The organism is Thermosporothrix hazakensis (genome assembly GCF_003253565.1).
GTDB classification, from domain to species: Bacteria; Chloroflexota; Ktedonobacteria; order Ktedonobacterales; family Ktedonobacteraceae; genus Thermosporothrix; species Thermosporothrix hazakensis.
Map to the genome: position 1 here is coordinate 1 of NZ_QKUF01000021.1, position 57,671 is coordinate 57,671.

Below are 57,671 nucleotides of genomic sequence, written 5' to 3' on the forward strand. Positions count from 1 at the left end.
ACTGGACAATCCGGATGGCCTCATCAATCGCCGCGTCTTGCTGCCTGGTCCCGCTCACCTTGTCCTCGTAGAGCAACATGCGCGCTTTTACTTGCCTTTCTTCTGTTTCTTGATATGCTCTTCTATTGCCGTCAGGATTTCCCCATTCAAGGATCGATGATGCTGTTTGGCTATCTCTCGTATCTGTTCCAACAGATGAGCAGGGAGCCGGACGTTGAGGGATTTGATACCGTCTTTCATGTAGCTATGAAAGCACCATTCTGGCTACATGTCAACAGGGCACGGTACCCCGATGCCCCAACCCAACATAAGGAAGACCCATTCATCCCCGCCTTCAAAGGACGGGGCTTTCTGGGTCGTTCACTGTAACACTCACTTGACACTCAGCCGAATCGTTGTTATCATAGCCTTGCATTTTTATGCCCACAAACAGGACTGTGTAGAATTATCGAGAAGGTAGTTTTACAACATCCAGCAAGAGTGATCTCCCCTGAGAGCTGGCGTGGTTTGATCTGCATGCTCAGCTTTGTGCAATAGAAGGCACCTCTGTGAAAAACAGCGTCTGTACTGTGAGTGTCTGTACTCTGTCTTCGAAAGAGGAACTGTGAGGAAGGCCGCCACCCACGCCCTCCCACGTATCCGAATAAAGCACGCATCGGGGGACAGTCTCTTGAAAGGAGACGCTAACCGGCATCAGCGCGGGAAGCGTAAAAGGAGAAATAAGAAAAACATGTTTGCAGTAATCAAAAGTGGTGGAAGACAGTTTAAAGTAGCTGTCGGTGAAAAACTGGAAGTGAACCGCCTTCCTTACGAGAGCGGAAAGCAGATTGAGCTTGGCGAAGTGCTGCTCATTTCGGACGCAGACAACACCATGATCGGTGCCCCCCTGGTTGAGGGTGCAAAGGTGCTGGCAACCGTCACAGAGCATAAGCGCGGCAAGAAGGTTATTATCTTCAAGTACAAGTCAAAGAAGCGCTATCGCCATCGCCGCGGTTTCCGTCAGGATCTGACCGTGCTGTCCATTGATGATATTATCGCCAATGGCAAGAGCCTGGTTTCTGGTAGCGAGGCTGCTGCACCGCAAACCGAAGAGCCAGTTGCAGAGGTCAGGACTGAAGAGGCTCCCGTGGCCACCGAAGAGAAGAACGTTGAAGAGACTCCTGATACCGGCGCTGCGAAGAAGCCACGTCGCCGCCGCAGTGCGAAGAAGGTAGAAGAAAGCAGCACGGAGGAATAGAAATGGCTCACAAAAAAGGTATGGGTAGCTCCCGCAACGGTCGGGACAGTAATCCTAAGATGCTTGGTGTCAAGCGCTATGATGGTCAGCTCGTTTCCGCTGGAAGCATCATTGTGCGTCAGCGCGGCACCAAAATCCACCCGGGCAAGAATGTTGGTCTCGGTCGCGATCACACGCTGTTCGCGTTGATTGATGGATATGTGAAGTTCGGCCATGAGTCACGCGATCGCCGTGAAGTCAGCGTGGTCACCGAGTTCCCCAACCGGCCTTCAATCGCGGAGCTGCTGGGCGAGGAAGAAGTGACAGCAGCAACTGGCAACTAAAAAACAGTTTCACAAGAGGATGGTTCCCGTTCAGGGGCCATCCCTCTTTTGTTTTTGAGCCGCATCTTTCCCCGATAGCACAACTGGGAGAAGAGAGAGCAACATGGAAAAGAAACGGATGCTCACGGGCGATCGGCCCACAGGGAAACTGCACCTCGGGCACTATATCGGTACACTCAAAAATCGGGTCCGACTCCAGCATGAGTATGAAAGCTTCTTTATCATCGCCGATCTGCACATGCTCACCACAAAGCATGAACCGGAACATATTCGAGAAGTAGACGCCAATGCTCGTCAGTTAGTCCTTGACTCCATTGCAGCAGGTATCGAGCCGGAACATGTTACGTTCTATCTGCAATCTGGCATCCACGAGATCCATGAAATGGAAACCATGTTGCAAAATCTGGTCACGGTATCGCGGCTGGAGCGTATCCCGAGCCTGAAAGAGATGGCCCGCGCCGCTCATATCGAGATGCCCTATGGCCTGCTCGGCTACCCCGTATTGCAGGCAGCCGATATTCTCTGTGTGCGCTCGCACATTGTGCCGGTAGGCAAGGACAACGCGGCCCATGTCGAGGTGACACGTGAGCTGGCTCGACGCTTCAACAACCTCTATGGAGAAATCTTTCCGGTTCCTGAAGTGCTGCTTGGAGAGGTGCCGACGCTGGTTGGTATCGATGGGCAGGCAAAGATGAGTAAGAGCCTGAACAATGCCATCTTCCTGAGTGACACCCCGAAAGAGGTCGAAAAGAAGGTCATGCGCATGTACACCGACCCCAATCGCGTACATGCCAATGTTCCTGGCACCGTTGAGGGCAACCCGGTTTTCATCTATCACGATGCCTTCAACCCCAACAAAGCCGAGGTTGAGGACCTGAAAGAGCGCTATCGCGCAGGCACTGTCGGCGATGTTGAGGTAAAACAAAAGCTGGCCGTGGCGCTCAATGCCATGCTCGACCCCATGCGTGAACGTCGTGCCGCCTATGATGCCCCGGGACGCATCGAGGAGCTGATCTATCGTGGCACGCAGCGGGTTCGTGAGGAAACCAGGCAGACACTTTATGAGATGCAGAAGGTAATGGGCTGGGCGGGCGTTTGGAACCGCATCCGTCGCAAAGCAGAAAAATACACAGCGACGCAGGAGAAACTCAGGAGAGCCGAGTAAGACAGGCAAAGAGGGGCCTCTTTTGCCCCTCTCCAGCTTATCCCCCCGCCAGATTCGCAAACGTATAGCAGATTAACAGGATCTCAAGCACTAGCAGCCCCAGACCGAAAAAGAGGCTGACTACCGCCAGACGACGACCTTTCTGCCAGAGCGGCGGAGGCGTCTGCCAGACCCCCACCAACCCCATCATCACCGCCAGAAAGGGAACAGCAAAAACCAGCAGCGGTAACGAAGAGGTACTGAACAGGGTTGCCAGTGGCCCGAGGTTACAGGCGATCGAGAGCATGACAAAGGTATAAAGCAGGGAGAGAAACAGGCTCAAGAAGACGGTCCAGTGTGGCCGTACTGCTATCGGTTGAGAGATCTCCTGTTGATTTTGTTCTTCCATATACTCTCTCTATTTCTTCTGATAATGACAATACCGCTGATCTCCTTCTCAAAAAACCCATCGATTCCAGTATAGGCGATTATGAGAAGAGGGAAAAGTGGCAGATATTGATCTGAAATGGCATGGGGACAGGGAAGAGGTAGAAAAGAGCACCCTTCATCTTCTCACACTCTATTCATCTTTTTCTATACGTCATTCTCATTCAAGCGCTACTTCAGCTTCTCTGTTCAGCGTCTACCGCTACGAATTTACCGCCCCGGCTTCATCGCTACAGATTCGTAACAAATCTGGCATATTCTTGCGAAATCTCTACGATATCCTTTCACTCAGAACAACCTGAAAGAAAGTGAATGGGAAAAGACACATGCAGAATCATACACCTGTTTTCAACCGATTTCTTTTTCTCTTTATATCATTTCCGCTTGGTCTGATCTTTTTTGTATTGACCGTCGTCGGACTGTCGTTAAGTACTTCATTGTTGATCATCTGGATTGGTTTACCGCTGCTGCTCCTGACCCTCTTCCTGATCCGAGGAATGGCAGCGCTTGAGCGTTCCATGCTCGCCTCGCTAACCGGAGTTGTCATCTGGACGAAATCGCCTCCAACGAGAAGTGGCGGGAAAACGCGATTCATGGCAATCCTGCGCGATCCTGACACCTGGAAAAGTGCACTCTACATGCTGCTGAAGCTTCCTTTAGGCATAGTATCCTTCACTATCTGCCTCACACTGCCGATCATCGCAACGAGCCTGACAGTGATGCCACTCGTTTATATTGTCCTCACGTCCATTGTGGGGAACACAGACGCCCATATAGCGCAGATCTTCTTCAGCGATAGCTACACCTTTATTCCGATTACAGGCGTCTTCAATCTGATTGATTTTGCCAAATGTCTGGCCTGCGCTGCCCTCGGTGTGCTTGCCTGGATAGGCATAGCAAAAGTAATTCATGGAATGACAGCGCTATGGGAGGGCGTCGCCAGAGCGCTCCTCGGATCAGAAGAGACAATGAAAGGGCCAACCCCGGCCGAGCCATATGATCTTCACTATACAGGCTTGCAAGCTCAGGAAATGCGTGGCTGATTCTCACCTGAAAAAGGCAATAAAAGACCGGCGTAAGAGGAGCAGGGTTCCTGACGCCGGTCTTCACACAACAACAAACAAACAACAGGAGCAATAAGGAGGCATTGCGAACACGCTTCGGGGTCCGCTCACCCGAAGGAGTCGTCTCGCCAACAAAAAAGGATTTCATCTTTTCACGAGCAAAAAACCTGGACATCTGCATGTCCGTTCTCAGAGAGAGAAGCTTCTAAACCCGCAAGTGATTTTTCTCTGAATAACTATGTTTGTGATATTAACACGAATGGGATAGATTTTCATATAATCACACATCTTTCTAGTAGGAAAGTACCGAGAAATACGCTCCTGGCACTCAGAATCCTTACATCAAAATAGGCCCATCGGGCCTGAATAAGCCGTGAGAAACCAGGAAGGACCCTTTGTTCAGATCAGAACGTCCCTGCCTTATGAGACCCGCATTCCCCTCTTTCATATTGCCTTTCCGAACACATCATCAGATAAAGTATGAGAGGTAAGACCGGCCTTTCCCGCATCCTGTTCCATGCGACTCCATGTCATAGTGAGATATACTGATAGAAGAAGTCAGTGCGAACGTTTAGCCCGACCTGAGCACGCGCAGGCATTTGATTGTCCGATGTATTGAGGTTTTCTTTATCAGTGCTGAATGGGAGTACCGGGAAGCAGCAACCGGCCTTGCCCCGGTTGGATATGGCGTCAGCGCCTTTGTTGTGGTGAGAAAGGATGACTCATGAGAGCACTCATCAGTGTGGCGGACCGCACAGGCCTTGTGGAGCTAGTCCAGGAACTGGAAAGCCTGGGAGTCAGCATATTTGCAACTGATAACACCTGCAAAGCTCTGAAAGCAAAGGGGGTAACCGTCAGTTCTGCCAGTGAGCTATTACCGCCCGCGATGCATCTGGATGAAAGAACCATCTATCCTCTCCTGACCGCCTGTATTGCGAGGAAACAAACGACCGGACGGCATCCGAAACAGAACGGGAACTGGCAGTCTGTAGAGATCGTAGTGGCAAATCTCGCCCCCTATCGCGAAAAAATCGCACGCCCGGAATTGACTCTTAATGAGGCTCTTGAGCACATTGATCTGGAGAGAGCCGCCTTCCTCCGAACAGCCGCCAAGCACTTTCTCCAGGTGCTGGTTCTCTGTCGTCCCCGCGATTATATGGAGGTTGTTCAGGAGTGGAAGGAACAGGGAGAAGTCAGTATTGAAACACGCAAAAAACTGGCAGCGATTGCGTTTCAGCAATCTGCCCTCTATGACACAACGGTTGCCGAGTATCTATGGACTCCGGGAGAAGGGTTCCCCGAAGAACTGACCCTCCCGTTCGAGCGCGTCATGAATCTGCGCTATGGCGAAAATCCCCATCAGCAGGCGGCTTTCTATCGTTGGGCAGGCGTTTCCTGCTCCCGGCTGAAGCTTCCGACCCTCGCCGATGCAGAGCAGATTCAGGGCCCAGAGCTTTCCTACAACAACCTGCTCGACCTGGATACAGCGCTGAGCATCGTACAAAACTTCACCGCGCCCACAGCGACCATCATTAAACATACCAGTCCCTGTGGGCTCGCCTGTGGCGATACCCTTGTTGATGCCTATAAAAAAGCTCATGCAGGCGATCCACTCTCCTCAACAGCCGGCATTATTGGCTGCAATCGCCTTGTCGATGAGGAAACCGCTCAGGAAATCAGCCAGCTTTTCTACGAAGCCATTATCGCACCCGGGTACAGCAGGGAAGCGCTCGCCATTTTACGCCAGCAAAAAGAGCTCCGGCTGCTGACAACCAATACTCCTATTGAGCCTGGCAACGCCAGCACGCAATGGTTGCATACAGGACGGCCCGAGATCCGCTCGGTAAATGGCGGTATCCTCATCCAGACACCGGACGCTGTTGGGGATAAAGAAACAGAATACAGGGTGGTAACCGAACGCGAGCCCAATCTGGACGAGGTCACAGACTTAATGTTTGCCTGGAAAGCGGTACGCTTCGTGAAATCAAACGCCATTGTGCTTGCACGCAAGCTGGCAATCATCGGGGTTGGAGGTGGTCAGACCAATCGCGCAGCTAGCGTTCAGCTCGCGATTGATCGGGCGGGAACAAGAGCAAGGGGCTCGGTTCTGGCTTCTGATGCCTACTTCCCCTATCCTGATGGGGTCGAGCTGGCAGCCCGGGCTGGAATCACGGCCATTGTGCAGCCCGGAGGTTCTTCACGTGATGAAGAGGCCATTCGCGTAGCTAATCAGTATGCGATCGCAATGGTGTTTACTGGACGTAGACATTTTCGCCATTAAAGCCAAAAAAAGAAGAGGGGTTTGCTCACAAAGCATCCCCCTTTCTTCTTGTTTTTATGCTTTGCCGTTGCTGGATTTCGGGGTGAAAATCTCATCAGAGAAGAAACGAACCCAGAGTACCACGACAGCAAGGCCGCCGATCAGGGCAAAGAAGCCCATCGCTCCACCCTCTTTCGACGCACGGAAGGGGAAGAAAAGAATCATCGAGAGCCAGATCATTGTCAGGGTGACGGTCCAACTCAACTTTGTGGTCTCAGAGTTTGAGCGATACAGCAAATTGTAGAAAAAGATAACCAGCAGACCAATAAAGTTAAAGACAAGTCTGAGCGGCGTCAAGTTTGAGTTATCGCCCATCCAGTCAATAACCAGGTTGCCCGGTATAAATACAAACGTGCAGATCCAGGCCAGGGTTAAGATAATGCCCCAGATTATCTTACGAAGATCAATAGTTTGACCCACGGTATAAGGCTCCTTTCGAGGAGTATTTTGCCAGCTAAAAAGGCCGCCTGTTGCGCAAGCGTGTTAGATTGACGCAATCGTATTGTAGTCGTTATGCCAGAATAAATCAAGCGTTGTGCTCGCTGACGAGTAGGCTGCTTTGTTCGTGTGTACGTCCCCGTGGAAAATGGCGCGGTTCAAATCAGGAAGCATCCGCGATCTCATCGCCTTTTCCCCGTGACAGGTAATACGCACAGGCGAAACGAGCCGCCCATATAGCATTATGCTCCAGCAAGGCTTTATTGGCCTCGACACTCTCTCCTCCCGTCACCCGCGCCACATGATCGAGGATAAACGGGGTTATCGCAGCTCCTTTCACCGCTTGCTCTCTTGCCAGCACCAGCGCCTCTTCTATCGCGGCTTCCAGCGGTTCAGCCTCCATACTCCACTGCTCTGGAATCGGGCATGTCACCACCAGCCCCTGTAAGCCGCATTCCCATTGAGTGCGAGCGATGTCAGCAACTATCTCGATGCTTTCTGCCCGATGCGGCAACCGCCTCCCACTGCGGCGTACATAAAAAGCGGGCAGCTCATCGGTTTGCCAGCCGATCACAGGAACGCCCTGTGTTTCCAGATATTCAAGGGTCAGATCAAGATCCAGAATTGACTTTGCCCCGGCACACACCACCAGCACAGGCGTGCGGCTGAGCTCCATTAGATCCGCCGAAATATCCAGCGAGGTCGTTGCACCACGGTGCACCCCGCCAATGCCACCAGTTGCGAAGAAACGTATCCCGGCCATACTGGCGCAAAGCATGGTACCGGCAACGGTGGTTGCTCCCAGACGCTTTGTCGCCAGCGTCACAGCCAGATCGCGGCGGCTGACCTTCTGCACTGGCTTCTCAGTTGCCAGACGAGAGATCTCTTCATCCGTCAGCCCAATCTTGATCTTGCCATCCAAAATGCCAATGGTAGCGGGAACAGCGCCCTCGCGGCGAATCGCTTCCTGCATAGCGCTGGCCGCCTCAAGGTTGGCAGGATAGGGAAGGCCATGTGAAATAACGGTCGATTCCAGCGCAACAATCGGGCGCTGCTCATGAAGGGCGCTTTCAACCTCAGGGGAGAAGGCCAGAGACATGAAGAATGCTCCTTTCGCGATATCTCTGCATCATACGCAGAAAGCTGGCTTGAACCCAGGAAACAGCTAACTTCCCTGTCAACAGGAGCCGTTTGGTGGTTCTAGAACAATCCATCAACAATTGGCCGGTAAGCATACCATATATGGCAGCAGCTCTCAGGGCCATCATATCGAGTATATACAGGTCAAAGAGGAAGAGCAAGCATCCGATTTTTCGGAAAAGAGACAAAAACATCTGTATGTATCGCTGAATATTCTGTCCTAATTGTTTGCAGCGTACTTATTGAGCATGCTATATTACCCCGTGGAGAGAGAAAAACGGGAGCGAGCAGTCAGGCCGCACTATCTCCAGGCTGTATCCCCCGAAACGACCCTCCGCGTTGTATATAATAGGCATATTACCCGCCTCTCTACTGTATGGTGTATTCTAAAAGAGAACAAAACGCTTTATTTTAAAAAGAGCTTTGTATTCAGGGAAAAGAAAGGGTCTCACAGAAAAAGACCCTGTGCAATAAGGAGATGAACAGCATGGGTTTCGGAAAAAAATTGGTCTCAACCACTGCTTTTGTTGGTGGTGCACTTGGTGCGCTGGCCGTCTATAATAAACTGACAGAAACTGCCGCCGGTGAGCTGGATACAGTCCTGAGTGGAGAAGAGCGACGGTATCCCTGGAAATACGGCGATATGTATTACATTGTGAAAGGGCCACGCGAGGCGAAACCGCTCCTGCTGATCCACGGTTTTGGTCCCGGCGCTTCCTCCTTTGAATGGCGCAAGAATATCGACGTTCTGGCAGAAACGTTCCGCGTCTACACAGTTGATCTGCTTGGCTTTGGTCTCTCTGACCGCCCGGCGATCTCTTATGACGCTGAAACATATACCGACCTGATTAGTGATTTTGTACGCGAAGTGATTGGCAAGCCCACCGTTGTTGTTGCTCACGGGCAGAGCTGCGCCTATGTCGTGGCGGCAGCCTATCGGCGTTCCCAGAACTTCGAGCGCCTGATCCTGATTGAGCCAACACCAACGATGTTGCAGGAAAACTATCCAAACCCGATCGAGGCCGCCAAGCGGGCTCTCCTGCGCGCTCCAATTGTTGGTCAATTCATCTACAATCTGCTAACGACCCGGCAGGCTATTCAGTCCTACTATGACCAGCAAGGCTATCATAACCCCGGTCTGATCACCGATGAACTGGTTGAATATGTGTATACGAGCGCCCATCAGCCGAACGCACGCTATTCGATGGCGTCGTACTTCAGCAACACACTGGCAATGGACGTGCATGAGCCGCTGGCCCGCTTGCAGGTTCCCACGCTTGCCGTCTGGGGCCGCGAAGGCGTTCTGACACCCTCAGAAGCCAGCACCACATTCAAGCGCCTGAATCCACGCATTGAGGTTCGTATTCTCGATAAGAGCAGCTACCACCTGCAAGAAGAGCAGGCCACAGCATTCAACAATCTGGTCAAAGAATACGCAGCCACTGCTGTCAATAGCTAAAGCAAGCAAAGAAGGCGCGTCCTGGCACTTTGAGACGCGCCTTCTTTTTCTGCTTAGAGCGAGAACACCCGAAACTGCTTGAAAGTCGCCTTAACACTGCGTCCCCAGAGTCCTATTTTGCCCGGCTGCGCATATTGGGCGTCTTGAAAGCTGGCTATTTTCTGCCCATCGATCAAGAAGGTCAGAGTGCTGCCCCGAACCTCCAGGCGATAATGATGAAATGCAGTGTCATGTTGCCGCTTTACCGTAACCCCGTAATGGCTCTCTGACGTTGTGCTCCCCTGCACCAGCGCAAGAAAGGCTTCGTCCGCAATCTTCTGCGCACCCACATAACCTGTATAGTCTCCCGGCTCTTTTCCCGGAGCTGCATGCACCAGCAGACCCGCATCGCAGATGGTCGGTGAGATCCCGAGAAGGTTCATCCTAATAATCTGAATATCCACTTCTACGGCATAATCTGGTATGGACGGCTGATAGGGCGCAAAAATCACATCCTCAATGGTATCTCCCAGTGCCAAAATCTGCCCTTTTTGAAGCTGCCAGCCCGATGGCGCCTTCCAATCCTGAAATGTCGTCGACTGATAGAGAAGTTGGCTTTTCGGTGGCGTTGGTGTCGGCACCGCGGATGTCGGCGGCAGCGGGGTCGGAGGCCGCGACGGCTGACGCAGCAAAAAGAACGAGCTCCCTCCCAGGAACAGAAGCACAAGCAAGAACACGCTCGCCAGGAGCAAGCGTTTTCGCTTTGAACGCGGTTGCTCTTTTGAGGGAGAGAGTGAGGGTAGTTCCAGCCGCTTTGAAGGCGGGACTGTCGGTGAAAGACTCGTGGATGAAGGATGTGTCGGTGAAAGCGTTTCCGCAAGCAACGGCACCGGCTCAGGTGGCTGTGCGGCTTGCGTGAGCGCACGGGCAAACGCTTCTACCGAGGAGAAGCGTTCATTCGGATCTTTTGCCAGTGCCTTCTCTACCACGGAGACTACATCGGGAGGTAGCTCAGGAACAGCCTCGGCCAGAGATGGTACCGGCTCAACCTGATGCTGATAGGCAAGCTCGATCAACGAACCCCGAAAGGGTGGAGCACCGCTCAGCCATTCATATACCATGACTGCAAGCGCATATTGATCGCTGGCAGAGCCCGGATAGCCACGAGCCTGTTCAGGAGCCATATAGAGCGCCGTTCCCAGAACACTCTGCATGCTTTCATGAGTTGAACTCTCAATAATTGTCGCGATCCCGAAATCACCTAACAGGATCTCGCCCTGCGCACCCAGCAGGATATTCTCCGGTTTGATGTCGCGGTGGATCAGCCGACGCTGATGAGCATAGTGGAGCGCCTCGGCGATTTGCTGCACAAAGGAAAGAACATCCTTCAAGGGGACTCGTGTTCCCGACGGGTATCGCTGACGCAGCGTACCTTGTGGCGCAAAGGTCGTTACCAGATAGGGAGTACCACGCTCAATACCATAATCCAGCAGTTGAATGATATGGGGATGTTGAAGCTGTGCCACAACCTCCGCCTCACGTCGAAAATGATCTTTGTACTCGGCCACCAGCCGCGCGTGCAACACTTTGACAGCAGCCTCCGTCTGCAAATATGCATGACGGGCATGATACACGCTGGCATAATTCCCCTTTCCCACTAATGAAAGCAGATAATAGTTTCCGATGCGTTTTTGCACATTCTGCCATTGTTCTACCATAGCGCTCCCTGACACATTCTTGGATGGTTCTCCATTGCCGGTGGAAAATGCAGGGAAGAGGACGCGTTAACCGGTGCCTGCTCCTCAGAGGACAAGCTAGAGGGCAAGCACCTTAAAACTTGTCACGGTGATAACCGCGTTGCGTGAGCGTAGACCAATTTGTCCCGGAGTTTGCGGCGCGTTCTGCTCCGTCACTTCAAGCATCTTCTTCCCATCTAGAAAGAACAGAATACGGGCCCCCTTCACTTCAACCCGGTATGTATGGAACACATCATGCTCCAGATCATAGTCTTGTTCTTGAAGCATGCTTGTATTCAGGCGCCCCCCCTTCATCCCGGTAATATAGAGATTGGAAATATAGTCAAAGCCGGCGGCCATGCCATCACCATTTTTCGCTTGAACCACAATGCCGAAATCAGTCAGTAGAAACCCGAGAATATCCTTTGGTCCCTGATACTTGATCTGTGCCTCAACAGCATAATCAGACGTAGTGGGCTTATAGGGAGCATACAGGACAAAGCTATTCTCAGATTCGCCAGAACTTTTCAGCGTGGCATCATCAATCGCCTGCCACTGTCCCTGAATATTCCATTGGGTTGCCTCTTTCTTCCAATGCGCCTGATAGAGCACATCGCCCGGCTTTGGCTTCGCGGGCGTTGGCGACACCACAACCTTTGGCGGCGGAGACGACATCGCCCTGACCATCCAGAGCGCCCCCGCTCCCACAATGGCAACCAGCAGGAGAGCCGCAAGCAGCGCGTACAACATCGCTCTTTTCTTCCGAGGCGGATGCGGGCTCGTCTGAGGATAGGTGATATTACTGTGTGGCGTGTAGAGCGGCTGCCCGGTTGAAAACGACCTTTCCTGCGGGTGCGTCTCCTGTACCGCCGTCTCAACAGGAGGAGGGGGAGGAGGCGCCAAAGGCGTGATCTGCGGGCTTGAAGCCCGAGCCGTTGGCGTGCTGAGGCTTGTTCTCTCGCTTGCCTGCTGCAAAGCCTGAGCAAACGCTTCAATCGAAGGGAAACGGTGTTGTGGATCTTTTGCAAGCGCCCGATGCAACGCAGCAATAATTCCCTGTGAAAGCCCCTGATGCAGCGGGGGAAGAGGCGCGGTCAAATGCTGTGCATAGATCTCAGCCAGCGATCCCTGAAAAGGCGGGTGGCCGGTCAGCCATTCATAGGTCATAATCGCAAGCGCATACTGGTCGCTGGCGGGTCCGGGACGCCCCTGTATCTGCTCCGGGGCCATATATGGCGCGGTCCCGGTAACATCACTGGGTGCATGGCTCTGATGCGAAGTTTGCGCAATCATGGCGATGCCAAAATCACTGAGCAACAATTCAAAGTTCTTGCCCAGAAGAATATTGTCTGGCTTGACATCGCGATGGACCAGATGTTGATTATGGGCATATTGAAGAGCGCTCGCGATCTGGCGTACATTGTCAATAATGCTGGCAAGCGGCAAACGGGTTCCCTTTGGATAACGCTTTCGTAGAGAACCATACGGAGCATAGGTCATTACCAGATAAGGAATATCACGCTCAATTCCAAAGTCCAGAATGCGTACAATATTGGGATGTTCCAGGCGAGCGATCGTTTGAGCTTCCCGCCGAAAGCTCTCCATGTTCTCTCGTGCCAGGCGCATACGGAGGACCTTAATCGCTGCCTGTGTATTCAGATGGATGTGTTGTCCCAGATACACATCTGCAAATCCACCTTGCCCGAGCAATCGGAGCAGGCGATAATTTCCGAATTGCCGCCCTGAAAAATCCTCACTATGATCCGTCATAGATACCTTTCAATATATTTTGAGAAGAAGCATCGTTCTTTCCGGTACGTCTCTCGGTATGAGCGCCTTCTGCTGTTACTATACAAAATCACGCTCAGCAATACAAGAGATCGGTGAACCATGCAGCATGTAGCAAGAAGATTCGTCGTTCCCCATTCTCACCATTCTATTCTATCTCAAAGAACGCGAAAAGGAAGGAAAATTCAAACCTCATTTTTGAGCGGAAGAAGGTTACTCACAAAATGGCCAGAGAAAAACTGCCCCCCTGTTGTGCTACACATGCACAACCGGAAATGGTAAGATACGAAAAAGCAGTACAATGTTTGTAACATGCCACGCACAATTTGCTTTGTGAGATAGAAGAAATGTTTCATGCCCATAGGAGGGAGCAAGCAAGGGATAAGTGAAGAACTCTCAAATGCATTGAATCGAGTCGTGCAGATAAATAGAACTGTCATATGTAGTGGTGGTATGCGAGGAGCACAGTGTGAAAAGAGAGTATATTGCAGAGGTTGCGCAAGAGGCCTCTGATCTTCTAATGCAGATGCCCGGGTTTAGAACCAGTCTCCCGGCGCCTCCCCATCGAAGTCGCTTTGTCGACCCTCCCTGTTTGGAACGGATCAAGCAACAAAGGGGTACCTGGTCGACTGGTTCGGGCGACGGGGGATCCGGATCAGAACTATTCCGCATTGTCAGATTTTGTATCCAGATGTCCACACAACAATGTAATACATTTTCTCTTTTCCAGAACAGCAAGTAAAATCTCTCGCCTGTCAGTCAGGCTCGATCGGCATCCAGCAGGTCCGGGTACTGTCGCGGCTGAGTCAAGCGAAATGGAGAGAGCTACAATTATGTGTTTTCATCCGGTTGAACAAACCATTCCTGGACCAGGGTACTGCATTGTATAGATCATGATTGAAGGGCATATGTGGGTAGAGAGTTGTAAGGGAGAGGGAGCCTCATTTTGGATCTGTCTTCCTCTCAAGAGCGCGGAGGAGTAAGAACATGCCACAGGGCAACGGAGAAAAGATCTATATTATCGATGATGATCGGGATATCGTTTTCGCAGTGCAGACCATGCTCCAGTTATCCGGTTATCAGATCGAGACCAGTCTGAACGGTGATATTCTGGAACGCCTGCTAGTGGAGCCCGCACGGTCAGCACCCGCCATTATTTTAGTAGATATGCTGTTATCGGGAAAAAATGGCTGTGATCTTATTATCGCCCTCCGGCAGTGCACTCATACGCGCCATATCCCTGTTATTATGCTCTCAGCATATCCATATGGAAAGCAACGGGCACTAAATGCCGGCGCAGATGCTTTTCTATCCAAGCCGTTCCAAATGCGGGAGCTTCTGGCCTGTATTAAACGACTGCTATCATCGCAAGCCCGAGAGGCGACTTAGAGGGAAGCGCTTTCAGGCGCTTCCCCGAACGCTTAGCGAAGCTCTCCGAGCAGTGCACGGGCAATCACAATTCGCTGAATCTGGTTAGTGCCCTCAAAGATCTGCGACACCTTGACATCACGCATATAACGCTCAACCGGATAATCCCGAACATAGCCGGCACCGCCAAGCACCTGCACGGCATTGGTCGTCACCTCCATTGCCATGTCTGTCGCAAAGCACTTTGCCATCGAGGCGTACAGGGCGGCGTCCTGCTGTGTGTCAAGCTTATATGCGGCTTCATAGACAAGCAGTCGGGCAGCCTCTATTTTCATTGCCATATCGGCCAGCAGGAATTGCAGACCCTGAAATGCAGCAATCGGCTTGCCAAATTGCTTGCGCTCCCGGGCATAGTTTCGGGCAGTTTCAAAGGCTGCCTGCGCCACGCCAACCGCAATCGCTCCGATATTGACACGTCCGCTTGCCAGAGAAGAGAGTGCGATCTTCAACCCCTGTCCCTCGGTACCAATGCGATTGCTTGCAGGGATCACACAGTTATCAAAGATCAGTTCACGTGTGGGCGAGGAATGCAGCCCCATTTTACGCTCTGTCTTGCCAAAGGTCAGGCCAGGCGTTCCCTTTTCCACCACAAAGCAAGAGATCCCGGCCGCGCCTGTTCCTGGCGTTGTTCGCGCCATCACCAGATACAGATCAGCCTCACCACCATTTGTCACCCACATCTTGGCCCCCTGCAACCGGTACGTTTCTCCCTCCGCCAGGGCCAGACATTGCAGGCTAGCAGCATCAGAACCGGCCTCCGCCTCACTGAGCGAAAACGCCCCTAAGAGTTCCCCTGCCGCCAGACGGGGCACCCAGCGTTGTCGCTGCTCCTCATTCCCAAAGCGAGCCAGCGAGCCAGTTACCATATTATGGACCGAGAGCCCGACCGCTGTTGCCATTTCGCCCTTGCCCAGTTCCTCATAGACCAGCGCACCGCCCAACCGGGTAAGGGCGCTCCCGCCATACTCTTCCGGGGTCGTCATGCCCATCAAGCCCAATTCGGCCATCTTCGTAAAGACTTCACGAGGGAAATGGTGCGTTTCATCCCACTCCTCCGCAAAGGGAGCGAGCTCTTTTTCAGCGAAGCGCCGTACCATGTCGCGAATATCAGCTTGCTCTTCATTGAGATCAAAATTCACAGGTAGCTCCTCTTTTTCTACTCATGGAAATACAACGTTGTATCACTCTTCTAGAGGTAGCATATCACGCCGCAGGAGCGCAAGGATAGCATGCGCACTAGCGGGGTGCCTTCCAGATCTGCACCGAGCGATCCACCCCCGCTGAAGCGATCCGCGTCCCATCAGGCGACCACGCCACCGCATGGATATTGCCCTGATGACCGGGATAGGTAAAGGTACAATGATCTCCGCTTGGCTTCCAGAGCTGCACCAGGCGATCATTACCGCCGACCGCAAGCAGCGCGCCATCGGGCGACCACGCCACCGCATTTTTGGTACTTTGCGGAATGATCTCCAATCTGGTACGTGTGCGGCTTGCCAGATGCCAGATAGAGACGCGTCGCTCATTGCTACCAGTCGCGGTAACAACCTGCTTGCCATCGGGTGACCAGGCAAGCGCCTGAATCGGCCCCGCATGCTCGAATGCCTGCTGTTGCGGTGAGGATGAGTGCCATAGTGATGAAATAAGCCCAAACCACGAGCGCGACTGTGTTTTCTGGCCCTCCGGTTGCCAGACATGAAGCTGCTGGTCTTTGCCCGCTGATGCGAGCCTCGTTCCGTCAGGCGACCACGCCACAGCCTCCACAGTATCGGTATGCCGCTGGTACTTGAAGAGCGTCTTTTGCTCCATTGGATCCCAGATATGCACCTGCTGATCCACTCCCGCTGATGCGATTCGCGCTCCATCCGGGGACCATACTACGGCATGCAACGAGCGATACGTGTGCCCTTTGTAGATATAGACCAGCTCGCCGCTGGCCGCTTCCCAGACATGCACCGTTCCCTCATCGTCCGCGGAGGCAACAAAGCGCCCATCAGGCGACCAGCAGAGTGCGAGCACGCGCGAAGTATGCTTCTGATAGGTTCGCGCCTGCTGTCCGGTCGCCGTATCCCAGAGAATGACTGATTTATCAAAGCTTGCCGAGGCCAGCAATTTATTATCCGGCGACCAGCTAAGCGAGGTGACGCGGCTGGAATGGCCAAAGCAGAGAAAGAGCGTGTTTGGCTGCTTTGTGAGGTGATACTGCGCGATCTTGCGCGAGTTGTGTATACCGGTTGCCTGTTTCCCGGGTGGCTCCTTGACGGGCAGCATACCTTTGAGCAGAGGCATCGTGCGTTCAGAAGTATACAGGGTTGCAATCTGCTGCAGCTTCTGCTTGACCAGCGCCACGCTTTCGGGACGCTGTGAAGCGCTGATGCTGACCATCGAGAACACCAGATCATCCAGTCCGTCCAGAGCCGTATGAGGTGGAAGTTCAATCGGGCCGAAATGAAACGGCGTCTCCGTTGGATCATCACCCGTCAGCAGTTGATGCATGGTCGCGCCCAGACTGTAAATGTCAGAGCGGACAGTTGTTTGCGAGCGCCCATATTGCTCGGGAGCCGCATAACCGGTCGAGCCAAGCGCCGTTGTATCCTTCGCTTTCCCGGGCTTAAAGTGACGCGCGATACCAAAATCAATCAAATAGAGGTGCCCGGCCGGGGTCAGCATCACGTTCGCAGGCTTCAAATCACGAAAAATAATCGGCGGCTGTCGGGTATGCAGATAATCCAGGACATCGCAGAGCTGTAGCGAGATTTCCAGCACCTTTTCAACCGGCAGGCGCTTCCCATGAATATGTTGTAGGCGCGCTTCCAGAGTCTCGCCATCGATGAAATCCATCACCAGATAGGAGCGTCCGGTATCGGTGAACTGGTCGTAGATGCGGGGCAGATTGGGATGATTCAGGTTCGCAAGCAGCAGCGATTCACGTTGAAATGCCTCAAACGCTGCCTGCACATCTTTCGCATTCAGGTTGCTCTGGCTCATCTCCTTGATGGCAACAACGCGATTGCCAAATTGGGCATCCATTGCCTTATAGACCGCACCGAAGCCGCCACTCCCCACTTTTGCCAGAATCGTATAGCGCTGTTTTAGCTCATGCTGCGGCTCTAACAAACCGGTCAGCGTGGTAGCAGCCGGATAGATAGCGGCATTCTGTGCTTGATCCAGAGCGGAAGGAGTGGAGGAAACATCGGTGTGGAGGGGATCCCCACACGCGCGACAAAATCTTGCTTGCGGCCTGTTCGCCGCCCCACAACGATCACAGAAAATATGTGAAGAGAAAGACATGCGACCCGTTTTGCCCTGTTTTTCAAAAAAGACATGTTCAAAGAGAGGTCATCCCCCGTACAGTAGTACAAATAGATACGAAATGTCAAGCGAAAAGTTCAGGCAATCACCCATCAGGGAGGAATAGCCCTGTACAGCAAAGAAAGAAAGTCCTATCGAGTTACTGATTGGTAATTTCCCTCGTACACTTAATAAGACCGGATGTTATAATACATTTGGGCCTACAGAGGTAGGCAACATTCGAGATGTCAAAAACTCTGTGCTTTTGCAGATGAGGGGATTGCTGGAACATGGCGAAGAAGATCTTAGTTATGGATGATGATCCAACGATTGCCGACCTGCTCACAGAAGCGCTGGCCGATGAAGGCTATGAAACCCATATGACAACCCAGAGTTTGCGCTTCTATGATGCAGTCATGGAACATAAGCCAGATCTCGTTCTGCTGGATATTATGATGCCGTATCTGGATGGGCGCGATGAGTTGCGGCTGATGAAGATGGGAGTAGGCAAAGAGATTCCGGTAATTGTGGTAACAGCCTTCCTGGGAGCCGTCCAGGAGGAAGATGAACTGCGAGAAGCCGGGGTCAGGCATATCGTTTATAAACCTTTTGATCTGGAGAAATTGGTTGGACTGGTCAAAGAAACTATCGGAGAACCTGGGGGGAATTGACGGATGAGTTCCTCAGGGAAGGCTCCTGTGCGCGTCGCGCTTGACGCCATGGGCGGCGATAATGCCCCCGCTGAAACAGTGCTTGGGGCTATTCTGGCTGCCCGTGAATATGGAATAGGTGTTTATCTTGTCGGTCATGAAGATAAAATCCGCGCCGAACTGGCAAAACATGATGTTGCAGGACTGGATCTTCCCATCGTTCACACAGACGAGATCATTGAGATGCATGAGCATCCTGCAACTGCTGTCCGCCGCAAGAAAAATGCTTCAATGACCGTGGCTCTTCAGCTTGTGAGAGATGGCAAAGCCCTGGGTGCGGTTTCCGCAGGCAACAGTGGCGCAATGATGGCAGCATCCCTCTTTACGCTCAAGCGTATTCCCGGTGTCGAACGACCCGCTCTAGGTGGGATCTTCCCCATTTTAAAGGGTGGGGTCAGTTTGATTATTGATATGGGAGCAAATACCGACTGCAAACCTGACTATTTGCCACAATTCGCCTTGATGGGCTCCATTTACATGGAGCGCATTTTTAATATTCCGTCTCCTCGTGTTGGCCTGCTGGCGAATGGAGAAGAAGAAGGCAAGGGAAATCAACAGGTTATCGAAGCCCATCAGTTGCTGAAACGCGAGGCGCAAACGCTTGGCATCAATTTTATCGGCAATATTGAGGGACGTGACATCCCGATCGGTGGCGCTGATGTTGTCGTCTGTGATGGCTTTGTGGGTAACGTGGTGCTCAAGCTCAGCGAGGGACTCGGAGAGGCTTTGAGCGGCATGCTTCGCACAGAGTTAACCAGCTCCTGGAAAAACAAGATTGCCGCGCTGATGCTCCGCCCAAGCCTCCGCCAGATCTTCAAACGCATTGATTATGCCGAGTATGGCGGTGTTCCTCTGTTAGGTATTAATGGCGCCGCAATCGTTGCTCATGGGCGCTCAAATGCGAAAGCGATCAAGAACGCGCTGCGCGTAACCAAACAAACTGGCGAGACCGGAGTTGTGGACGCGATCGCGGAAGGGCTTGCTCGCCTCAATGCAGAGCAGGAGAGCAGCAAGACAAAATAGCAAGACAGACACAGGAAACAGAAAAAACGAGCGTTTCATCTGTGTTTCCAAAAAGGTAGATGAAACGCTCATCCATTTTATTTTTCTTCTTGTTCCTTTTGTTCCTTTGCCCGTTTCTTTTTTCGCTTTGCCGCCCCACCTAGCTTCCCAATCCGGCGATAGAAGTCCGGGCCCTGACTCATTTTAGTGGCATTTCCTCCCTTTTTACCCATTTCAGAAAAATGCTCAGGACCATACTTGCTAACATTCGCACGACCACCTTTTTGTGCGATGGTACGGTAATATTCAGTGCCACGCTTCTCTTTGAGAATGGTACCTCCCTTTTTCCCAATCCGGCGATAGTAGTCCTCACCATATTTTGCACGAATGGTGTTGCCACTCTTCCGGCTTGGCTTTTTCGCAGGCGTGGATGATGATGTTGGCTGTTCTTCTTCTAATGATGGCATGGATCTGGCTACCCCTCTATTGTATTCTGGTTTGTTATCAACAGATTGTTGCTCTCCCTTCCACGAAGCCAGATGTAAAGCCCCAACACGTCCCATTGTCGCTCATTCCCATCTCCCACCTTGTTACGCCCCTCGGAGACTCTCCCTGCTCGGCAGGGTCTCCACTGCTGCCCGGCGCTATTCGTTTGTTTGTTTCGCCCCTCAGCAGCTCTGAGAGGCCATTGTACGACTCATCCTCGACAATGGAGGTGAGAGAAGAAAAGTACAGACATCTTACTCACTTTCATGGGTAGCTCCGACCACGTTGTGCCATGAAAGTGGGCAAATGGCTACCATGAAACTCGCTTTTCCCTTACTGAAAAACAGTTTTGTGCTTCTGCACGGGAAACAGGCAAGTCTGGTGTGTCAGAGCTCGAACTTCCAGAGAAGAGAACTCATGCGCTTGCTGATGTGCCTCAGTTTAGCAAAATAAGCAATAAATGTCAATAAATTATTATGAAGAGAAATTACAAATAATCATAAATAAATATATTTAATTGCATAAATATATTGCACAAGCATTTTTCTTCCTAAAAATAATGAGAAGGTGCAGTAGATGCGTAGAAATAAAGCAGACAGAAGAGTAGAGAAACTCGCCTGCATCCTGCATAATAGATATGGTAAGATGAGGAAAAATGCCGTAGCCAATGTCACACCACAGGAGGCATCATGGACGCTGCACTCGCTGATGTTATCGTTGTCGATCTCACACGCATCTTCTCCGGCCCATACTGCACGATGTTACTTGCTGATATGGGTGCAACTGTCATTAAAGTGGAACAGCCCGGCAAAGGCGACGATACACGCCAGTGGGGTCCTCCCTACGCCGCCACCGAAAGCGCGTACTACCTGGGCCTGAATCGCAATAAACTCAGTGTAGAGTTAGATTTCAAGCGCCCTGAAGACAAACGACTCTTGCTCGGCCTGATTCAAGACGCCACTGTCCTCGTTGAAAACTTTCGCCCGGGGACGCTGGCACGTTACGGGCTGGACTATGAAAACCTTCGGCAGCAGAACCCGGGCCTGATCTATTGCTCGATCAGCGGCTACGGGCAGCAGGGGCCCTACGCTCACTATCCCGGCTATGATTTCGTGGCACAGGCAGAGTCGGGTATTATGGCGGTCACAGGCGAGACCGAGGGAGAACCACAGCGAGCCGGGTTTCCCGCAGCCGATATCTCCGCGGGTGTCTTTGCCTGCATTTCCATCCTGGGAGCGCTCCACGCACGCGAGCGGACGGGGCAAGGACAATATATCGATATCTCGCTGTTTGAAACGGCAACCTCGTTTCTGGGCAATGTCTCTTCAAACTATCTGATCTCGGGACAGGAGCCGCAGCGCTACGCCAATACGCACCCCAATATTGTCCCCTATCAGGCCTTTCGCGCCGCCGACGGCTATATCGTCGTCACCTGTGGCAATGACACCCTGTTTCAGAAACTCTGCACCCTGCTGGACTGTCCAGAACTGGCGACCGACGAGCGCTTCGCGACCAACCCTCAACGCATTCGCCATCGAGCAGAGCTTATCCCACAGCTTCAGGAGCGTTTTCAGCAGCGCCCCGGTAGCGAATGGCTGGAACGATTACGCGCTGCTGGTATCCCCTGTGGCCCGATTAACAGGGTCAGCGAGGTCTTCAAGCACCCACAGCACAAAAGTCGCGGCTTTCTCTGGGAGTGTGAACACCCAACTGCGGGCTCGATCACGCTTGCAGGCTCGCCTCTGGGCCTGACGGGAACCCCACCACGCCTCTACAAGGCCCCTCCACTTCTGGGTGAAGACAATGCTTACCTGCAACAGAAGGGCACGCTTCAGGAGTACCTTCAACGTAAACAAGCTCCTGCCAAAGGAATCCCTGATACAGAGAAGAGAACTTAAACGGTGTTTCCGACAGTCGTCAGCCTAAAAATTTGTTCTAAAAAAATGCCGTATTTACGCTTATCAGGGGTAATATTTTGTTTACAATCCTTCTGGACTAGGCTATACTAGCCGTGATATTCTTTCTGTTTTTGGTTGTGTCTGGAGGAAACGTTCGTGAAGATTACATGTAAACAACAGGACTTGAGCCGCGGCCTCTCTATTGTCAGCCATGCCGTCTCAAGCCGTAGCACTCTACCTATTCTTGCTAATATTTTAATAACCACTGATAACGGCCGCCTTAAGCTCTCTGCGACAAATCTGGAAATCGGTATTAACTGTTGGGTTGATGCAGAAGTGGTGGAAGAGGGCTCAACCACAGTTCCCGCAAAAACGATCACTGAGCTGGTTGGCAGCTTGCGCCCGGTTCAAATCGAGCTCTCTGCCGACGAAGAGACCCATAGCATCAATATCCGCAGCCAGGGCGTCAACACGACCATGAAGGGCATGGACCCTTCCGAATATCCAACGATCCCAAGCGCAGAAGGCGATGAAACCCCCGTACAGTTGGACGCCAAACAGGTCAAAGAAATCATTACACAGGTCGCCTTCGCCGCCGCTGACGACGATACGCGCCCGGTTCTGACCGCCGTCTACGTCGATACGCGTGACGAGCAACTGACCTTTGCCGCCGCCGACTCCTTCCGGCTGGCCGTCCGCTCAACACCGCTGCCAGCAGGCGCACGCATCGAGGACAACATCCTGATCCCGGCAAAGACGCTCACTGAACTGGCGCGCATTCTGCCCAACGAGGGAACCGTTGAGATGATCGTCACGCCGAACCGCTCTCAGGTGCTCTTCCACACACCAAACGTTGATCTGGTCTCTCGCCTGATCGAGGGAAAGTTCCCACCGTTCCGGGGTATTATCCCGAAAGAGTACACGACCCGCGCCGTCATCGAAACCAAAGAGTTCGCAGCAGCAGTGCGAACAGTGATGCCTTTCGCACGTGATAGCTCGAATATTACCCGGCTCAAACTGCGTGGGGGCAACAGCGAACTTGAGCCCGGTGAACTAACCGTCGAGGCAACCGCCGAGGATGTGGGTAGCAGCGTCAGTACCGTGCATGCCTCCATTGATGGCCCTGAACAGGAAATCATCTTCAACGTGAGATATCTGGCGGATGTGCTCGCGATCGTTGATACACCTGAAGTGGCACTGGAAGTAACCTCCGCTGCTCGCCCCGGCGCGATTCGCCCGGTCGGCTCCGAGGACTACACCTATATTATCATGCCGATGAGCGCCAATCGCTAAGGTCTCAAACATATTCAGAAGAGATGATGCAAACAGCCCGCAGGGGACCCGTTCCCCTGCACGGAGCTGAAAGCACTTCACGGACGCATTTCATGTATCTTTCCCACCTCTCGTTGAGCTATTTTCGTAACTATAAAGAGTTAGATCTTACCCTGGCTCCGGGCCTCTCTATCTTCTACGGAGATAACGCCCAGGGTAAGACCAACCTGCTCGAAGCGGTCAGCATGCTGGCAACCGCCACATCCTTTCATGCCTCAAGCGATCGCGAAGCCGTCAACTGGCATGCACCGGACCATATAGCTCACCTGAAAGGGAACGTCATTCGGCTGGAAGATGATCTTGCCATCGAAATGATCATCTTTGATCCTACACCCCCGACATTCAACGAGGAGGCAGGAACACAGCCAGTCTCTCATCAAGAACTGCCCTCCGGGATGCCACGCAAGCGCCTGAAACTCAATGGTGTTCCACGCCGTACAATCGATGTGATCGGTCAGATGAAGGTTGTGCTCTTTGCACCTGCCGACCTTCACCTTGTTGACGGCACTCCGGACGAGCGCCGCCGCTTTATTGATCGCGCTCTCTGCCAGATTGTGCCACACTACTGTCAGGCCTTGATGATGTATCGCAAGGTTGTCACGCAGCGCTCAGCGCTTCTCAAGCGCATTCGAGACCAGCATGAAGATCCGGGACTGCTTGTCTATCTTGACGAACGCCTTGCCGAGCTTGCGAACCAGATCATTTATGAGCGACAACGCATGATCACGGCCATGAATGAACAGGCTGCGCCGCTTCAGGAGGCAATCAGTGGCGGGAAAGAGCGGCTAAAAATCGTCTATCGGCCTTCGCTGAAAGTTGACCCCGCCTGGTCACCCTTCGACGCACCCCAACACTTTCTTGAGCAGCTTCGAGCCATCAGGCGCAAGGAGATCCTGCAAGGAGTCTGCCTGCTTGGTCCCCATCGTGATGATCTGGAGTTTCTGGTCAATGGCGTCAACATCCATACCTATGGCTCTCGCGGTCAGCAACGCACGGTCGCCCTCTCCACCAAGCTGGCAGAGCTCGCCTATATGCGCGCCCATACGGGAGACGAGCCGGTCCTGCTGCTTGATGATGTCTTTAGCGAGCTCGATCATGTGCGCCGCGAATACCTGCTGCAACAGGTCATCCAGCATCAACAGGTACTGCTCACTGCGACCGACCTGACAGAGTTCCCATCATCTATTCTGGAACAGGCCCATCGCTACCACGTGACAGCCGGACAGATCAGTTGAACTATCTCACGCCGCCGCTTCTACAGAACGATCCATTGCACGCAATTTCGGATTCACCAGCAGCGAAAGCGTCACCAACATGTAGATGCTCCCGGTAATGATCAGGCTGTTTTGAATCCCCACGCCATTCACCAGATAACCACTCAAAAGCTCTCCGACAGGAATGCCAATACTCGACCCGGCAGCCAGGACACCGAAGACGCGTGCCCGCATGTTTTCCGGGACCCGCTCATAGAGAATCGTGCTCAGCAGCGGATTGAGCGGACCGAGCGCCAGCCCCATAAACGCGTGGGCGATGGTCAAAAACCACATGTTCGGGACAAAGGCCATTGCCAGAAAACGCAGACCACCGCCAATACAGAAGCAGAGTCCAAAGGTCAGGCGGCGCGGCAATCTATGCCCGATCGCGCCAAAGATGATGGTCCCCACGAAGGCCGCGCCTCCCATGACACCGAAAATGGTACCCAGTGGTACCGGGCTGTGAAAGTAGTACTTCGTATATGCCGGAGCAATGACGGTCGAGAGGCCTCCATCCAGCAAGTTGGTAATCAGCACCGTCGCCAGCGTCGTGAGAATGACCGGCTCATATTTAAGAAAGGCAATCCCGCTCCCCAGATCAGCGAAATAGCCCTTTATACCCCGCTTTTCGCTGCTCTCACGACGCGCCAGAGCAACCGAGGGTACACAGGCCCCGATCAAGAGCGCCGAGAGCAGAAAAGAAACGGCATCAATCCAGAGCAGGTTACTTGCCCCTATCAATGCAACCAATGCGGCAGCCAGTGGCAATGCCAGGAAACTTGACAGGCGGCTCACTCCATCGGCAGCAGCCGTCGCACGCTCCATTCGAATTCCGGCCTGCTTGACCAGAGTTGGCAGGAGCATTTCGCGTCCGGTTTCGCCCGGTGCTTTCAACAATCCGCTGATAAAGACCAGCGCCAGGAGCTGCCAGAATGCCAGTATACCGAAAAGATGAAGCAATGGAATACACATGACGGTGAGCGCGCTGAGGAGATCAGAGAGAATGCTTGTGCGCTTGGAACCGACTCGATCAACAAAGACACTTCCGAAAAAGGCTGACAGCACCATCGGAAGCGTTGTGAAAAAGGCCGTTATTGCGGTTTGTGTTACGCTCCCGGTTGTCTCCAGCACAAACCAGGGAATCGCTACAAAGGTACATCTATTCCCTACATAGGAGATCGTGTTCGCAACATAGTAGGCATACAACGGTAAACGCCGTACCGAGGATGTTTCCTGCCCTTCTTGCACATGCTCTGAAACCTGCATCCAGAAATTCCCTTTCACTTGCAATTTTTCGTTAGTATACTACATATATTTATCAATATCAAGCATAATTTTACAGATATCTGCAAATTACGACATAATTACAAGCATTTTTCATCAAATCAGTGAAAGAAAATGCTGGATTTCATGAAAAAATCTTAGTTATGGGGATGATCTGCCTTTTGTTGCAAGGACTGCCACTCGTGAGCCGCTCGTGTTACTTCCTCTTCAGATGGCTCCGAAACCCCATAACGAGCCCGGTTGTAGAGCGTTGTAAGTACATGAAGTTCGGTTGTAGATGTATGAAGATGCCGCTTCAGCCGGACCTCAAATTCGCTGGCCGTTTCGGCATGGCGTCGGGGAAAACCCCGCAGCCTTGCCCAGTGGAGGAATGCGCGATAGATACGACGCATACGCCACGCGGGCGTCTCCGCCTGCACCTCTTCATATGCAGCCTCTGGGCGTGCTTTGGGCGGAAAGAAACGCTGCCAGAGCGCCAGCAGGAGTGTGATGCACTGCTGTTTGAAGAGTTGCCAGGACCAGATACTTTCACGGGTTTCATAGGGATGCGGTTTGCTCATCCGGCGATAGCGCCGGAGCTGTTGACGCAAGACCAGGAGCAGGATCAGCACAACGGCCAGAGGTACGAGATACCGAAGCGCCTCAAATAGTACCCGCGAAATCACAAACACAACCTCAGATGGTGTTTGCGCCCGACCTCCCGTCGCTGTATGCTTGCCGACATCCAGGAAATCCAGAAAACGCTGAAAAGCCAAATAGAGCGCATACAGGAGATCTGTGAAGAAGGGCCAGAAGATCTCAACTAGCCAGAAGAGAGGAGTCAGCAGGACCATTACCAGATAGACCAGGAGCTCGATCACAAAGGTATAGCCTGAACTCAGCACGTTGACCGTCTTCTGTGCCAGTTCAGGGGTCGCCAGCATCCAGACCACATACGTCAACACCGCGAAGAGGATGACAACGACGATCACCACGATCAGTTGATTGCGCTCAAACCCGACCGCTTCGGCCTTGCGTATTCCCTGGGTCATGCGTAAGAAGGCGGCGTTCGCAAGCATATGTGCAACCACGGCACAACCAAGAAACAGCGGGATCAGCACAAAAAGCGCAGGCTCATCACCCACGGTTTGCGTCACGATCCGGACCAAAAACGCCCCGATAATTACCACCAGTCCCAGACGCAATGTGCGAAAGACCTGCTCAGGATGGACGGTCTGCCGGGCAACAACCGCACAACGCACTTCCAGCCCGATCGCGAGCAGGAGAAGTGCCACAATACGGACAAACGCAGGCGAGAGGCTCAGCATATCGCTTCCTAGATGTGAGAGCCAGCGAAGGTCATAGAGCGCAAAAGCTGAGGCATAGAGGCTTCCCCAGAGGATCGGTACCAGCAGAGCCAGCACCCAGAGCGTCAGCCACAGGGTGTCCAGCGTCGCGCCGCGTGTACCCTGCGTCTCATCACGCAAGGCGGCTCCTCGTTCCAGCAAACGCGCCAGCCAACCGGTTCCCTCCATCAGCAACAACAGTCCCCAGAACGGCAAGAGGGCCGTGACCATGCCTCCCAGACGAAAGCTGGTCAGCCCCACAAGCAACGCATAGATCCAGCATGCTTCCATGCCGAGAAAAAGAAAGGGTAGGAGACGCGCTCCCACCCCCAGATCTATTTCTTGCGTGATTGGATGCCTCTGTTCAGGAGTCCGCGACTCCATAGTTCTGCTTCCTCTCCGGGCCAGGCCCAAATCTTGCCTGTTGCTGGAACGCCTGCCATTGTTGTTGTGTCTGCACCACCACATCCTGTGACGGCTCAGAGCCACTGTAGCGCGTCTGTGTATATGTCTCCGTCAGTCCCTTTAGCTCGGGCTCCCCCTGACTGATATAAGCCCGCAAACGCCGCTCAAACTCGTAGGGGGTCTCACCCTGCTTGCGGGTCACGCCACGGAGCGCCGCCCACTGCAAGAGCGCTCGATAAATCTCACGAACTGTACGCGCCATTGGAGAGCCCGCAATCACCGCAGCGGGCACCTGCTCTTTCTCGTCTTGCTTCTGCGGGAAGAAACGCAGCCAGAACGACCGTAAAAATGCCCTTAACTGGGTGGTAAAGAGCTCCCAGGACCAGATACTCTCACGCTGCTCGCCCGGGCGTTGACGCACCCGGCTCCGGCGTTTGCGCAACATACGCGCGATCCCATAAGCAAGCGCCAGCAAAACAATTATCGGCAACGCATAGCGCACGATCTCTCCAATCGCAAGCGTGGTCGGGTCCGCATCCTTCGTCGGCTGAAAGATCCCCACAGGTGGTTTATACCTCTTCTGTTCGGGCATATCAGCCAGGTCGGCCCCAAAGAGATGAGCAGCCAGCCAGCTCAATAGTGGAGAGAGAACATAGTAAAACGGGGTCACAATCCAACCCACCACGGTCGCAATCACCATCACCACCGCGTTATATGCAGGAGCAACCGCGCTCACTATCTGACCGAGCAGTTCGGGAGAGATCAGCAGCCAGGCCAGAAGCGCGACCACAGCAAAAACGGCACAGATAGCCAGAACGACCGAGAGAATATTGCGCTCCTGCCCCTCAACACTGCCAAAAAGGCCCTGGGCATGGGTCTCACGTATGAAGGACGCATTTGCCAATGCATGCGCAATAACAGTACAGCAGATAAAGAGCAGCACCACCAGAAACAGTGCTGGATCATTGCCCATGTCCTGTCCCATTGCGCGCAGGATACCCGCCACGGCCAGCACGCCTATTCCTATGCGGAAGGTCAGGAAGACCCGTCCGGGTTCAAGCGTTTGCCGTGCCAGGGTTACCGCCCTCCAGCCAAAGTAGATAGAGAGCATTAGAATCAAGCAGATGCGGTAAAACGCGGGAGAAGCGGTCAGGAAATCATGAGCCAGAGCGCCGAACCAACGCGCATCCCAGACAGCAAAAGAACCGGCGTACAGGCCTCCCCAGAGAACCGGTATCTCTAAGATAATCATCAGCCCAAAAAGCCAGATAGCATCGGCAGCCACGCTCGGCGGTTCCTTGCCTGCTTCCATCATCTTTGCAGCGCGCTTTTCAAGCAGGATAGACAACCACATTGCCCCACCAGCCAGCAATAACATTCCCCAGAACGGCATCACAGGATCATGCAGACCCAGAACATGGACACTGGAGAAGCCAACAAAAAGCGCGTAAATACAGCATATTTCCATCACCGTAAAGACCAGAGGTAAAAGCTGAGCTCCTGTACTCAGGGGCTCTCCGGTCTCCTGCGTGACTTCCTGTGTGGCGGACGGTGTTTTCATGGTTCGCTTCTAACTCTTTTCCTTTTACGCTTCTCAACCTTGCTTCTCAAAACATGTATGCATACTATACGCTGTCATGTCAACCTTGCTCACATGCCGGAACTACTGCCCTTTTCGCTTCCCCTGTTGGAGAAGCAGACACGCCTCACGAACCCGCAGGATCTCCTCAGCCTGAAACGTTCTCCCACCATAGCGAGCAGCAATATAGGCCAGCGTCACCTGATGCAATTCCGGTCCTCTGACCGCCAATTGATCCAGCAAGCGACGCTCAAACTCGCTCGGGGTTTCATCCAGCCTGCGCTTGATCCCATTCCGTTCGGCCCACGCCAGCAACGCCCGATAGAGCTCACGTATAGAGCGAATCGTTGGCTCATGTTCCAGCTCCATCGGGTATCGTTCTTGCTCGGCCTCAGCGACAGCACGAGTCTTTTTGCGGAGCAGGGCCCTGAAAAGGCTCCGTAACTGCTCAAAGAACAAGTGCCAGGACCAGATACTCTCATGCAGCTCACTCGTCACTTTGCGCTTGCGCAACGCCAGCAGAAAGCGAATCAGGAGGAGTGCAACAATCAGCGCTGTTACCGCAACCAGGATAGCGAAAAAGAGAGAGGAGTTTGCAGGAGATGCAGATTGATGATCCAGTGTCCTGAACTGCTTTATCGGTGGTTCATGCTTTTGACCGGACTTATACTCCGGGAGCACCAGCGACAGCAGCCACACCAGCGGATAGAATACCAGCGCAAATACATAAATAGCGCCCTGATAAAGCCACACCAGCGGCCTCTGGAGCACAGTCAGCAAGTTCGGCTGAATAATTGAGACAATAAGGATGGCAAGGACGACCAGAAACAAACAGAACAAACTAACCATGCTCAACAGCGTCAGATCCTGCCGTGCGACATCACCGAACATCGACTTCTGGTAACTAAGCCGCAGAAAAGCGACTCTGGAAAAAGACTGCGCAAATAACGAACTGGCAATAAATACCACAATTGTCAGGAACAGAGGGGAAAGGAATGCAGCTTTCTGCGTGGCAGCAATCACACCAAGCGCACCTAGCAGCCAGAGGATGCCGCGCCGAAATTTTTCCGTTATATCACCCGGCTCCAATGAGCCCCGGGCAAGAGAGCGCCCATGCCAGAGTATCGCCAGACAAACCACAAAAATAAGAACCAGATGCGCGATCAGCAACGTCGTATCCCCGGCGCCTGCCCATACGGTCGCTATGATCGTCCAGGAGAGCCCAGGCGTCACAAGTGCAGCACCAACGCTATACAACCCCAGAGAAGGCAGCAATCCCCGGCGTTTCTCAAGCAGAGAGACAGGGCCGGCACAGAGAAACCCCATGAGCACAAGAGGCCAGGTAGACTGAAGCGGTTCAAAAAGCGGCGCACTAAAAAGAGCGTTCGCCGCAAGCAGTAAGGCATAGATCCAGCATGCTTCCATCACGATGAGCATGAGAGGAAGAAACGCTTCACCGATACTGAAACGCGGCGTTGCTCTTTCAGATGTTCTGTTTGTTCCTTTCATGATTCAATATCTCTCCCTCTACATTCAGGATATACGTCAGGAAACCAGAAGCAATCACCATAAAGACAAACCCAATACAGTCACTCCCTTTAAATACATCTATATAAAGCAGAATTTTGTCGAGGGGAGAAAATATAAATAGCTCATATTCACAAACTTATACAGACACATATCTCACAAAGCAGAACTCTCTCTCGGGCCGCTATCCTCTCCCGGACAGCATTTCTCACCAAATGCTGGAGGGAAAGTATAAGCCAAAAGCATAAAAAAGTATGTCAGACAGCGTGAAAGGAGCAACCTGAAATGGATACCGAACAACGTCAGTTCCTGGATGATATTCTTTCTGGCATGCGTTCAGGGCGCATCACACGCCGCACCTTTCTGGAAAGAGCCACCCTGCTCGGTCTGACCAGCACAAGCGCACTTTCTCTCCTGGAAGCCTGTGGCGGAAGCGCCAGCGGTGCAAATACGCTGGTCTGGCAGAGTGAAAACGACACATCAAACACCTACGGAAAACTAACCGAGGCCTTCAATACCACTGTCGGCAAGAAAAATAATATTGCTGTCGTCTGGCGGCAAGGGCCTAACAGCACAGATGATCTCTTGACCAGATACACCACAACCCTGCGCGCCCGCGGCACCAGTATCGACATTCTCTCACTAGATGTGGTCTATCCGGCTCAGTTTGCCGCCAATGCCTGGATTCAGCCACTGGACAAATTCTGGACACCCGAAGAGCGCAAGAACTATCTGCAAAGCCCGCTCCAGGCCTGTACCTATCAGGGAAAGCTCTGGGCGGCCCCTTTCCGCACCGATATCGGGCTGCTCTATTACCGTTCTGACCTGCTCTCTCATCCACCCAAGACCTGGGAGGAACTGAGCAATGTCGCCAGGACCTTGCAGCCACAGACAAAATATGGCTTTGTCTGGCAGGGAGCACAATATGAAGGACTTGTCTGCAACTTTGCCGAGGTGCTCCATAGCTATGGCGGCGCAGTGCTCGATACCAAAGATCCCACCAACATCAAAGTGAACGATGCGCGTGGACGCGCGGCGCTCTCCACTATGGTGAACTGGGTCGGGACGATCTCGCCAGATGCCGTCATCACCTATCAGGAACAGCAATCGCTCGATGTCTTTAAAAGCGGTGATGCGCTCTTTATGCGCAACTGGCCCTTTGCCATTGCAATCAGCAATGATGCCAAACAGTCACGCATTCCCCGGCAATTTGAGATTGGAGCCCTGCCAGCAGGAGACAAAGAGGGAACAGGACATTCCACCATTGGCGGCTGGAATCTGGCCATTAACGCCTTTTTGCCTGAAGAGCGCGCCCGGGCCGCCTGGGAGTTTATCAAGTATATGTTAAGTCCGGAGGCCCAGAAGATCGCGGCGCTGGAAGCCACCTTCACCGTTACGCTTGCCAGTATCTACGGAGATGCAGATGTCCTGAAGCAACATCCAGAATTTGCCCGCTTTAAACCGATTCTGGAACAGTCTCAGCCGCGCCCAGTATCACCCAAATACACGGCAGTCTCCAACGCGATTCAGAAGCATATCTTTCGGGCGCTCAAGCATCAGGTCACGCCGGTCGAAGCTCTGGCGAACCTTGAAACCGAGCTCAACAATATCATCAATCCCAGATAAAACGCGGCATGAGAGGCTATTTCATGGTCGTGAAATACGAGCAGAGCGACAGTGAAGGGAGAACGGAATGACAACATTTACCGCGAGACCACCACAGGAGAAGAAGCTTTCTCTCTTTGATCGAATCCGCTTACAGGGGGGCTTTCTCCCCTATGCCCTGGTGCTACCAACCATCCTGTTAATCCTGATTATCGCCATCTATCCAATGCTTGACTCGATCCGTCTAAGCTTTCTGGATAACCCATTGCTGGAACACCCGGCGTTTATCTGGTTCCGGAACTACACGGCCAGTCTGCGAGATGATGTGTTTCAGCAGGCATTCCTGACCACCATCATCTTTATGATCGGAAGCGTCACGCTTGAATCGATCATTGGTCTGGGAATCGCGCTGCTGATTAACAAAACTTTTCCCGGGCGCGGTCTGGTACGGGCGGCGATTCTGGTTCCCTGGGCCTTTCCAACCGTTGTCTCGGCGCAGATGTGGCTCCTGATGTACAACGATCAGACGGGCATCATGACCTATATCCTGCGCTTTTTGCACCTGCTTGGCCCGAGCGACTCGCTGATCGGGAGCTACTGGGGCGTGATTGCCGCCTGCCTGATAACTGACGTCTGGAAGACCACGCCGTTTATGGCGCTCCTGCTGCTAGCAGGTTTGCAGGTTATTCCTGCCGAACTGTATGAGGCTGCCGATGTTGATGGCGCTTCACGCTGGCAACGCTTCTGGCGCATCACTCTGCCGATGCTCAAAGGGGCATTCTTGATCGCGCTCCTCTTCCGGGCTCTCGATGCCATTCGGGTGTTCGACATTTTCTATGTGTTCGGGCAACGTTCGGTTCCCTCCCTGGCAACCTTTGCCTCCCAAAAGCTGCTTTCGCCAATTGGTAGCGACTTCTCGCAAGGAGTTGCGGTCTCGGTCGTTATCTTTCTCCTGGGCGTCATTATCAGCCTGATCTTCCTGAGCTTTATGCGTGAGGGCACGCGCCAGCAAAGATAACACGAAAGGAGCCTGAACAATGGCAGTCCAAAAACAGGTACTAATGCCAACTCATATGCATGTAGAAGAAACCACAAAAACAACGAAAGAATGGAACTGGGGTGTTTTTGGCCGCTATCTGGCCGTCATCCTGATCGTCTTTGTGTCGTTGGCCCCACTCTATTGGACCTTTATGACCTCGGTGAAAGAGGGGCTGGAGCTCTCTGCCGCCCCACCGACGCTCTTTCCCCGAACCTTCAGCCTGGAAAACTATCAGCACGTTCTGACAACGCCGACATTCTTGCTGGCCCTGCGGAATAGCGCTATTGTGGCGGGAGCGACAACACTGCTCTCGCTCTTCTTTGGCATTTTCTGTTCCTACGCCATCGCACGCACAAACTTTATCGGAAAACCGCTTGTACTCAGTTGTGTGCTCTCGGTCAATATGTTTCCGTTTATCGCGATGGTTGGCCCGCTCTATATTCTCTTTACCGGTCCATTCTACGTCTACAATACCTACCTGGCGCTGATTATCCCGGATCTGGTGATTACCTTACCACTAACGATCTGGTTTCTGGCTTCGTTCTTCCGCGATCTTCCGGCAGATCTGGAAGAAGCAGCCCGAACCGATGGTGCATCACGGCTACAGGCGCTCTGGTATGTAGTTGTGCCCCTGACCGCGCCCGGTGTCTTTGCGGCAGCGATCCTCTCATTTATCGCCGTCTGGAACGATTTCCTGTTCGGCCTGGTACTGACCGCCGACGAGCAGGCAAAGCCGGTGACCGTCGCGATTACGCAGTTCAGCAGCGAACATACCATCGCTTATGGTGAGCTTGCCGCCGCCGCGATCATCGTCACGTTACCGCTGGTCCTGCTTGTGCTCTTTTTACAACGCCGTATTGTCTCCGGGTTGACAGCCGGTGCCGTCAAGGGCTAGCATGCGCTGTTGCGGTTGCTCCAGATGGATTGATTGGCTGCGACAGCTCCACTGTTGTAACCGGGATCAGCGTTGTATGGGTGGCATAGAATGTGTGCTACTTCTAAACACGCTTGAGAGGAAACAAATTTCTATGGAGCGGACACAGGAGATTTTTTGATCGAGGACAATGAGGCGGGATGCAACGAATCTCTTGCACCTTTGTTTGTGTAATAGCTTTCATATGCGCCCCTTTACATCGAGCAAGAAACAGAATAATACCTAAAACAGGGGAGTTATCCACATAATTGTGGAGAAATACACACAATATGTGGATAACTTTCATTTCTACGCCTTCACGCTATTGGTTGCACGTGATTCTCGACGCGCCATTCCTCAGGCAGGCTGGCAAGCGCGGCGGAAACCAGTTCCTCAGGTGGGATACTATCAATGATCGTGGTACGATCCCAGAGGACAGCCGAACGAATCTGCTCGAAGCTATATGGGCTCGGCTCAAGCGTTACGCCTTCATGCCAGAGCGACGAGGCCCAGACCTTGCGCGAATAGACATTTCCAGGCAGATACGGCGTAACAGTGGGCACCTGGAGCGCTCCGGCAATATGTCCAGGACCGGTGTCGTTCGACAGGGCAAGATCCGCCTGTTTTGCCAGAATCGCCAGATCCCGCAGCGAATCGGGCGCGACTACCAGTACCCGCGCGTTCTGGTCTACCCCCCGAAACCCCTGATACTCTTCCAGAAAATCGGCTCTACGCATCCCATCAGGGTGGATCTCATCGGGACCACAAACAATGATAAACTCCACCTTTTTTCCCGGGAAAGCGCGGGCAACATGCTCACAGAGCAACTGCATCACCTCGTCCCAGCGGCAGTAGCACTTCGCAATGACAACCGTCTGAAAGAAGCAAACGACTCGAAGTGCGTCAGGATTCAGCGTATAGCGCTTCACCAGCGTCTGATATCGTTCCTGTTCTTCCACGGTAGAAAGGCGGATCTGAGGTTGAGCATAGAGGCCATTCAAGATCCCGTCAGGCAAATCAAACAGCTCTTCCACAAAATCAACGTAGCGCCGTACAGGGCCACGATGGGCATAGCTTCGTATCCCCACCCGGAACAGATGGTCGAGAATGGCAACCGTGCAGGAATCCTCTTCGTCGCGCTCAAGCACCTGAAGCTTCGGCAGCTCATCATTGGCCCCGTCGAAATCCAGCACCAGCACCGTTTCACCGACTGCATATTCTTGCACCAGTAGGCGACGCTCTTCCGGTTGAATTGTCGCGCGTACAACCGTTATTCCTTGCCAGTACTCTTTTTGATAGAGTTGCTCATTAAACAGAGAGGCAGCGCCTTCATCTACCAAAATAGTGACGGGAGTTCCTGCCTTGCCGGCGTAGCGGAGCGCCTGCATCACCGCCTCCACCAGCGCTGTCGCAACCACGCTCTCCCCGAGCCGCCCGGCTTTTCCTCCGACACTGATAACAATATGGTCGGCCTCATACACAAAACGGTTGATTGTAGAGAGAATAATCTTTTCTGCTCGCTTCAGTCTGCGCCCTTTATCCAGCGCCCATTCATGCATAAAGGACATATCTGCATGTAAGATTGCTTCCTGGTTCACGATCCTCCAACCTGACTGAACTCAAACACACTTTATCGATTTTCAGACAAAAAGAAAGCCCATTCAATAGCTCGTACGGGGAACAGGCCATAATGAAGGAAACAGGTAAGAAGAGTGTCATAAAAATGGAGACAAAGCATAGCCCTGTTTCTGTTCGTATGCATTACGCGGTTTTCAGTGTAGCAAACCGCCAACGCTTTGTCAAAAAGAGAGACAGGTAAGAGGCGGGCAAAGCCCTGCTTCCTATCTGTCTCAAGCAAAAAACGCCTGCTCTGGAAGAGCGTGTACGTTCCTACTTTGCTCCGCGTCCCTGAGCGTAGCGCTTCTCAACCTCATCCCAGTTCACAACATTCCACCAGGCATTGAGGTATTCAGGACGGCGGTTCTGATACTTGAGGTAGTACGCATGCTCCCAGACATCATTTCCCATCACAGGATAGAGGCCCTCCATCAGCGGGCTATCCTGATTGGCGGTCGAAATGACCTCAAGGTTGCCGCCGCGATCCAGTACCAGCCAGACCCAGCCGGAACCGAAGCGCTTGGCACCGGTATCATTGAAGAGCTGCTTGAAGGCATCAAAGGAGCCAAACTTTGCGTTAATCGCGTTCGCAAGGTCGCCCTTTGGCTCGCCGCCACCATTGGGTTTCATGATCTGCCAGAACATGGTATGGTTCGCATGACCACCACCATTGTTGCGAACAGCAGTGCGGATGTTCTCAGGAACCTCATTGATATGGCGCAGCAGATCCTCTACGCTCTGGTTTGCCAGAGATGCCTGATTCTGCAACGCAGCATTGAGGTTGTTGACATACGTCGCATGGTGTTTGTCATGATGAAGCTGCATTGTCTGAGCATCAATATAGGGCTCAAGCGCATTGTAGTCATACGGAAGAGGCGGAAGCTCAAATGCCATAAGACATCACTCCTTCTTCTAACAAGAAAATAGTGAACGAGGCGCTACACCTCGTCAATTACACATCTGTTGAATACTCACCTTCCCCCTCGCAAAGGCTCACAAAGGAGAGGCGTTATCGAGTACACTTTAGTTGTATGCGATGAGCAAGACACTTGTCAAGCAGAAATGCATACAGACGACCTTACTTCACCGTACCAACCCACTCATTCACATCTCTCACTTAGTATACCCGACAGGCACAATGGAGACTTGAGGCTTCAAGCTCCGGCTATTCTCTTCTTCTATCACGCAAGAGCCATTCCAGATGGTTACAGACGGGCAGAGCGAACCATCTCAATGAATTCGCTTTCTCCGTGCTTATTTTCTTGCAGGAAGGTACGCGCAGCATGGAACCCGGCCCGCTCATAGATCTTGAGCGCTCGCTTGTTCCAGGAAAGAACATACAAACAGAAGCGCTCCGGGGTAAACATCGGACGCGCAAACTCAAGGCAAGCGCGCACAAACTGCACGCCAAGTCCCTTCCCGACCAGATCAGGACGCAGACCAAGCCCGATAGGCAACGTTCCCGGCTCGACGAACAGGCGCGGCTCATCGGTATCGGCCACGGTTGCAGCCGTTCCACAGACAAAGTAGCCGACCAGTTCCCCCTCTTCATCATGAACCGCGTAGTAGGGGCTGCGACGATCGAGCAATTCGGCAATAGTCTCCTCATCTGCACTGAAGCTATAGACCTCGTATTCCTCCTCATAGCGCCATTGTGCGATGCTCGTCGCGTCTGCCCTATCCATCAAAATGAAAGAGAATGTCATACTTCAATCCTTTCTCCATTACAACAAAACACGCCCCCCAAAGCGCGGCTAGATACCTTTGATCTCTTCAAGCGCATTTAAGAGTGCATCTACTTCTGCTATTGTATTATAGAAGTGTGGAGAGATGCGCACAACTGTGCCACGTGCCGCAACACAAATGCGACGCTCGGCCAGTGCTGCGACCACGCCCTGCACTGTCTGCTGACGCTCTGCAATAGGCTGGAAACAGACAATTCCAGAGCGCTCCCCTTCACCCATCGGGGTGACCACTCTATAGCCGAGCTGCTGTAAGCCCTTGATCGTGTGCGCGGTCAGGCCCAGGATCCGCTGCTCGACCGCCTGCATTCCTCCCTGAAGGCGCTCAAACACATGCAGCGAAGCACTCAGGCCCACCGCTGGAAAAGTATTGGGCGAACTATGCTCGAACCGCGCCGCGCCCTCCTTGAGAGGCTGTTCATAGTTGAAGAAATCCATCGGATTGCTCACGCTGAACCAGCCTCGACGCGATACCTGCAAACGAGCAAGAAGGTCCTCCGACACATAGAGAATGCCACAGATATGCGGCGAGAGCAGCCATTTATGACCGGCAGCAGCAACAAAATCAACGCCAAGCCGGGGCACATTCACGTCAAGCGCTCCCAGCGCCTGAATCGCATCGATTCCACAGATAATGCCGCGATCATGACAATAAGCCGCCACCGTTGCGACATCATTACGAAAGCCGGTCGAGAACTCTACCAGGCTCAGACTGATCAGGCGCGTACGCTCGGTGATGCGAGCACAGATCTCCTCAGCCGGAATACGCCCATCACGAACCGGTACAAACTCAATCTCAACGCCCTGTTCACGCAGATTTAACCAGGCATAGACATTGCTCGGGAACTCACCCTCAGCCAGGACAATGTGATCCCCTGCGCGCCACTCCAGCCCTTGCGCAATCGTCATCAAACCATCGCCGGTGCTGGCCGTGAAGGCAATCAGTTCCGCTGGCACATCCAGCATCCGTCCGAGGCGACGACGAGCTTCCGTGCAGTGGCCTCGCCAGTAATCCTCATGCAGCCCCCCATAACGAGAGGTATCTGCTATGTACTCCTGCATCAGGCGAGCCGTCGGCAGGGGCAGTGCTCCCGTCGATGCATGGTTAAAATAGACATGCTCCCGGGTCACAGGAAAAAGATACTCACGAGCGGAAAGCGTCGTGCTTCCCTCCTCGTCCGCAAGCAACGGCTGTAACAGCGTATCCAGATCAGGAAGAGTTACGGTCATCAATTTATTCTCCATAAAAAAAGATGAGCTCGTCACACTCAGCACAGTTCCCCGGATGAGCGTGAAGAGCGATCGTCAATCCATCGTGCTATCTCCAATTGTACTCTACAGAAGGGGCGCGTATAAGAGCAAGCAGACAAATAGCACAGGGTAACATTGAAGTCAGCTCTGACGTGAATAAAACAGGCGGCCCATAAAGATCACAAAAAACAAAGGGAAGGTGAAATCTTCCCTATCTTTCTCTGAGAAAACGTGATATAGTCAGAATAGTATTTCGTTCGCGATCGAAATTGAGAACAGGACGGCATGGTCGGAGCTACGGTATGAGTCATCGGAACGAGCAAGCAAAACAAAAGTCGAGCAAAAAAACTATCCTTCTAGTAGAGGATGACGAAAATATAGGAGAAGTACTGATCCAGGTCATTTCGGAAGAAACTCCTTACATTGCTATACTGGCAACAGATGGTTTCGAGGCCCTCAAAACGGTCAATGAGATAAGGCCAGATCTCTTCATCCTTGATTATCACCTGCCGCATATGAATGGCCTCGAACTGTACGACCAGTTGCATGCCAGACACGAATTGTCCCATGTGCCTGCGATCATGATCAGTGCACGCCTGCCAAAGGCAGAACTCCACCAGCGCCATATTCAGGGCATGCACAAACCACTCGACCTTGATGAATTCTTGCAGGCCATTGATGAGCTTCTCACTTGAGCAGGCTATTGCTCGTCAAGATGCAGTTGAGCAGCATAATCCTTATCCAGAGCGACTATCAATTGCTGAAACGCGTTGACCAACGCATGATTACGCAGACGATAATAGACAATGTTCCCTTCTCTGCGGGAAGAGACCAGCCCGATTTCTGTAAGCTGACGCAAATGTTCGGAAGTGGTAGCTGCCGAGAGCCCGATTTCACGAGCAATATCTCCCGAACGGCGCTCTGGTAAAGCGGGGGAATCGCCTTCCTGAGGAATAGCCAGTAACTCCAGAATATAGCGACGGCTGGTATCACACACAATAGAAAGAAATCTATCGACGTACTGATCCACTTCTGGGGGTCGTCGTGGTACTGATTTCTTAGTCGAATCATCTGGAGAAGAGATGTTTTTCGCCTCGGTCATAAAGTTGTTCTCCCTCATGCATAATAAATGGCGCAAACAGCGATCGGTGCCCCTGGGAAACGCATCGAAACTGACTGCTCCATTACTGATCTTCAGCAAATTATATCGGCAAACCGACCAGAAAGATAGATGGAATTTGAACAGCTTTCCCCAAAAACCACTGCGAAACGCTCTCACTATGTTATAATGCGGCAAAAGCATTTGTTCTAAGTCAAGCCCACGGAAAAGTTCTGAGGTACATTGATGGTTATAGGGAAAATCGTCAAATCCGACTCGCACATTAACTATGTCTGCCAGATTTTTGGCCCGCGCGAAGTCGATATAGTTCCCCGCCCGGCTGACTACGCTTTTGGCCGGTTCGTACGCGTTGCCATTCGTGCCGGAGAGTATGATGAAAGCATGCCGTTCAAGCAACTGCTTGGTTCCAGCAGTGAGCCTGTGACCTATGCCGTTGGCGTCATCTACGATACGATCCTGCAAAATCCGGCATATGGCACACTTGGCCCACGCCTCTCAAACGAGGCACAGCTTGAACTCTTCTCGCCCGATTATATTTCTGAGAAGGCAGTCCTGATCTATGTCATCATTCTGGGCACTATGGAAGAGCAGCAGAACGCGGATGGCAGTGTAACCGTCCTTTCGGCCTCACATGGCATTCCGCCCCTTTCGCTTGAGTTGGATAGCGAGATCGAAACCATGAACAATGAGGAAGTACGAGCCTTCCACTTCTTTCGCGACCCCGACCGCCCAGATCAGCCAGAACCGTACCTCCAGATGGGCTACCTGCCGCACATTATTGCGCAGCGGAGTAACCTCTTACCAATGGTAGTCCTGCGTATCATCGATCAACTGGAACGGCTCTTCCCCCACAATCTCGCTTTACTCTCGATCGTAAAACGAAATTTTGCCTGGCGGCTCAAAGTCGAAACTACAGGGTAACGGAGGTACAGTGTGCTAGTAGATCCAGGCCAGACAACCAGAACCCAACTTCCCACGCCAGTTGGGATCACCAAAGGCCCGGGAGAGAGCATCCACGAATATACGTTTGTCTCCCGGGACGACTTCCAGATTCTCAAAAACGGCGAATATGTCTATTATGAGCTCGACTCACCACGAGCCGCCTCACATAATGGCTCAACACCAGCCCGCCGCCGCGTGCTCGGACGCATCATCAAACGAGTTCCCCTGCGGCTCTATCCCGATACGTTTCTAGGCGAGCCGGAAATTGCGCCCGATCAGGTGGCCGCAATGGTCGGCTATCACTCGCGCACCAACGAGCTCTTTGAGCTCCATGTGGCAATCATGGGTTATTATGATCCGGCAACCGAGTCGTTTATCAATCCCTGGATTCCGCCACAATCGGGGAAGCAGATCTTCCTTGCCGATGATGCCATGCTGACAGAAGTGTTGAGCCGCAAAAAGCACCATGAGCCCGGCTCAGCCACCATCGGCTCTCTGCTCACTCGTGAACCGAACGCGGTTCCTATCGTGCTCTCGGTCAAAGATGTGGTCAGTACCCATATGGCAATCATCGCCAGCACAGGCGCAGGAAAAAGCTATCTGGCAAGCGTCTTTATAGAGGAGTTAATGCAGCCTCATAATAAAGCCTGCGTCCTGATTATCGACCCACACGGCGAATATAGCACGCTCGATCAGATCGCGAACGAGCCCTCCTTCTCGGAGTCCGGAAATTTCGGCCCCGGCTATCGCCCGACCGTCCACGTCTACAAGCACGATGAGATCAAGGTGCGCCTCTCAACGCTGCAAATGGGCGATATGCGCGCCCTGCTTCCCGAGATGACGGAGAAACAGCAATATCTGCTGAACCGCGCCCTACAGAAGCTCCGCAGCCGCAAGGGCGATACTCCCTGGAGCGTTGCCGATCTCAAGGCAGCGATCAAAGGCAGCGCCCGCCAGAAAGAGGACGAGGAGAGCGAAGGGGCCGACGATTCCAGCACGGTACATGCTCTAACCTGGCGTATTGAGCAGCGCTTTGAACAGAGCATGACGTTCGATGACAGCCTGCACCTGGACCTCCGCGAGATCTTCAAGCCGGGCCAGTGTACGGTGCTTCAGCTCAATGAGATCGACGAACGCGACCAGCAGGTGATTGTCGCAACCCTGTTGCGCCGTCTCTATCATGCCCGAATGGATACTGAGCGCGGCAAGGTCCATTCCGGTGAGTCGTACCTACCCTACCCGGTTTTCGTCCTGATTGAAGAGGCACATCACTTCGCCCCGGGCGGAGCCGAGGTCGTTTCCACCTCAATTCTCAAGCAGGTGCTGGCCGAAGGGCGTAAGTTCGGGATTGGCGTTGGCATTATCAGTCAGCGTCCGGGCAAGCTGGATGCCGACGTGCTCAGTCAGTGTCAGACTCAATGCATTATGCGCATCGTAAACGAGATCGATCAGAAAAGTGTTGCAGCCGCCATTGAAGGCGTTGGCCGCGACTTGCTGCATAATCTCCCGGCCCTCTCCAAAGGGCAGGTTATTGTAGCAGGTTCAGCCGTCAACACGCCGGTCATCTGCCGGGTCCGTCAGCGCATTACGCCGCATGGTGGCGAAAGCAAGGACGCGCCCGAGATGTGGCAGCAATACTTTAGCAACGAGAATCAGGCCCGTCTGCGTCGCGAAGAAGCCCCACTGACCAACAATCAGGGCTTCCAGTTTTTCCGCTAAAAGCCGAGGACGAACGTGACCGGACGAGCTATACTCGCAATGGGCGGGATCGCCATGCTACTCTGGATGGCGCTCGCCCTCTTTACCTATTTTGTGCCACCACACCACCTTTTACTGCTGGCACTGTTTCTTGTGCTCTTCGGCCTTGCCACAATGTGCACGCTTACTCCATGCATTTCGATCTTTGGATCACTCCTTCTCCCTCGGCTCTACCGCGCCGCTCCGGGCCATTCGCTCAGACAATCCACCCTGTTGACACTTGTGCTTATACTCAATATGATCTTAAAGGCACTGCATAGTTGGGAACCCCTCACCGGACTGATTTCTCTGGTTGCAGCTGTCATACTCGAAGCCCTGATACTTGCCAGAAAATAGGAGCAAAGCCAGAATCCTTATGCGCATCCTGCTTGTTCGTCCCGGAGCCATCGGTGATACGCTACTGACGCTGCCCGTGATTGCCGCTCTCAAGGCGTATCATCCGAATACAACCATACACTTCGTTGGACGTGCAGATGTCCTACCGCTCTTCCACGCCAGTGGCCTGGTCGAAGAGACCTCTGACTATGAAGCGCTTCAATGGAGCGCCCTCTTTGCCAGCCCGGAAACAGCTCGCCGGCTGCTCTCGCCGCAGTTCGCAGGCTACGATCTGGCGATCTGCTGGCTGCGTGATTCCGAAGGGACGATTGCACGCAATCTGACCGCCAGCGGGATTCAAGAGGTGATTACAGCACCGGGCAGGCCGCCTGCTGATACGGTGATCCATGTCGCGGAATATCTGGCTCAAACGGCTGGCGTGATGCTTGCACCCGATTTTCAGCTAACGCTGCCCCAGCGACCGAGTGGGCAGGAAACTATTGCGATCCATCCGGGAAGCGGGGGACCACAGAAGTGCTGGCCCGTTCCCTGCTTTGCCGAGGTTATTCAACATCTCGAGCAGAAGCGCCAGCCAACGCTTTTACTGGCTGGTCCAGCAGAGGCTCAACGCCTGCAAGAACTGCGCCACCTGCTGACTCCCGCCCCCGCGTTCCTGACAGAACTGATCTCAGCACCCTTACTGGATGTCGCGTATGCCCTTACCAGTTGCCGGGCCTATCTGGGCAACGATACCGGTATCACCCATCTGGCCGCCCTGCTCGGCATACCCACCCTTGCCCTGTTTCAGGCGAGTGACCCTCGTCTCTGGCGGCCTCTCGGTCAAAAGGTGCATATTATTACAATTTCTCACCAGGGAGTAGGAAATATGTCTACCCAAAGCATACTATCTCTTCTTGACTCGTTTTCTTCATAGGAAGAATTTCATCCGTTTCCCGTGCTTCTCCTGTATAGCAGGGAGTAGCCTTTTCAGATAATGAAAACCAGAAAAGAGGGGATCAATCGGCAGAAAGCAGCATATTGTTTCAGTGCTTCGCAGCCGAGAAGCCAGGCCGCAGATCATTGACAATGTATACAGCGTTCTCTGACATCCAGGGTTCCGGGAAAGAACCGCTACAGAGGGTTGCGCCCTCAACGTCTACTGAGAGGAGGATGCACAATTGATAGACAATTCTCCAGATGGGAAAAATTCGCAGTCGTTCCAGGGCAAATTGATTCTACCATCACCCGAGTCGGGGCAGGTGCCGCCCTCCTCGGAAGAAACACAAATGAACATGCCGCCGGTTCTTCCGTCTCCAACACAGGGACAGATGCCAGTGGTTACACCACCACAACACCCAAAACGACCGGTAAAACCTGAAGATCTGATTCGTCGAGCCCCGGGGGCTGCTCCGGCCTCACCATTTGCCAAAATCGGCTACTACTGGCGCAAAGATCCCGCTTATAAGTTCCTTATTATCTCGATCGTGCTTGTTCTCATCATCAGTACAGTTGCCGCCTTTGTAGCTGGGAATATTTTGAGACAGGTGCCTGACTCGCTGCAAACGAACACTATAGGGACACCGCAGATTGCCCCGACTCAACAGTCGACACCCACCGTTGAGCAGACCGTCATGCCTTCACCCACACCCTCACCTACACCGTCGCCCACACCCTCCCCCACGCCATCGCCGTCACCCACACCTTCGCCGACTGTGGCCCCATCTCCCTCCCCAACAGAGGGAAACCCGGCCACACTGACCGTGCAGATTCTCAACTATCCGCAGCAGGTGTATAACAAGACCGAGATGGCGGTGACGATACAAACCAATCAGCCAAATGCCCGGGTCCGGCTTCAGGTGACTTACGATGCGCTGCCCTATACCTATGTCAGTGACGAAACCACCACCGAGATAACAGGGATAGCCTATCCGATGTGGAAGATACGCGTGTTTCCCTTTGAAAAACACCGCACGGTCAACGCCCAGATTGTTGCTATCGCCGAAGTCGATGGAAATACTGTTCAGTCGACACCGGTAAACGCTCAAGTCCTTAATCCCTGAGCACGAACACACTTCGATCAATAAGGGCGGCACCTCTGGTATACTGCCGGGTGCTGCCATTTCCCGCTTTCCTCGCTATAATGAAAGCAATAATCGCATCTACTCCGTGATATTTTTCCGGTAACAGGCGTATATAACTGATAAAAAGAGTAGTCGGGTTCATCGCCCCCTGGCTCCGTTTCACGGAACCTGGCAAAACGGCCACTATTTCTTGCTCCACCATCTTATCTCTACCATATAGCAAAGGGGACAGAATGACACAAACAGACCCAATTCACCAGCTTCAGAGTGCAGTGCAGGCGGTGCGCACCAATGTCGGGCGGGTTATTGTCGGAAAAACCGATGTGATAGACCTCTTGATGGTAGCCCTGCTCTGTGAAGGGCACGTCCTTTTTGAAGATGTTCCAGGCATTGGCAAAACAACCCTGGCAAAATCTCTGGCGAAATCGCTCGGTTGCTCGTTTCAGCGCATCCAGTTTACGCCTGATCTGCTTCCGTCAGATATTACCGGAATCACCTACTATAATCAGAAAAAAGGGGAATTTGAGTTCCGCCCCGGCCCACTGCTGGCTCAGATCGTGCTGGCAGATGAGATCAACCGGGCAACGCCACGCACGCAGTCCGCACTGCTGGAAGCAATGGAAGAGCGTCAGGTCAGTGTTGAGCGCGAAACACTTACGCTGCCCCGTCCCTTTATGGTGATCGCCACTCAAAACCCGGTTGAGCTGGAAGGCACCTTTCCGCTGCCAGAGGCACAGCTAGACCGCTTCCTGATGCGCTTGCGCCTGAACTATCCCACCCGCGACGAAGAGCGCCAGATTCTGCAACGCTTTAAGGAACAGCAGCCACTGACCGACCTGCAACCTGTCTTGAGCGCTGATTCATTGCAACACCTGCAAACGGTTATCCGTAAGATTCATGTCGAGCCGGGCGTGGAAAACTATATTGTTGATCTGGTAACCGCAACCCGTTCCCACAACAGTATTGAACTGGGCGTGAGTCCGCGTGGAACGCTCGCACTGTATCGAGCCAGTCAGGCCTATGCAGCCGTACAGGGCAGAAACTATGTGATCCCTGATGACGTGAAACGTGTCGCGATCCCAGTGCTTTCCCATCGCATGATTGCAACCAGCCAGACACGCCTACACGGACAAGGTATGGAACAAATTGTAGACGAGATCCTTCAGCGCGTTGCAGTACCGGTGGAATCATAATGATGGGCAGTAAATCACAGGGGCCCCGCGGACTCGGGCAGGGGAAAAGCATAACGGACGCAATCTGGTATCTGGTGAGTATCGCCCTGATCATTCTGGGCATCCTTATTCACCAGCCACTCCTGGTTGTGGTGGGCATTCTCCTTTTGCTGGTAATCGGGACAACCGATATCTGGTCCCGCTACTGCCTGACAGATTTGAGCTACCATCGAAGCTTTGACCAGCAGCGCGTTCTCTTTGGCGAAGAGGTCAAAATGTCCGTCACGGTTGAGAATGCCAAGATTCTTCCCCTGCCCTGGCTGGAAGTGACCGACACGGTACCTCGCAGTCTCCCCATTGAGGAACAAGAAGTGCGCAGCGCCCCCTTGAGCAATGTAGGACGCCTGGAGAGCCTGTTCAGTCCGGGCTGGTATGAGCGAATCACCCGCCAATATACGCTCAAGTGCCTGCAACGTGGCGTTCATACCTTCGGGCCAACGCAGCTCCGCAGTGGCGATGCCTTCGGCTTCCTCAGCCAGGAACAGGAACTGAACAATCAGCAACATGTCCTTGTCTATCCGCTGGTCGTTCCTGTAACCCGCTTCGGCCTGCCAGCACGCCACCCGTTCGGTGATCGTCGTGCACCACGCCGCTTACTTGAAGATCCTTCGCGTATTATTGGCGTGCGCGAATATCGTTATGGGGACAGCATGCGTCGCGTTCACTGGAAAGCAACGGCTCGCTCGCTACAACTGCAAAGCAAAATCTATGACGCGACCACAACCTATACGCTGGCGATCTTCCTGAACATCGACACCCGCCCGGACGCCTATTATGCTATTCACCCGGAGCTACAAGAGCTCTCTATCTGTGCTGCGGCCTCCGTAGCTGCCTGGGGTCTCGATAACGGCTATGCGGTCGGGCTCTATGCCAATACTATGATGTTTCTGCCCGACGAACAAGAGAGTGCACAACATACTGCCAACCTTGAAGCTCGTCTGGCACAAGAACTGAAAAAGCGTCGCATTCGCCTGCCTCCTTCCAGCAGCGAGGATCAGCGTAAGCGGGTAATGGAAGTTCTGGCGCGCATTCAAGGCTTCTTCGGATCAGAGATTGAAGAGGTGCTTCAGGCCGAACAAGCACAGATGGCTTCTGGAACCTCGGTCGTGCTCATTACCAGCACTCTGAATGATCGCGTTGTCGATCAGCTTGCCCGGATGCGCAGGCGCGGCCATGCGGTAACGATCCTGTTCGCAGGAGATGCCCCACCTCCAACCGGAATCGCCGGAGCCAGCATCTACCATATCGGGGGAGAACAGACCTGGAAAGAGTTACTTGACCATTACAGCAAACCAGAGGCAGAACGAGCGCAGGAGCAAGAGGTAACATTTCAGTTCTAGGGCTTGACCCACAAAGAGACAAAGGGCCTACAATGGCCCTTTTCTTTTTGCCTGTTACACATCCGAAACCCAATCGGTTGCCTGTGGAAGGTATATCTGTTCCTGCTTGCCCGGGCAAATCTGCATTGACACTTCTCACAGCTTCTTCTTTCAGCAGGCGTGTAAGCCGCCGCAGCATGACGACCCATCGTGGCACGCTGTCCCGAAGTGTTTGACAAGGGACGCTCGTCAATTCCCGGCTACCTGGCGGGACCAGTTCATGAAAAGAAGCAGAGCACAGGTGAGATCTCCTGTTAAACTATGTTCACGTGCTTCGCTCCGAGGGCACAGGCTCCAGGGGCCTTCTGCCGCTTTCTGGTAATGCCTCTACCTCCATTTATAGAGGCGCTGACGTTTGATTCCCCGCTTATGACTCTTCAGGAGGACGCAGCTCACATAGATGTACAGTGTCGGGAGTTGAACACCGAGCACACGCAGACCTGAGAGCATCCTTTCAGGTTACGCAGAACGCCAGAAGTTCAATGCCAGCAAGACAAGCTATGTCTGTCTACATAGGTTCTCCGGTCTATTGCGTTCAGCCTTCAGCAGACGCTGCCATAAGCTGGTCTTCCCTCTTCCATAGACGCTTGAGCAGGAACGCGGGTTGCATACTCCATGAAAGCGAGTGTTTCTACCATGAGACCTACGTTTCCATACTGAAAACAGAGTCGTGCTTTATACTAGAAACAGATCAGCGGAGAGAAGCCGTGCTCTTTTTTCAAAAATAGTAGGGCCTCTCCCTTTTGTCAATTGCACTACACAAGCCAGATCATCAGGGGGAGCAACGTCACCTGGTGTCAAGGAAAACCGAGTAAAATCAAGCTGAATCAAGCTTTGTTGACATCAGAAAGCAGTGAGTGATACAACTTTACATGTGCGATACCTGCACATCGTGTTTCCGAAAAGCAGGTCAGACCTGTCGGTTGCGAAAGCAGGATCTTCTTTTTCCTTTGGAACACATTTCTCCCCGGGAACAAGCCGCCAGACAAACAGTTGACGGCCAGTATAAAAGCAAAGGAGCAGAGTATGTCACCGTCGATGTCTGAACACAATTCTCCACAACCAGGCAGCACAGCACAGTCAGCAAAAGGGGGATTGGAGGGAATCGTTGCAGCGACAACCGGGATCAGCAAAGTAGAAGGCCAGACCGGCCGCCTGATTTATCGCGGCTATAATATTCATGACCTTGCACGAAGCACAACCTATGAAGAGGTTGCCTATCTCTTATGGTTCGGCAGACTTCCCAACGCTCAGGAATTAAAGCAGCTCAAGGAACAGTTCGCAGCAGAACGAACCATTCCCGAAGAAGTAATGACTATCCTGGAGGCACTCCCTGCCGCAACAGCACCAATGGATGCGCTCCGTACAGCGGTTTCAGCCTGGGGAGCAGTGGCGATTCAAGGGACACCGACGATTGATCAGGCAATCGCCCTGACCGCACGTTTTCCGGTCTTTCTGGCGACATTTGAGCGCCTGCGCAAAGGAAAGAAGCCGCTTACGCCTCTGGCAGAGCTTGGGCATGCGGCAAACTATCTCTATATGCTCACCGGGCAGATTCCGTCGGAAGAGCATGTCAGAGGGCTGAACTCGTATCTTGTCCTGCTGGCAGATCACGGTATGAATGCCTCTACCTTCACGGGCCGCATTGTCGCCAGTACCGAATCAGATATTGCTTCGGCAGTGGTTGCGGCGATTGGAGCGCTGAAAGGGCCTCTCCACGGCGGTGCTCCCGCGCTGGTGCAGGATATGCTCCGCGAGATCGGCTCAGTAGAGAACGCGGAATCCTGGATCCGCAACGCCATTACCAGCGGCAAGAAGCTGATGGGCTTCGGGCACCGTGTCTATAAGACAACCGATCCCAGGGCCGAAGAGCTGCGCGAAATGGCCAGGGTGGCCGATCCCGATAGCTTCAAGATGGCCCGCACGGTTGAAGAGCTTGCCCTTGCCATTCTACAAGAGCTCAAGCCCGGGCGTAAACTCTACACCAACGTTGAGTATTATTCTGCGGCACTGATGGCCTCCGTTGGCTTGAGTGGCGATATGTTTACACCGACGTTCGCGGTGAGCCGGGTCGCAGGCTGGACGGCGCATATTCTTGAGCAGGTGAGCAACAATCGCTTGATCCGACCTGAAGCCGAGTATACTGGCCCAATGGATCTGCATTTTGTGCCACTGGAACAGCGCTCATAAACAAGGCTGAAAAACGCGTGCAAGGGCGGCCTTTGCTGGCTGTCCTTGCTCTTTTTTTGACACGCGTTATCCAAAGTACCCCATGAAAGGAGCATAGCTGAAGATGCGGACACTGGAGCCGCGTACGCGCATATCACCGACAACGAAACCAACATTATGGCAACTGTTATGGATCTGGGGACTCATCGGGTTACAGTCCTTTGGCGGCGGCGCTTCCACCCAACTGCTTGTTCAACGCACCTTTATTGAAAAGTATCAATGGATGACAATGGATGAGTTCCTGCGCTTCTGGGGTATGTGCGTCACCGTCCCGGGCATCAACCTGATCGCCCTCACTATTTTAATCGGGCGCAAACTGGGAGGCCTGGGCGGCATTGTCGTTTCCTTGATCGGCATGCTGTTTCCAAGCGCACTCATCACCTGTCTTCTTGCTATCGGCTATGCCAGCATTGAGCATCTTCCTGCGATGCGCTCCATTCAAAGCGGACTCGTTCCCGCAACCGGTGGCATGATGCTGATGATCGGTCTGCGCTTTGCCAAACTCCCACTACAACAGGCCAGCAAAGAGGGCATCAGGCAAATGATCCTGAGCATCCTCTTGATTGCTCTCTGTATGATCGCCGTAGCCTTTTTTCACCTCTCCGTCATGATTGTCTTCCTCGGGGCTGCCCTGCTTGGAATCGTGCTGTTTACCCCGCGTACCAGCAAAGAGGCAAAGGAAGAACAGCAAGCGCGTGATGAGAGTCAGAAAGAAATGGAGTAACCCGCTATGATTAACCCGCTTCTCTACTTCCTGATTTTTCTGAGAGCTTCACTTTTTTCCAGCGGGGGACTGGCGAATCTGCCTATGCTCCAGCAGGATCTACTCGGGCTCAAGTGGGCACAGCACGCCGATTTTGGGCGCGCTATCGCGATCTCTGAGCTAAGCCCCGGCCCCAGTGGCCTTTGGGTGATCGCGCTTGGCTATCTGACTTATGGCATCCCGGGCGCGGCTCTGGCCTTTATCGCTATCATCCTTCCCCCTCTGTTTGTGCTGGTTATTTCCGCGATCTATGACCGGATCGAACGCCAGCGTTGGGTTCAGGGCATGATGAAGGGTATTACGCTGGCAATCGTTGGCATCTCATTGGCTTCGGGCTGGAACCTGATTCAGCAGCCCGGCGCGGGGTGGCGTGAGTGGGCGATTGCGCTCTGCGTCTTTGCGCTTGGTCTCACCCAGAAATTTCATGTGGTGATCTTGCTCGCCCTGGCTGGAATTGCGGGATTTTTTCTCTATCACTGAGACACGAAGGGCTACCGTTTCCAGCCCGACTGTGATACTCTTTGAGAACACATATCGCACTGTTACAGAAACCAGTTCCAGGGAAAATGTTATCATGCATCAGGAATCGCTTTTCGGAACAGAACCATCAAAGGAACCAGCACAGCCGCAGAAGGGAGCGCCCGTCGGCGAGCCACTGGCCTCGCGTATGCGTCCCCGCTCGCTGGATGAGGTCGTCGGACAGGAACATCTCCTTGCACCCGGCAAGGTTCTACGCCGTAGCATCGAGAACGACCGTATCACCTCAATGATCTTCTGGGGACCGCCTGGCAGCGGAAAAACCACGCTGGCCGAGGTAATCGCCAATCATACGCATTCCCGTTTTGTGCGCCTGAGTGCGGTGTCAGCAGGAGTTGCTGATCTACGCAAGGTTGTTGAGGCCGCCAGGCAGAGCCGCTCGTTAGGAAAACGCACCATTCTATTCATTGATGAGATTCATCGCTTTAACAAGGCACAGCAGGATGCAGTGCTTCCTCACGTTGAGAACGGCGTGTTTACTCTGATCGGTGCGACAACCGAGAACCCGAGTTTTGAGGTCAATAGCGCCTTACTCTCACGCTCACGCGTCTTTGTGCTCAAGGGGTTGAGCGAGGAACAGATTGCAACCATTCTCAGGCGGGCACTACAGGATAAAGAGCGGGGCTTTGGTACGCTTCCTATCACCATTGAGGAGCAGGCCCTTCAGCAGATCGCACTCTATGCCAATGGTGATGCACGAACAGCGCTGAATGTGCTGGAAATGGCGGTCCAGGTCAGCAGGGGACAGCAGGCCGATGAGATCAATGTCACCTTGCCCATTATCGAAGAGGTGATGCAGCATCGAGCACTCCACTACGACAAAAGCGGCGATCAGCACTATGATATGATCTCGGCGCTGCATAAGGCGCTGCGTGGCTCCGACCCTGATGCTGGGCTCTACTGGCTCGGGCGTATGCTCGAAGCCGGTGAAGATCCCCTCTACATCGTGCGGCGGCTGATTCGCTTTGCCTCGGAAGATGTGGGCATGGCCGACCCTCAGGCACTCCTGGTCTGTGTCGCGGCTCAGCAGGCGGTGCATTTTGTCGGCTTACCTGAAGGCAATCTGGCGCTGGCTCAGGCCGTTGTCCATCTGGCAACCGCGCCGAAAAGTAACGCGCTCTACGAAGCCTATAAGCGAGTTCAGGATGACGTACAGAAGACCCGCAATGATCCAGTGCCCTTACAGCTTCGGAATGCCCCCACGCAGTTAATGAAAGAGCTGGATTACGGCAAGGATTACCGCTACGCCCACGATTACTATAAAGAGATGCAGATTGATGATCCGGAACGGCCTCCTGCGCTTCGCCTTCAGGAGTACCTACCCGACAACCTGAAAAATCGCCGCTACTATGAGCCGGGACAACAGGGCAGAGAGGCCAGTATCAAGCGCTGGCTTGAAAAGCGGCGGGCTGAGGAGCAATAACACAGCTCCTCCTTGCCCTGTTTTACCCAGGCCTTGCCGCCACAATCAGCCCACTTGACCAGTTCATCCGGGTGAGCAAGAGATCAGCACGACGCTCCAGAGTCTCAACAAGCGCCTCCACACGCTCCGTATGCCCCGGCATATCTCGCTCCCAATCCTCTTGCGGCGTGAGATCGTCGATCACATAGAGCCCGCCGGGCTTTAACAGCGCCAGCGTCTCCGCCAACAACATAAACTTACCAGCGGTTGTATCCGCAAAGATCAGGTCAAACGAGGCAGGCTTTTGCACACGCAGAAAGTCAGCCGCGTCCTGCACCAGAAACGTTGCTCGTCTGTCAGTGCCAAGTAAGCGCTGCGCAACCAGACTATACCGCTCTTCCTGCTCCACCGAGATCAGACGCGCTGTCCGGTTCATCCCCTCAAGAAGCCAGGCAGAGCCACATCCTGTCCCGGTTCCCAGTTCAAGCAGCATTCCACCGGGCTTCGTGGCCGCCAACATCCGCAAAAGAGAGCCGGTTTGATACTTACACGAACGGGTAAAGCCAAGCGCCAACGTTTCCGCCTCTATGCTCTGGAGGATCGCGGGGGGCGTCACTACCATATCCAGCATCATTCTCGTTCTCTCTTTCTTTTGCACAACAACCTCAGGGAATCAGCTCCTGAATCTGCTGTAAGGTGGGCAGAGCTGCAATTGCGCCTCGCTTTGTCGTTGTCAGGGCTCCCGCAGCGCTCGCTTGTCGTAAGGCGTCCAGCATCGGGATATTGTCCGCAAGTAAGGCTGCCAGCACCCCACAGAACGCATCCCCCGCGCCCGTCGAGTCAACCGCCTGTACCGCAAAGGGCGGGAGCGCCTGGTGCTCAACGGCGCCCGAGGACTCCCGGGCGCTCCACAGGCAGCCCTGTGAGCCAAGCGTAATAATCACATGCTGCGGCCCATAGTGGAGCAGGCGTTCGGCAGCCTGACGCGCTGTCTCAAGCGAAGTTACCGACGAATTGGCATATGTTGCCGCTTCAATCTCATTTACCACCAGAATATCAGCCGAGCGAAACAGTTCCGTATCAGCAAGCTGTGAAACAGGAGCCGCGTTCAGAATGGTAGTCATCCCAAGTTCCCGGGCAAGCCGTAGCCCGGTAGTATAGGTCTCGCGATTGGTCTCGCACTGACAGAGGAAAACTGCCTTATGAGAACGCCCGGCCTGCTCATCTGCTGGAGCCTCGCGCTCACGTTCCTGTTGCACCCCACGCAACGCCTGTTCAACATCGGCCACCGGAACCTGCATATTGGCGTTCGGGTTCACAACAATCATATTCTGGCCATTCTCGGTCGCAATAATGACCAGCGAAACCCCTGTCCCGGCCTTCGCATCACGCGAAACAAACGAGGAAAGCACCCCTTCTTGTTGCAGCGTGTCGAAGAAAGCATCTCCATAGGCATCTTGCCCCACACGCCCGATCAGCGTCACCTGAGCCCCCAGACGCGCCGCCGCAATCGCCTGATTGATCCCTTTACCTCCAAGCAGTGAGTGAAATGACTCGCCGATCACCGCTTCACCAGGTCGAGGCAGACGGGGAGCTTGTGCCATCAGATCAACTATCAAGCTTCCCAAGACAACAACTCTTCCCATTACGGCTCCTCCTGTATCTGAAATAGTCTTCTTCACGAACAGTATAGGCTTGAGCTATCACGATTCACAAGGGCATATCAGCTAGGATACGTTGACCAGCACGATTCCGCTTAAAATAATCCCGATCCCTATCCACTGATTCCACTGTAAGCGCTCACGCACAAAGATCGCCGCCAGTAAGACCGTGACCGCCGAATAGAGCGAGGCCAGCACGCTGACAACAGAAACCTGTGCCCCTGCCAATGAGACTCCCAGATTAAAGCCAATATAGGCAACCGTATCAAAAACGCCGATGGCCGCCAGCAACCACCAGACACCACCTCGTGGCATACGCAACGATGCCTTCCCTACCAACGAATAGCCAGCGAGCAAACAGGGAGTTATCAAACGAAAGAGGGCAGTAGACGCAACCGAGCCAAGATGGGGCGTTACAAAAAAGCCCAGAACCCAGAACGCAACCCCATAGCCAAGCGAAGCCAGAATCGCCAGCAGCACGCCCGGTGGAAGCAATCCCCGGCGAACCGGGGCTGCATGAGCTGAACCGAACGTCGTCGCAACCATAATGACGCCAAGCAACACAGCCAGCATCCCAAAGAGACCAAACGAGCTGACATGCTCCCCATAGAAAAGCGAGAGCGCCGCCGTTACCGCCGCATAGCCCGCAGAGATCGGCGAAACAATCATCGTGACCCCGACCTCGAATGCGCGATATAAGGCCAGAGAGCTAACGGTATTCAACGCAGCCGCTCCCAGAGCCAGCCCCCAGATCACCCAGGCTTCATGGGTCAGCAGATAGAAAAGCTGTCCCGTAACCAGAAGATAGAGTCCTAACGCTGCCAGACCAAAAAACTGCATGTAAAAGAGCGTTCGATATGAGCCAATGCGCCCGGCAGCAAAGCGCACAAAGAAATCAGCCGTTCCCCACCCGAGGGCAGCGGCCAGAGCTAACACAAAAGCCATAGTCCTCCTGGAACATGCATACAAAGGCAAATAAGTGAGACACAGAACAATATAGTTCTACCACATCAGTGCAGAGGAACGCATGCATGCCCACGGAGGCTTCTGCTTACATGGCACTTAGCGGGTCAATGTCAATCTCCCAATCTGGCGCATCAATCACACGCAACAGCCGATGCAGATCAGGACCGCGTAATAACATCTGCCAGCGATATTTCTCCTTGACGCGCTCGGGGAAGGCAGGAGCCGGGCCCACGATATCGGTGTCATTCATGTTTAGTAGTCTGATCCACTCGGTTATCTGCGCTTGCAAGCGCAGCGCCTCATGCTGACAGCGGGACCGCTTCCGATGAGCATACGTAAACTTCGCGAACTGGCGAAAGGGAGGATAGGCAAAACGACGTCGTACCTCTCTCTCCGCGGCATAAAACTCATGATAATCATGGCGTGAAGCGGTCTCAATACAGAAATGTTGAGGATTAAAAGTCTGAATAATGACGGTGCCGGGCTCTGATCCTCGTCCAGCGCGTCCGGCAACCTGGGTGAGCAGCGTGAACGCCCGTTCGGATGCCGAATAGTCGGGAACATTGAGAGCGATATCAGCTGAGACCACTCCGACCAGCGTAACACCGGGCAGATCAAGCCCTTTCGCGATCATCTGCGTTCCAATGAGAATGTCGGCATCACGGCGGGCAAAGCGCTCCAGCAGCTCTGCATGAGCATGCCTGTTACGCGCTGTATCACGATCCCAGCGCAACAGACGCGCCTCGGGGAACAGTCGCTGAATGGTCTCCTGGACCTTCTCTGTTCCCAGGCCAAAATAGCGAATCCCCGCGCTATGACAGGAAGGGCAGAAATGCAGCATGTTCATCTGTAGCCCGCAATAATGGCAGAGCAGAATCTGCTCGGTTGCATGGTACGTCAGGGGAATATCGCAGCGATTACAGAGCGCCACATAGCCGCAATCGCGACAGAGCACAAAGCTGGCCGCGCCACGACGATTGAGAAAGAGAATGGCCTGCTGCTTGCGTTCCAGTACCGTGCGAAGCTCCTCCTGCAAGCGACGGCTGATAATACTGGTATGGCCCGCTCGCAGCTCATTACGCAAGTCAACAATCTCAACCGGGGGGAGCGTCGCCCCGATACGTCCCTTGAGCGAAACCAGTTCATAAACGCCCTGCTCAGCACGATAAAACGACTCGACTGAAGGCGTGGCACTGCCAAGCACCACTGGAATATGGAGGATCTCGCCAAGCCGGAGTGCAGCTTCACGTGCATGATAGGTCGGTTTGGTGCTGCTCTGTTTGTAGGCGGCCTCGTGCTCCTCGTCGATAATGATAATCCCCAGATCGGGAACAGGGGCAAAGAGCGCTGACCGGGAGCCGATCACTATATCGACAGCGCCAGAACGAATACGCTGCCATTCCTCATGGCGTTCACCCGTGCTCAGCTCACTATGCATAATGGCGATTCGACCGGGGAAACGAGCCGCCACCCGTTGCACTGCTTGCGTGGTCAGAGCAATTTCAGGAACAAGCACAATGCCGCGCTTTCCCCGTGCGACAAGGCTGGCTAGCGCCTGCAAATAGATCTCCGTTTTTCCGCTTCCCGTAATACCATGTAGCAGAATTGGCGTGGGCACCTCACCCTCCTCGCCACGGGCCGCAGCAGCGAGGATCCGGTTCAATGCTGCCTGTTGCTCGTCGGTCAGTTGCAGCGGTGACGAGAGTGGGATCACCTGTCCAAGCAGAGGATCACGCCGAATCGCGATTTTCTCGATTTTGACGATGCCCTCTTTCTCCATACTGCGCAATTGCCCGGCAGTGAGACCGGTTGCCTGACAGAGGGTGTACGGCGTCCAGGGATTATTGCGATTGATGCTCTGTTGCAGCAGATCCAGCGCGGCAAGCTGTCGCTGCGCTGCCACTGTGTTCGCGTCCAGTTTTGGCAGTGCCTCACCCGCAGCGATGCCGGTCTTGCTCCACGGGCTGACGCCAGCCGGAGCGAGCGAGGAGGCTGGCTGCTGAAGCGCCTGCCTTACTTTTGCCTCACGCTCCTCACGCCACTCAAGCAATTGCTCACCGCGCGCGATCAGCGTCACAACCCGCTTCATACGGGGTTTTACTTTTGGCCCGGAAAGGCTGGGCTCACGCACAATAAACGGATTCTCGCGGATCTCGCGGATCAGCTTCTGCGCCTGCGTCGGGCCAAGCAGTTTCGTTAAGCGCTTCTCCTCAATGGCTCCCTCCTCCTGTAAGAGCCCGAGCAGCGCTCGCAGCCGTAAGGAGGCCTGATCTGTTGTCTCACCCGGCTCCAGATCATTGGAGAGGCGCAGCACAAATTGTGAGCGCCGCACCAGCCCGGGAGAGAGCATCATCCAGGCAACCAGCGCCAGAGGCGTGACATAATACTCGGCGATCCATTCCGCTAACGCACGTTGATGGGGAAGCAGTACCGGTTCTGGATCAAGCAGCGAATGAATCGGGCGCAGTTCAAAAGCACGGACGCCCTCCGGCTCATCTTCATCATCGAGAACAGGTCCTTCCGA

50 protein-coding genes (1 of these 50 running past the window's edge) are annotated in these 57,671 nt (G+C 53.5%); 28 read left to right on the forward strand and 22 right to left on the reverse strand.

The annotated features are described in order from the left end of the window. The 4 genes from EI42_RS33985 to trpS form a co-directional block, all read left to right on the forward strand. Positions 1-369 (forward strand): hypothetical protein (locus tag EI42_RS33985; protein ID WP_249033475.1); only part of this gene is annotated, 369 nt, incomplete at its 5' end. 361 nt (positions 370-730) lie between these two features. Then, positions 731-1,237 carry a 50S ribosomal protein L21 gene (gene rplU, locus EI42_RS22225; protein WP_111324841.1) on the forward strand — a complete coding sequence of 169 codons (507 nt, stop codon included), beginning with the start codon at positions 731-733 and terminating at the stop codon, positions 1,235-1,237. A gap of 2 nt (positions 1,238-1,239) precedes the next feature. Next, the gene (gene rpmA / locus EI42_RS22230) at positions 1,240-1,560 is read left to right on the forward strand and encodes a 50S ribosomal protein L27 (protein ID WP_111324842.1); all 321 of its coding nucleotides are present in this window, start codon (positions 1,240-1,242) and stop codon (positions 1,558-1,560) included. 103 nt (positions 1,561-1,663) lie between these two features. After that, the gene (trpS, locus tag EI42_RS22235) at positions 1,664-2,725 is read left to right on the forward strand and encodes a tryptophan--tRNA ligase (RefSeq protein WP_111324843.1); all 1,062 of its coding nucleotides are present in this window, start codon (positions 1,664-1,666) and stop codon (positions 2,723-2,725) included. Positions 2,726-2,762: 37 nt separating this feature from the next. On the opposite strand, the gene EI42_RS22240 is transcribed toward trpS, so the two are convergent. Beyond that, positions 2,763-3,113 carry a hypothetical protein gene (locus EI42_RS22240; protein WP_111324844.1) on the reverse strand — a complete coding sequence of 117 codons (351 nt, stop codon included), beginning with the start codon at positions 3,111-3,113 and terminating at the stop codon, positions 2,763-2,765. Between the two features lie 364 nt (positions 3,114-3,477). Between EI42_RS22240 and EI42_RS22250 the strand changes: the two genes are divergently transcribed. Further along, positions 3,478-4,194 carry a sensor domain-containing protein gene (locus EI42_RS22250; protein WP_111324846.1) on the forward strand — a complete coding sequence of 239 codons (717 nt, stop codon included), beginning with the start codon at positions 3,478-3,480 and terminating at the stop codon, positions 4,192-4,194. A gap of 745 nt (positions 4,195-4,939) precedes the next feature. After that, a complete protein-coding gene (gene purH / locus EI42_RS22255) occupies positions 4,940-6,496 on the forward strand; it encodes a bifunctional phosphoribosylaminoimidazolecarboxamide formyltransferase/IMP cyclohydrolase (protein WP_111324847.1) in 1,557 nt (518 codons plus the stop codon). 54 nt (positions 6,497-6,550) lie between these two features. Here the strand turns inward: purH and EI42_RS22260 are convergent, their stop codons facing one another. After that, positions 6,551-6,955: a hypothetical protein gene (locus EI42_RS22260; protein WP_111324848.1), complete on the reverse strand. Its 405-nt coding sequence runs from the start codon at positions 6,953-6,955 to the stop codon at positions 6,551-6,553. 181 nt (positions 6,956-7,136) lie between these two features. Next, on the reverse strand, positions 7,137-8,072 hold the full coding sequence (locus EI42_RS22265) for a pseudouridine-5'-phosphate glycosidase (protein ID WP_111324849.1): 936 nt from the start codon (positions 8,070-8,072) through the stop codon (positions 7,137-7,139). Between the two features lie 528 nt (positions 8,073-8,600). Between EI42_RS22265 and EI42_RS22270 the strand changes: the two genes are divergently transcribed. Next, entirely contained in the window at positions 8,601-9,572 is a 972-nt protein-coding gene (locus EI42_RS22270) for an alpha/beta fold hydrolase (RefSeq protein ID WP_170142826.1), read from the forward strand. A gap of 53 nt (positions 9,573-9,625) precedes the next feature. Here the strand turns inward: EI42_RS22270 and EI42_RS22275 are convergent, their stop codons facing one another. Continuing rightward, the gene (locus tag EI42_RS22275) at positions 9,626-11,269 is read right to left on the reverse strand and encodes a serine/threonine protein kinase (protein ID WP_111324851.1); all 1,644 of its coding nucleotides are present in this window, start codon (positions 11,267-11,269) and stop codon (positions 9,626-9,628) included. Between the two features lie 96 nt (positions 11,270-11,365). Further along, positions 11,366-13,057 (reverse strand): serine/threonine protein kinase, encoded by a 1,692-nt coding sequence (locus tag EI42_RS22280; RefSeq protein WP_111324852.1) that lies wholly within the window; start codon positions 13,055-13,057, stop codon positions 11,366-11,368. A gap of 1,005 nt (positions 13,058-14,062) precedes the next feature. On the opposite strand from EI42_RS22280, the gene EI42_RS22285 reads away from it, so the two are divergent. After that, positions 14,063-14,464: a response regulator gene (locus EI42_RS22285; protein ID WP_111324853.1), complete on the forward strand. Its 402-nt coding sequence runs from the start codon at positions 14,063-14,065 to the stop codon at positions 14,462-14,464. 32 nt (positions 14,465-14,496) lie between these two features. Here EI42_RS22285 and EI42_RS22290 read toward each other — a convergent pair whose 3' ends face one another. Next, positions 14,497-15,642 (reverse strand): acyl-CoA dehydrogenase family protein, encoded by a 1,146-nt coding sequence (locus tag EI42_RS22290; protein ID WP_111324854.1) that lies wholly within the window; start codon positions 15,640-15,642, stop codon positions 14,497-14,499. Positions 15,643-15,739: 97 nt separating this feature from the next. Beyond that, a complete protein-coding gene (locus EI42_RS22295) occupies positions 15,740-17,794 on the reverse strand; it encodes a WD40 repeat domain-containing serine/threonine protein kinase (RefSeq protein WP_111324855.1) in 2,055 nt (684 codons plus the stop codon). Positions 17,795-18,084: 290 nt separating this feature from the next. Here EI42_RS22295 and EI42_RS22300 point away from each other — a divergent pair, with 290 nt between their 5' ends. Both EI42_RS22300 and plsX read left to right on the forward strand, forming a co-directional pair. Next, a complete protein-coding gene (locus tag EI42_RS22300; protein ID WP_111324856.1) occupies positions 18,085-18,465 on the forward strand; it encodes a response regulator transcription factor in 381 nt (126 codons plus the stop codon). A gap of 27 nt (positions 18,466-18,492) precedes the next feature. After that, positions 18,493-19,527: a phosphate acyltransferase PlsX gene (plsX, locus tag EI42_RS22305; RefSeq protein WP_111324931.1), complete on the forward strand. Its 1,035-nt coding sequence runs from the start codon at positions 18,493-18,495 to the stop codon at positions 19,525-19,527. 77 nt (positions 19,528-19,604) lie between these two features. On the opposite strand, the gene EI42_RS22310 is transcribed toward plsX, so the two are convergent. Continuing rightward, positions 19,605-19,973, reverse strand: coding sequence for a hypothetical protein (locus EI42_RS22310; protein WP_170211511.1), 369 nt, complete (start codon positions 19,971-19,973; stop codon positions 19,605-19,607). Positions 19,974-20,681: 708 nt separating this feature from the next. Between EI42_RS22310 and EI42_RS22315 the strand changes: the two genes are divergently transcribed. The 3 genes from EI42_RS22315 (at position 20,682) to recF (ending at position 24,457) form a co-directional block, all read left to right on the forward strand. Beyond that, positions 20,682-21,890: a CaiB/BaiF CoA transferase family protein gene (locus tag EI42_RS22315; protein ID WP_111324858.1), complete on the forward strand. Its 1,209-nt coding sequence runs from the start codon at positions 20,682-20,684 to the stop codon at positions 21,888-21,890. Between the two features lie 156 nt (positions 21,891-22,046). Next, positions 22,047-23,183 (forward strand): DNA polymerase III subunit beta, encoded by a 1,137-nt coding sequence (gene dnaN / locus EI42_RS22320; protein WP_170142827.1) that lies wholly within the window; start codon positions 22,047-22,049, stop codon positions 23,181-23,183. A 92-nt stretch (positions 23,184-23,275) separates the two neighbouring features. Further along, on the forward strand, positions 23,276-24,457 hold the full coding sequence (gene recF / locus EI42_RS22325) for a DNA replication/repair protein RecF (RefSeq protein ID WP_170142828.1): 1,182 nt from the start codon (positions 23,276-23,278) through the stop codon (positions 24,455-24,457). A 6-nt stretch (positions 24,458-24,463) separates the two neighbouring features. On the opposite strand, the gene EI42_RS22330 is transcribed toward recF, so the two are convergent. From EI42_RS22330 to EI42_RS22345, 4 genes are all read right to left on the reverse strand, one after another. After that, entirely contained in the window at positions 24,464-25,741 is a 1,278-nt protein-coding gene (locus EI42_RS22330; RefSeq protein ID WP_111324861.1) for an MFS transporter, read from the reverse strand. A 155-nt stretch (positions 25,742-25,896) separates the two neighbouring features. Next, positions 25,897-27,468: a DUF4129 domain-containing protein gene (locus EI42_RS22335; protein ID WP_170142829.1), complete on the reverse strand. Its 1,572-nt coding sequence runs from the start codon at positions 27,466-27,468 to the stop codon at positions 25,897-25,899. Continuing rightward, positions 27,449-29,050, reverse strand: a complete 1,602-nt coding sequence (locus tag EI42_RS22340; RefSeq protein ID WP_111324863.1) for a DUF4129 domain-containing protein — start codon at positions 29,048-29,050, stop codon at positions 27,449-27,451. The genes EI42_RS22335 and EI42_RS22340 overlap by 20 nt, the downstream gene beginning before the upstream one ends. Before the next feature lie 102 nt (positions 29,051-29,152). Beyond that, entirely contained in the window at positions 29,153-30,577 is a 1,425-nt protein-coding gene (locus tag EI42_RS22345; protein ID WP_111324864.1) for a DUF4129 domain-containing protein, read from the reverse strand. A 303-nt stretch (positions 30,578-30,880) separates the two neighbouring features. Here EI42_RS22345 and EI42_RS22350 point away from each other — a divergent pair, with 303 nt between their 5' ends. The 3 genes from EI42_RS22350 (at position 30,881) to EI42_RS22360 (ending at position 34,134) form a co-directional block, all read left to right on the forward strand. Next, positions 30,881-32,221 (forward strand): ABC transporter substrate-binding protein, encoded by a 1,341-nt coding sequence (locus EI42_RS22350; protein ID WP_111324865.1) that lies wholly within the window; start codon positions 30,881-30,883, stop codon positions 32,219-32,221. Between the two features lie 67 nt (positions 32,222-32,288). Further along, positions 32,289-33,218: a carbohydrate ABC transporter permease gene (locus EI42_RS22355; RefSeq protein WP_111324866.1), complete on the forward strand. Its 930-nt coding sequence runs from the start codon at positions 32,289-32,291 to the stop codon at positions 33,216-33,218. Positions 33,219-33,237: 19 nt separating this feature from the next. Then, positions 33,238-34,134 carry a carbohydrate ABC transporter permease gene (locus EI42_RS22360; protein WP_211326311.1) on the forward strand — a complete coding sequence of 299 codons (897 nt, stop codon included), beginning with the start codon at positions 33,238-33,240 and terminating at the stop codon, positions 34,132-34,134. 335 nt (positions 34,135-34,469) lie between these two features. Here EI42_RS22360 and EI42_RS22365 read toward each other — a convergent pair whose 3' ends face one another. From EI42_RS22365 to EI42_RS22380, 4 genes are all read right to left on the reverse strand, one after another. Further along, positions 34,470-35,720, reverse strand: a complete 1,251-nt coding sequence (locus tag EI42_RS22365) for a glycosyltransferase family 9 protein (protein WP_111324867.1) — start codon at positions 35,718-35,720, stop codon at positions 34,470-34,472. A 322-nt stretch (positions 35,721-36,042) separates the two neighbouring features. After that, positions 36,043-36,663 carry a superoxide dismutase gene (locus EI42_RS22370; RefSeq protein WP_111324868.1) on the reverse strand — a complete coding sequence of 207 codons (621 nt, stop codon included), beginning with the start codon at positions 36,661-36,663 and terminating at the stop codon, positions 36,043-36,045. Between the two features lie 311 nt (positions 36,664-36,974). Continuing rightward, positions 36,975-37,475: a GNAT family N-acetyltransferase gene (locus EI42_RS22375; RefSeq protein ID WP_111324869.1), complete on the reverse strand. Its 501-nt coding sequence runs from the start codon at positions 37,473-37,475 to the stop codon at positions 36,975-36,977. Between the two features lie 48 nt (positions 37,476-37,523). Next, positions 37,524-38,741 carry an aminotransferase class V-fold PLP-dependent enzyme gene (locus EI42_RS22380; protein ID WP_170142830.1) on the reverse strand — a complete coding sequence of 406 codons (1,218 nt, stop codon included), beginning with the start codon at positions 38,739-38,741 and terminating at the stop codon, positions 37,524-37,526. A 323-nt stretch (positions 38,742-39,064) separates the two neighbouring features. On the opposite strand from EI42_RS22380, the gene EI42_RS22385 reads away from it, so the two are divergent. Beyond that, entirely contained in the window at positions 39,065-39,457 is a 393-nt protein-coding gene (locus EI42_RS22385) for a response regulator (RefSeq protein WP_111324871.1), read from the forward strand. Between the two features lie 5 nt (positions 39,458-39,462). Here EI42_RS22385 and EI42_RS32730 read toward each other — a convergent pair whose 3' ends face one another. Next, on the reverse strand, positions 39,463-39,864 hold the full coding sequence (locus tag EI42_RS32730; protein ID WP_111324872.1) for an ArsR/SmtB family transcription factor: 402 nt from the start codon (positions 39,862-39,864) through the stop codon (positions 39,463-39,465). A gap of 243 nt (positions 39,865-40,107) precedes the next feature. Here EI42_RS32730 and EI42_RS22395 point away from each other — a divergent pair, with 243 nt between their 5' ends. The 5 genes from EI42_RS22395 (at position 40,108) to EI42_RS33430 (ending at position 44,957) form a co-directional block, all read left to right on the forward strand. Then, positions 40,108-40,803, forward strand: a complete 696-nt coding sequence (locus EI42_RS22395; RefSeq protein WP_111324873.1) for a DUF8166 family protein — start codon at positions 40,108-40,110, stop codon at positions 40,801-40,803. A gap of 12 nt (positions 40,804-40,815) precedes the next feature. After that, entirely contained in the window at positions 40,816-42,543 is a 1,728-nt protein-coding gene (locus EI42_RS22400) for an ATP-binding protein (protein ID WP_111324874.1), read from the forward strand. Positions 42,544-42,558: 15 nt separating this feature from the next. Then, on the forward strand, positions 42,559-42,918 hold the full coding sequence (locus EI42_RS22405) for a hypothetical protein (RefSeq protein WP_137686164.1): 360 nt from the start codon (positions 42,559-42,561) through the stop codon (positions 42,916-42,918). 19 nt (positions 42,919-42,937) lie between these two features. Then, positions 42,938-43,831 (forward strand): glycosyltransferase family 9 protein, encoded by an 894-nt coding sequence (locus EI42_RS22410; RefSeq protein WP_111324876.1) that lies wholly within the window; start codon positions 42,938-42,940, stop codon positions 43,829-43,831. A 244-nt stretch (positions 43,832-44,075) separates the two neighbouring features. Then, positions 44,076-44,957: a hypothetical protein gene (locus EI42_RS33430; protein ID WP_176594928.1), complete on the forward strand. Its 882-nt coding sequence runs from the start codon at positions 44,076-44,078 to the stop codon at positions 44,955-44,957. Here EI42_RS33430 and EI42_RS22420 read toward each other — a convergent pair. Then, a complete protein-coding gene (locus EI42_RS22420; RefSeq protein WP_111324878.1) occupies positions 44,947-45,180 on the reverse strand; it encodes a hypothetical protein in 234 nt (77 codons plus the stop codon). The two genes, EI42_RS33430 and EI42_RS22420, sit on opposite strands and share 11 nt — an antisense overlap. A gap of 31 nt (positions 45,181-45,211) precedes the next feature. On the opposite strand from EI42_RS22420, the gene EI42_RS22425 reads away from it, so the two are divergent. From EI42_RS22425 to EI42_RS22455, 6 genes are all read left to right on the forward strand, one after another. Then, positions 45,212-46,171 (forward strand): AAA family ATPase, encoded by a 960-nt coding sequence (locus tag EI42_RS22425; RefSeq protein WP_111324879.1) that lies wholly within the window; start codon positions 45,212-45,214, stop codon positions 46,169-46,171. Further along, positions 46,171-47,550 carry a DUF58 domain-containing protein gene (locus EI42_RS22430; RefSeq protein WP_111324880.1) on the forward strand — a complete coding sequence of 460 codons (1,380 nt, stop codon included), beginning with the start codon at positions 46,171-46,173 and terminating at the stop codon, positions 47,548-47,550. Before EI42_RS22425 ends, EI42_RS22430 begins: the two co-directional genes overlap by 1 nt. A 1,077-nt stretch (positions 47,551-48,627) precedes the next feature. Next, positions 48,628-49,779: a citrate synthase gene (locus tag EI42_RS22440; RefSeq protein WP_111324882.1), complete on the forward strand. Its 1,152-nt coding sequence runs from the start codon at positions 48,628-48,630 to the stop codon at positions 49,777-49,779. A 103-nt stretch (positions 49,780-49,882) separates the two neighbouring features. After that, positions 49,883-50,542, forward strand: coding sequence for a chromate transporter (locus tag EI42_RS22445; RefSeq protein WP_111324883.1), 660 nt, complete (start codon positions 49,883-49,885; stop codon positions 50,540-50,542). Between the two features lie 6 nt (positions 50,543-50,548). Beyond that, positions 50,549-51,061 carry a chromate transporter gene (locus tag EI42_RS22450; RefSeq protein WP_111324884.1) on the forward strand — a complete coding sequence of 171 codons (513 nt, stop codon included), beginning with the start codon at positions 50,549-50,551 and terminating at the stop codon, positions 51,059-51,061. 94 nt (positions 51,062-51,155) lie between these two features. Next, positions 51,156-52,541: a replication-associated recombination protein A gene (locus tag EI42_RS22455; RefSeq protein ID WP_111324885.1), complete on the forward strand. Its 1,386-nt coding sequence runs from the start codon at positions 51,156-51,158 to the stop codon at positions 52,539-52,541. A 22-nt stretch (positions 52,542-52,563) separates the two neighbouring features. Here the strand turns inward: EI42_RS22455 and EI42_RS22460 are convergent, their stop codons facing one another. The 4 genes from EI42_RS22460 to priA all read right to left on the reverse strand — a co-directional run. Beyond that, positions 52,564-53,154: an O-methyltransferase gene (locus tag EI42_RS22460; RefSeq protein WP_211326313.1), complete on the reverse strand. Its 591-nt coding sequence runs from the start codon at positions 53,152-53,154 to the stop codon at positions 52,564-52,566. Positions 53,155-53,185: 31 nt separating this feature from the next. Continuing rightward, the gene (locus tag EI42_RS22465) at positions 53,186-54,166 is read right to left on the reverse strand and encodes a ribokinase (RefSeq protein WP_111324886.1); all 981 of its coding nucleotides are present in this window, start codon (positions 54,164-54,166) and stop codon (positions 53,186-53,188) included. Between the two features lie 81 nt (positions 54,167-54,247). Further along, on the reverse strand, positions 54,248-55,126 hold the full coding sequence (locus tag EI42_RS22470; protein WP_111324887.1) for an EamA family transporter: 879 nt from the start codon (positions 55,124-55,126) through the stop codon (positions 54,248-54,250). A gap of 106 nt (positions 55,127-55,232) precedes the next feature. After that, positions 55,233-57,671, reverse strand: the 3' portion of a protein-coding gene (priA, locus tag EI42_RS22475) for a replication restart helicase PriA (RefSeq protein WP_111324888.1). The gene runs 168 nt beyond the window's last position; 2,439 of the gene's 2,607 nt are visible here — the last part of the coding sequence; its start codon lies beyond the right edge, outside the window; it ends in the stop codon at positions 55,233-55,235.

Excerpts from the sequence above, each read along its gene's own strand:
- rplU (WP_111324841.1), top strand. The coding sequence starts at position 731 with ATGTTTGCAGTAATCAAAAGTGGTGGAAGACAGTTTAAAGTAGCTGTC.
- rpmA (WP_111324842.1), top strand. The coding sequence starts at position 1,240 with ATGGCTCACAAAAAAGGTATGGGTAGCTCCCGCAACGGTCGGGACAGT.
- trpS (WP_111324843.1), top strand. The coding sequence starts at position 1,664 with ATGGAAAAGAAACGGATGCTCACGGGCGATCGGCCCACAGGGAAACTG.
- EI42_RS22240 (WP_111324844.1), bottom strand. The coding sequence starts at position 3,113 with ATGGAAGAACAAAATCAACAGGAGATCTCTCAACCGATAGCAGTACGG.
- EI42_RS22250 (WP_111324846.1), top strand. The coding sequence starts at position 3,478 with ATGCAGAATCATACACCTGTTTTCAACCGATTTCTTTTTCTCTTTATA.
- purH (WP_111324847.1), top strand. The coding sequence starts at position 4,940 with ATGAGAGCACTCATCAGTGTGGCGGACCGCACAGGCCTTGTGGAGCTA.
- EI42_RS22265 (WP_111324849.1), bottom strand. The coding sequence starts at position 8,072 with ATGTCTCTGGCCTTCTCCCCTGAGGTTGAAAGCGCCCTTCATGAGCAG.
- EI42_RS22270 (WP_170142826.1), top strand. The coding sequence starts at position 8,601 with ATGGGTTTCGGAAAAAAATTGGTCTCAACCACTGCTTTTGTTGGTGGT.
- EI42_RS22275 (WP_111324851.1), bottom strand. The coding sequence starts at position 11,269 with ATGGTAGAACAATGGCAGAATGTGCAAAAACGCATCGGAAACTATTAT.
- EI42_RS22280 (WP_111324852.1), bottom strand. The coding sequence starts at position 13,057 with ATGACGGATCATAGTGAGGATTTTTCAGGGCGGCAATTCGGAAATTAT.
- EI42_RS22285 (WP_111324853.1), top strand. The coding sequence starts at position 14,063 with ATGCCACAGGGCAACGGAGAAAAGATCTATATTATCGATGATGATCGG.
- EI42_RS22295 (WP_111324855.1), bottom strand. The coding sequence starts at position 17,794 with ATGTCTTTCTCTTCACATATTTTCTGTGATCGTTGTGGGGCGGCGAAC.
- EI42_RS22300 (WP_111324856.1), top strand. The coding sequence starts at position 18,085 with ATGGCGAAGAAGATCTTAGTTATGGATGATGATCCAACGATTGCCGAC.
- EI42_RS22310 (WP_170211511.1), bottom strand. The coding sequence starts at position 19,973 with ATGCCATCATTAGAAGAAGAACAGCCAACATCATCATCCACGCCTGCG.
- EI42_RS22315 (WP_111324858.1), top strand. The coding sequence starts at position 20,682 with ATGGACGCTGCACTCGCTGATGTTATCGTTGTCGATCTCACACGCATC.
- recF (WP_170142828.1), top strand. The coding sequence starts at position 23,276 with ATGTATCTTTCCCACCTCTCGTTGAGCTATTTTCGTAACTATAAAGAG.
- EI42_RS22330 (WP_111324861.1), bottom strand. The coding sequence starts at position 25,741 with ATGCAGGTTTCAGAGCATGTGCAAGAAGGGCAGGAAACATCCTCGGTA.
- EI42_RS22335 (WP_170142829.1), bottom strand. The coding sequence starts at position 27,468 with ATGGAGTCGCGGACTCCTGAACAGAGGCATCCAATCACGCAAGAAATA.
- EI42_RS22340 (WP_111324863.1), bottom strand. The coding sequence starts at position 29,050 with ATGAAAACACCGTCCGCCACACAGGAAGTCACGCAGGAGACCGGAGAG.
- EI42_RS22345 (WP_111324864.1), bottom strand. The coding sequence starts at position 30,577 with ATGAAAGGAACAAACAGAACATCTGAAAGAGCAACGCCGCGTTTCAGT.
- EI42_RS22350 (WP_111324865.1), top strand. The coding sequence starts at position 30,881 with ATGGATACCGAACAACGTCAGTTCCTGGATGATATTCTTTCTGGCATG.
- EI42_RS22355 (WP_111324866.1), top strand. The coding sequence starts at position 32,289 with ATGACAACATTTACCGCGAGACCACCACAGGAGAAGAAGCTTTCTCTC.
- EI42_RS22360 (WP_211326311.1), top strand. The coding sequence starts at position 33,238 with ATGGCAGTCCAAAAACAGGTACTAATGCCAACTCATATGCATGTAGAA.
- EI42_RS22365 (WP_111324867.1), bottom strand. The coding sequence starts at position 35,720 with ATGTCCTTTATGCATGAATGGGCGCTGGATAAAGGGCGCAGACTGAAG.
- EI42_RS22370 (WP_111324868.1), bottom strand. The coding sequence starts at position 36,663 with ATGGCATTTGAGCTTCCGCCTCTTCCGTATGACTACAATGCGCTTGAG.
- EI42_RS22375 (WP_111324869.1), bottom strand. The coding sequence starts at position 37,475 with ATGACATTCTCTTTCATTTTGATGGATAGGGCAGACGCGACGAGCATC.
- EI42_RS22380 (WP_170142830.1), bottom strand. The coding sequence starts at position 38,741 with ATGACCGTAACTCTTCCTGATCTGGATACGCTGTTACAGCCGTTGCTT.
- EI42_RS22385 (WP_111324871.1), top strand. The coding sequence starts at position 39,065 with ATGAGTCATCGGAACGAGCAAGCAAAACAAAAGTCGAGCAAAAAAACT.
- EI42_RS32730 (WP_111324872.1), bottom strand. The coding sequence starts at position 39,864 with ATGACCGAGGCGAAAAACATCTCTTCTCCAGATGATTCGACTAAGAAA.
- EI42_RS22395 (WP_111324873.1), top strand. The coding sequence starts at position 40,108 with ATGGTTATAGGGAAAATCGTCAAATCCGACTCGCACATTAACTATGTC.
- EI42_RS22410 (WP_111324876.1), top strand. The coding sequence starts at position 42,938 with ATGCGCATCCTGCTTGTTCGTCCCGGAGCCATCGGTGATACGCTACTG.
- EI42_RS22420 (WP_111324878.1), bottom strand. The coding sequence starts at position 45,180 with ATGGTGGAGCAAGAAATAGTGGCCGTTTTGCCAGGTTCCGTGAAACGG.
- EI42_RS22425 (WP_111324879.1), top strand. The coding sequence starts at position 45,212 with ATGACACAAACAGACCCAATTCACCAGCTTCAGAGTGCAGTGCAGGCG.
- EI42_RS22430 (WP_111324880.1), top strand. The coding sequence starts at position 46,171 with ATGATGGGCAGTAAATCACAGGGGCCCCGCGGACTCGGGCAGGGGAAA.
- EI42_RS22440 (WP_111324882.1), top strand. The coding sequence starts at position 48,628 with ATGTCTGAACACAATTCTCCACAACCAGGCAGCACAGCACAGTCAGCA.
- EI42_RS22445 (WP_111324883.1), top strand. The coding sequence starts at position 49,883 with ATGCGGACACTGGAGCCGCGTACGCGCATATCACCGACAACGAAACCA.
- EI42_RS22450 (WP_111324884.1), top strand. The coding sequence starts at position 50,549 with ATGATTAACCCGCTTCTCTACTTCCTGATTTTTCTGAGAGCTTCACTT.
- EI42_RS22455 (WP_111324885.1), top strand. The coding sequence starts at position 51,156 with ATGCATCAGGAATCGCTTTTCGGAACAGAACCATCAAAGGAACCAGCA.
- EI42_RS22460 (WP_211326313.1), bottom strand. The coding sequence starts at position 53,154 with ATGATGCTGGATATGGTAGTGACGCCCCCCGCGATCCTCCAGAGCATA.
- EI42_RS22465 (WP_111324886.1), bottom strand. The coding sequence starts at position 54,166 with ATGGGAAGAGTTGTTGTCTTGGGAAGCTTGATAGTTGATCTGATGGCA.
- EI42_RS22470 (WP_111324887.1), bottom strand. The coding sequence starts at position 55,126 with ATGGCTTTTGTGTTAGCTCTGGCCGCTGCCCTCGGGTGGGGAACGGCT.